This window comes from Natronobacillus azotifigens (assembly GCF_026805325.1).
Taxonomy (GTDB): Bacteria; Bacillota; Bacilli; order Bacillales; family Amphibacillaceae; genus Natronobacillus; species Natronobacillus azotifigens.
The window spans coordinates 1-57,290 of record NZ_JAPRAT010000025.1 but is presented as its reverse complement, the minus strand read 5'-3'; the positions used below and the strand labels follow the sequence as shown (position 1 = coordinate 57,290).

Annotated in this window: 61 protein-coding genes; 21 read left to right on the top strand and 40 right to left on the bottom strand. The window is 35.7% G+C overall.

Annotated elements, in window-relative coordinates; genetic code table 11:
* From OWO01_RS12325 to OWO01_RS12310, 4 genes are all read right to left on the bottom strand, one after another.
* Window positions 1–533: 2-dehydropantoate 2-reductase N-terminal domain-containing protein (locus OWO01_RS12325; protein ID WP_268780763.1), on the bottom strand; the 533-nt coding region annotated here is incomplete at its 3' end.
* 565 nt (window positions 534–1,098) lie between these two features.
* Window positions 1,099–1,584, bottom strand: a complete 486-nt coding sequence (locus OWO01_RS12320) for an RsfA family transcriptional regulator (protein ID WP_268780762.1) — start codon at window positions 1,582–1,584, stop codon at window positions 1,099–1,101.
* 200 nt (window positions 1,585–1,784) lie between these two features.
* On the bottom strand, window positions 1,785–1,958 hold the full coding sequence (gene rpmF, locus OWO01_RS12315; protein ID WP_268780761.1) for a 50S ribosomal protein L32: 174 nt from the start codon (window positions 1,956–1,958) through the stop codon (window positions 1,785–1,787).
* A gap of 88 nt (window positions 1,959–2,046) precedes the next feature.
* The gene (locus OWO01_RS12310; protein ID WP_268780760.1) at window positions 2,047–2,571 is read right to left on the bottom strand and encodes a YceD family protein; all 525 of its coding nucleotides are present in this window, start codon (window positions 2,569–2,571) and stop codon (window positions 2,047–2,049) included.
* Window positions 2,572–2,707: 136 nt separating this feature from the next.
* Between OWO01_RS12310 and OWO01_RS12305 the strand changes: the two genes are divergently transcribed.
* Window positions 2,708–3,934, top strand: a complete 1,227-nt coding sequence (locus OWO01_RS12305; protein WP_268780759.1) for a nucleotidyltransferase — start codon at window positions 2,708–2,710, stop codon at window positions 3,932–3,934.
* Between the two features lie 53 nt (window positions 3,935–3,987).
* Here the strand turns inward: OWO01_RS12305 and OWO01_RS12300 are convergent, their stop codons facing one another.
* Window positions 3,988–5,004, bottom strand: a complete 1,017-nt coding sequence (locus tag OWO01_RS12300; protein WP_268780758.1) for a SepM family pheromone-processing serine protease — start codon at window positions 5,002–5,004, stop codon at window positions 3,988–3,990.
* A 320-nt stretch (window positions 5,005–5,324) separates the two neighbouring features.
* Between OWO01_RS12300 and ylbJ the strand changes: the two genes are divergently transcribed.
* On the top strand, window positions 5,325–6,530 hold the full coding sequence (ylbJ, locus tag OWO01_RS12295; protein ID WP_268780757.1) for a sporulation integral membrane protein YlbJ: 1,206 nt from the start codon (window positions 5,325–5,327) through the stop codon (window positions 6,528–6,530).
* Window positions 6,531–6,628: 98 nt separating this feature from the next.
* On the opposite strand, the gene coaD is transcribed toward ylbJ, so the two are convergent.
* The 6 genes from coaD to OWO01_RS12265 form a co-directional block, all read right to left on the bottom strand.
* Window positions 6,629–7,120 (bottom strand): pantetheine-phosphate adenylyltransferase, encoded by a 492-nt coding sequence (gene coaD / locus OWO01_RS12290; RefSeq protein ID WP_268780756.1) that lies wholly within the window; start codon window positions 7,118–7,120, stop codon window positions 6,629–6,631.
* Window positions 7,113–7,682: a 16S rRNA (guanine(966)-N(2))-methyltransferase RsmD gene (gene rsmD, locus OWO01_RS12285; RefSeq protein ID WP_268780755.1), complete on the bottom strand. Its 570-nt coding sequence runs from the start codon at window positions 7,680–7,682 to the stop codon at window positions 7,113–7,115. Before rsmD ends, coaD begins: the two co-directional genes overlap by 8 nt.
* Window positions 7,683–8,410: 728 nt before the next feature.
* Entirely contained in the window at window positions 8,411–8,686 is a 276-nt protein-coding gene (locus OWO01_RS12280; protein ID WP_268780754.1) for a YlbG family protein, read from the bottom strand.
* A gap of 47 nt (window positions 8,687–8,733) precedes the next feature.
* Complete coding sequence (locus OWO01_RS12275) at window positions 8,734–9,174, bottom strand: YlbF/YmcA family competence regulator (protein ID WP_268780753.1); 441 nt, start codon at window positions 9,172–9,174, stop codon at window positions 8,734–8,736.
* A gap of 100 nt (window positions 9,175–9,274) precedes the next feature.
* Window positions 9,275–9,763, bottom strand: a complete 489-nt coding sequence (ylbD, locus tag OWO01_RS12270) for a spore coat protein YlbD (RefSeq protein ID WP_268780752.1) — start codon at window positions 9,761–9,763, stop codon at window positions 9,275–9,277.
* Window positions 9,764–9,965: 202 nt separating this feature from the next.
* Window positions 9,966–10,394, bottom strand: a complete 429-nt coding sequence (locus OWO01_RS12265; RefSeq protein ID WP_268780751.1) for a CBS domain-containing protein — start codon at window positions 10,392–10,394, stop codon at window positions 9,966–9,968.
* Between the two features lie 200 nt (window positions 10,395–10,594).
* On the opposite strand from OWO01_RS12265, the gene ytvI reads away from it, so the two are divergent.
* Window positions 10,595–11,695: a sporulation integral membrane protein YtvI gene (gene ytvI / locus OWO01_RS12260; protein WP_418936221.1), complete on the top strand. Its 1,101-nt coding sequence runs from the start codon at window positions 10,595–10,597 to the stop codon at window positions 11,693–11,695.
* A 670-nt stretch (window positions 11,696–12,365) separates the two neighbouring features.
* Here the strand turns inward: ytvI and OWO01_RS12255 are convergent.
* The 11 genes from OWO01_RS12255 to OWO01_RS12205 form a co-directional block, all read right to left on the bottom strand.
* Window positions 12,366–12,995 (bottom strand): DUF5028 domain-containing protein, encoded by a 630-nt coding sequence (locus OWO01_RS12255; RefSeq protein ID WP_268780750.1) that lies wholly within the window; start codon window positions 12,993–12,995, stop codon window positions 12,366–12,368.
* On the bottom strand, window positions 12,992–13,651 hold the full coding sequence (locus OWO01_RS12250) for an ABC transporter ATP-binding protein (protein ID WP_268780749.1): 660 nt from the start codon (window positions 13,649–13,651) through the stop codon (window positions 12,992–12,994). The genes OWO01_RS12255 and OWO01_RS12250 overlap by 4 nt, the downstream gene beginning before the upstream one ends.
* Before the next feature lie 46 nt (window positions 13,652–13,697).
* Window positions 13,698–14,540, bottom strand: a complete 843-nt coding sequence (locus tag OWO01_RS12245) for a hypothetical protein (protein ID WP_268780748.1) — start codon at window positions 14,538–14,540, stop codon at window positions 13,698–13,700.
* Entirely contained in the window at window positions 14,527–15,381 is an 855-nt protein-coding gene (locus OWO01_RS12240) for a hypothetical protein (protein WP_268780747.1), read from the bottom strand. Before OWO01_RS12240 ends, OWO01_RS12245 begins: the two co-directional genes overlap by 14 nt.
* A gap of 11 nt (window positions 15,382–15,392) precedes the next feature.
* The gene (locus tag OWO01_RS12235; RefSeq protein ID WP_268780746.1) at window positions 15,393–16,079 is read right to left on the bottom strand and encodes a DUF5027 family lipoprotein; all 687 of its coding nucleotides are present in this window, start codon (window positions 16,077–16,079) and stop codon (window positions 15,393–15,395) included.
* A 32-nt stretch (window positions 16,080–16,111) separates the two neighbouring features.
* On the bottom strand, window positions 16,112–16,795 hold the full coding sequence (locus OWO01_RS12230) for a DUF5027 family lipoprotein (protein WP_268780745.1): 684 nt from the start codon (window positions 16,793–16,795) through the stop codon (window positions 16,112–16,114).
* Window positions 16,796–16,887: 92 nt separating this feature from the next.
* Window positions 16,888–17,328 carry a hypothetical protein gene (locus OWO01_RS12225; RefSeq protein WP_268780744.1) on the bottom strand — a complete coding sequence of 147 codons (441 nt, stop codon included), beginning with the start codon at window positions 17,326–17,328 and terminating at the stop codon, window positions 16,888–16,890.
* Between the two features lie 110 nt (window positions 17,329–17,438).
* The gene (locus tag OWO01_RS12220) at window positions 17,439–18,200 is read right to left on the bottom strand and encodes a LytR/AlgR family response regulator transcription factor (RefSeq protein WP_268780743.1); all 762 of its coding nucleotides are present in this window, start codon (window positions 18,198–18,200) and stop codon (window positions 17,439–17,441) included.
* A 39-nt stretch (window positions 18,201–18,239) separates the two neighbouring features.
* A complete protein-coding gene (locus OWO01_RS12215) occupies window positions 18,240–19,550 on the bottom strand; it encodes a sensor histidine kinase (protein WP_268780742.1) in 1,311 nt (436 codons plus the stop codon).
* A 772-nt stretch (window positions 19,551–20,322) separates the two neighbouring features.
* Window positions 20,323–20,601, bottom strand: a complete 279-nt coding sequence (locus OWO01_RS12210) for an Fpa/YlaN family protein (protein WP_268780741.1) — start codon at window positions 20,599–20,601, stop codon at window positions 20,323–20,325.
* Window positions 20,602–21,019: 418 nt separating this feature from the next.
* Window positions 21,020–21,274 (bottom strand): hypothetical protein, encoded by a 255-nt coding sequence (locus OWO01_RS12205; protein ID WP_268780740.1) that lies wholly within the window; start codon window positions 21,272–21,274, stop codon window positions 21,020–21,022.
* Window positions 21,275–21,434: 160 nt separating this feature from the next.
* On the opposite strand from OWO01_RS12205, the gene OWO01_RS12200 reads away from it, so the two are divergent.
* Entirely contained in the window at window positions 21,435–21,641 is a 207-nt protein-coding gene (locus OWO01_RS12200) for a YlaI family protein (RefSeq protein WP_268780739.1), read from the top strand.
* 19 nt (window positions 21,642–21,660) lie between these two features.
* Here the strand turns inward: OWO01_RS12200 and OWO01_RS12195 are convergent, their stop codons facing one another.
* Window positions 21,661–22,464 (bottom strand): inositol monophosphatase family protein, encoded by an 804-nt coding sequence (locus OWO01_RS12195; RefSeq protein ID WP_268780738.1) that lies wholly within the window; start codon window positions 22,462–22,464, stop codon window positions 21,661–21,663.
* Between the two features lie 149 nt (window positions 22,465–22,613).
* The gene (locus OWO01_RS12190) at window positions 22,614–22,880 is read right to left on the bottom strand and encodes a UPF0223 family protein (protein ID WP_268780737.1); all 267 of its coding nucleotides are present in this window, start codon (window positions 22,878–22,880) and stop codon (window positions 22,614–22,616) included.
* Window positions 22,881–22,997: 117 nt separating this feature from the next.
* Here OWO01_RS12190 and OWO01_RS12185 point away from each other — a divergent pair, with 117 nt between their 5' ends.
* Window positions 22,998–24,470 carry an aminotransferase class I/II-fold pyridoxal phosphate-dependent enzyme gene (locus tag OWO01_RS12185; RefSeq protein ID WP_268780736.1) on the top strand — a complete coding sequence of 491 codons (1,473 nt, stop codon included), beginning with the start codon at window positions 22,998–23,000 and terminating at the stop codon, window positions 24,468–24,470.
* A 25-nt stretch (window positions 24,471–24,495) separates the two neighbouring features.
* Here the strand turns inward: OWO01_RS12185 and OWO01_RS12180 are convergent, their stop codons facing one another.
* The 6 genes from OWO01_RS12180 to OWO01_RS12155 all read right to left on the bottom strand — a co-directional run bounded on the left by OWO01_RS12180 (window position 24,496) and on the right by OWO01_RS12155 (window position 32,163).
* Window positions 24,496–25,365, bottom strand: a complete 870-nt coding sequence (locus tag OWO01_RS12180; protein WP_268780735.1) for a polysaccharide deacetylase family protein — start codon at window positions 25,363–25,365, stop codon at window positions 24,496–24,498.
* 114 nt (window positions 25,366–25,479) lie between these two features.
* Window positions 25,480–26,889: a dihydrolipoyl dehydrogenase gene (gene lpdA / locus OWO01_RS12175; protein WP_268780734.1), complete on the bottom strand. Its 1,410-nt coding sequence runs from the start codon at window positions 26,887–26,889 to the stop codon at window positions 25,480–25,482.
* A 4-nt stretch (window positions 26,890–26,893) separates the two neighbouring features.
* Window positions 26,894–28,507 carry a dihydrolipoyllysine-residue acetyltransferase gene (locus OWO01_RS12170; RefSeq protein ID WP_268780733.1) on the bottom strand — a complete coding sequence of 538 codons (1,614 nt, stop codon included), beginning with the start codon at window positions 28,505–28,507 and terminating at the stop codon, window positions 26,894–26,896.
* 28 nt (window positions 28,508–28,535) lie between these two features.
* Window positions 28,536–29,513 carry an alpha-ketoacid dehydrogenase subunit beta gene (locus OWO01_RS12165; protein WP_268780732.1) on the bottom strand — a complete coding sequence of 326 codons (978 nt, stop codon included), beginning with the start codon at window positions 29,511–29,513 and terminating at the stop codon, window positions 28,536–28,538.
* Window positions 29,514–29,516: 3 nt separating this feature from the next.
* Window positions 29,517–30,599 carry a pyruvate dehydrogenase (acetyl-transferring) E1 component subunit alpha gene (gene pdhA, locus OWO01_RS12160; protein ID WP_268780731.1) on the bottom strand — a complete coding sequence of 361 codons (1,083 nt, stop codon included), beginning with the start codon at window positions 30,597–30,599 and terminating at the stop codon, window positions 29,517–29,519.
* A gap of 910 nt (window positions 30,600–31,509) precedes the next feature.
* A complete protein-coding gene (locus OWO01_RS12155) occupies window positions 31,510–32,163 on the bottom strand; it encodes a YkyA family protein (protein WP_268780730.1) in 654 nt (217 codons plus the stop codon).
* 224 nt (window positions 32,164–32,387) lie between these two features.
* On the opposite strand from OWO01_RS12155, the gene def reads away from it, so the two are divergent.
* The 3 genes from def (at window position 32,388) to rnjA (ending at window position 35,205) form a co-directional block, all read left to right on the top strand.
* Window positions 32,388–32,948, top strand: coding sequence for a peptide deformylase (gene def / locus OWO01_RS12150; RefSeq protein ID WP_268780729.1), 561 nt, complete (start codon window positions 32,388–32,390; stop codon window positions 32,946–32,948).
* Window positions 32,949–33,325: 377 nt separating this feature from the next.
* On the top strand, window positions 33,326–33,535 hold the full coding sequence (locus OWO01_RS12145) for a DNA-dependent RNA polymerase subunit epsilon (protein WP_268780728.1): 210 nt from the start codon (window positions 33,326–33,328) through the stop codon (window positions 33,533–33,535).
* A gap of 2 nt (window positions 33,536–33,537) precedes the next feature.
* The gene (gene rnjA, locus OWO01_RS12140; protein ID WP_268780727.1) at window positions 33,538–35,205 is read left to right on the top strand and encodes a ribonuclease J1; all 1,668 of its coding nucleotides are present in this window, start codon (window positions 33,538–33,540) and stop codon (window positions 35,203–35,205) included.
* A 203-nt stretch (window positions 35,206–35,408) separates the two neighbouring features.
* Here the strand turns inward: rnjA and OWO01_RS12135 are convergent, their stop codons facing one another.
* The 3 genes from OWO01_RS12135 to OWO01_RS12125 form a co-directional block, all read right to left on the bottom strand.
* Window positions 35,409–36,080 carry a potassium channel family protein gene (locus OWO01_RS12135; protein ID WP_268780726.1) on the bottom strand — a complete coding sequence of 224 codons (672 nt, stop codon included), beginning with the start codon at window positions 36,078–36,080 and terminating at the stop codon, window positions 35,409–35,411.
* Window positions 36,081–36,178: 98 nt separating this feature from the next.
* Complete coding sequence (locus OWO01_RS12130; RefSeq protein WP_268780725.1) at window positions 36,179–38,005, bottom strand: ABC transporter ATP-binding protein; 1,827 nt, start codon at window positions 38,003–38,005, stop codon at window positions 36,179–36,181.
* 19 nt (window positions 38,006–38,024) lie between these two features.
* Entirely contained in the window at window positions 38,025–39,776 is a 1,752-nt protein-coding gene (locus OWO01_RS12125) for an ABC transporter ATP-binding protein (RefSeq protein ID WP_268780724.1), read from the bottom strand.
* A gap of 459 nt (window positions 39,777–40,235) precedes the next feature.
* On the opposite strand from OWO01_RS12125, the gene OWO01_RS12120 reads away from it, so the two are divergent.
* The gene (locus OWO01_RS12120) at window positions 40,236–41,063 is read left to right on the top strand and encodes a mechanosensitive ion channel family protein (protein WP_268780723.1); all 828 of its coding nucleotides are present in this window, start codon (window positions 40,236–40,238) and stop codon (window positions 41,061–41,063) included.
* A 384-nt stretch (window positions 41,064–41,447) separates the two neighbouring features.
* On the opposite strand, the gene OWO01_RS12115 is transcribed toward OWO01_RS12120, so the two are convergent.
* From OWO01_RS12115 to cbpB, 4 genes are all read right to left on the bottom strand, one after another.
* Window positions 41,448–41,690, bottom strand: coding sequence for a YkuS family protein (locus OWO01_RS12115; protein WP_268780722.1), 243 nt, complete (start codon window positions 41,688–41,690; stop codon window positions 41,448–41,450).
* Window positions 41,691–41,901: 211 nt separating this feature from the next.
* Window positions 41,902–43,029, bottom strand: coding sequence for an N-acetyldiaminopimelate deacetylase (locus OWO01_RS12110; RefSeq protein ID WP_268780721.1), 1,128 nt, complete (start codon window positions 43,027–43,029; stop codon window positions 41,902–41,904).
* A 133-nt stretch (window positions 43,030–43,162) separates the two neighbouring features.
* A complete protein-coding gene (dapD, locus tag OWO01_RS12105) occupies window positions 43,163–43,885 on the bottom strand; it encodes a 2,3,4,5-tetrahydropyridine-2,6-dicarboxylate N-acetyltransferase (RefSeq protein ID WP_268780720.1) in 723 nt (240 codons plus the stop codon).
* A gap of 73 nt (window positions 43,886–43,958) precedes the next feature.
* Complete coding sequence (cbpB, locus tag OWO01_RS12100) at window positions 43,959–44,429, bottom strand: cyclic-di-AMP-binding protein CbpB (protein ID WP_268780719.1); 471 nt, start codon at window positions 44,427–44,429, stop codon at window positions 43,959–43,961.
* A 428-nt stretch (window positions 44,430–44,857) separates the two neighbouring features.
* Between cbpB and OWO01_RS12095 the strand changes: the two genes are divergently transcribed.
* On the top strand, window positions 44,858–45,322 hold the full coding sequence (locus OWO01_RS12095; protein WP_268780718.1) for a YkyB family protein: 465 nt from the start codon (window positions 44,858–44,860) through the stop codon (window positions 45,320–45,322).
* Here OWO01_RS12095 and OWO01_RS12090 read toward each other — a convergent pair whose 3' ends face one another.
* Complete coding sequence (locus OWO01_RS12090; protein WP_268780717.1) at window positions 45,323–45,703, bottom strand: hypothetical protein; 381 nt, start codon at window positions 45,701–45,703, stop codon at window positions 45,323–45,325.
* Window positions 45,704–45,815: 112 nt separating this feature from the next.
* On the opposite strand from OWO01_RS12090, the gene OWO01_RS12085 reads away from it, so the two are divergent.
* A complete protein-coding gene (locus OWO01_RS12085; protein WP_268780716.1) occupies window positions 45,816–46,970 on the top strand; it encodes an aminotransferase A in 1,155 nt (384 codons plus the stop codon).
* 75 nt (window positions 46,971–47,045) lie between these two features.
* Here OWO01_RS12085 and OWO01_RS12080 read toward each other — a convergent pair whose 3' ends face one another.
* Window positions 47,046–47,213: an aspartyl-phosphate phosphatase Spo0E family protein gene (locus OWO01_RS12080; protein WP_268780715.1), complete on the bottom strand. Its 168-nt coding sequence runs from the start codon at window positions 47,211–47,213 to the stop codon at window positions 47,046–47,048.
* Window positions 47,214–47,404: 191 nt separating this feature from the next.
* Here OWO01_RS12080 and lepB point away from each other — a divergent pair, with 191 nt between their 5' ends.
* The 10 genes from lepB (at window position 47,405) to OWO01_RS12030 (ending at window position 54,917) form a co-directional block, all read left to right on the top strand.
* Window positions 47,405–47,926, top strand: coding sequence for a signal peptidase I (gene lepB / locus OWO01_RS12075; protein ID WP_268780714.1), 522 nt, complete (start codon window positions 47,405–47,407; stop codon window positions 47,924–47,926).
* Between the two features lie 28 nt (window positions 47,927–47,954).
* Window positions 47,955–49,097, top strand: a complete 1,143-nt coding sequence (locus OWO01_RS12070; protein ID WP_268780713.1) for a zinc ribbon domain-containing protein — start codon at window positions 47,955–47,957, stop codon at window positions 49,095–49,097.
* 21 nt (window positions 49,098–49,118) lie between these two features.
* Window positions 49,119–50,255 (top strand): S1C family serine protease, encoded by a 1,137-nt coding sequence (locus tag OWO01_RS12065; RefSeq protein ID WP_268780712.1) that lies wholly within the window; start codon window positions 49,119–49,121, stop codon window positions 50,253–50,255.
* 18 nt (window positions 50,256–50,273) lie between these two features.
* A complete protein-coding gene (locus tag OWO01_RS12060) occupies window positions 50,274–51,014 on the top strand; it encodes a hypothetical protein (protein ID WP_268780711.1) in 741 nt (246 codons plus the stop codon).
* Window positions 51,015–51,160: 146 nt separating this feature from the next.
* Window positions 51,161–51,907 (top strand): oxygen-insensitive NADPH nitroreductase, encoded by a 747-nt coding sequence (nfsA, locus tag OWO01_RS12055; RefSeq protein WP_268780710.1) that lies wholly within the window; start codon window positions 51,161–51,163, stop codon window positions 51,905–51,907.
* A 106-nt stretch (window positions 51,908–52,013) separates the two neighbouring features.
* A complete protein-coding gene (locus OWO01_RS12050) occupies window positions 52,014–52,475 on the top strand; it encodes a YhcN/YlaJ family sporulation lipoprotein (RefSeq protein ID WP_268780709.1) in 462 nt (153 codons plus the stop codon).
* An 11-nt stretch (window positions 52,476–52,486) separates the two neighbouring features.
* Window positions 52,487–52,954: a stage V sporulation protein AC gene (gene spoVAC, locus OWO01_RS12045; protein ID WP_268780708.1), complete on the top strand. Its 468-nt coding sequence runs from the start codon at window positions 52,487–52,489 to the stop codon at window positions 52,952–52,954.
* Entirely contained in the window at window positions 52,954–53,964 is a 1,011-nt protein-coding gene (gene spoVAD / locus OWO01_RS12040) for a stage V sporulation protein AD (RefSeq protein ID WP_268780707.1), read from the top strand. The genes spoVAC and spoVAD overlap by 1 nt, the downstream gene beginning before the upstream one ends.
* The gene (gene spoVAE, locus OWO01_RS12035; RefSeq protein ID WP_268780706.1) at window positions 53,964–54,314 is read left to right on the top strand and encodes a stage V sporulation protein AE; all 351 of its coding nucleotides are present in this window, start codon (window positions 53,964–53,966) and stop codon (window positions 54,312–54,314) included. The genes spoVAD and spoVAE overlap by 1 nt, the downstream gene beginning before the upstream one ends.
* Before the next feature lie 312 nt (window positions 54,315–54,626).
* Window positions 54,627–54,917: a hypothetical protein gene (locus OWO01_RS12030; protein WP_268780705.1), complete on the top strand. Its 291-nt coding sequence runs from the start codon at window positions 54,627–54,629 to the stop codon at window positions 54,915–54,917.
* Window positions 54,918–55,164: 247 nt separating this feature from the next.
* Here OWO01_RS12030 and OWO01_RS12025 read toward each other — a convergent pair whose 3' ends face one another.
* A complete protein-coding gene (locus OWO01_RS12025) occupies window positions 55,165–56,943 on the bottom strand; it encodes a M3 family oligoendopeptidase (protein WP_268780704.1) in 1,779 nt (592 codons plus the stop codon).
* Between the last annotated feature and the right edge of the window lie 347 nt (window positions 56,944–57,290).

The following is a 57,290-nucleotide window of genomic DNA, read 5'->3' as shown; positions in this document are numbered from 1 at the left end:
AATAATAGATGATACCAATCTTCTTTTATTTCTATCTTAAAATTCAGCCTAGACAAATGTTGAGAGTATTTTTTTAATAAAGATGCCTCTCCCTGGTATAAGGAAAGATTTATTTTTCCAACCCCTGTGTGTGCTACAGTTGCTTCATCCTCTTTTCTGGCAGCATGTTCACAAGTACCAATAAAGATTTGATTAACAAGGTTATGGTGCTTTATCAAGTCAATATGTCCCATTCCATTTTGCAAAAAAATAAGTACTCCTGAGAAATTGTGAAATTTATCGAGAATGTCCTCAAGATCATATTGTTTTACACAAATAAAAACAAGCTCATCTCCAACATATGTATTTTCATTAAATTGTTTTGCTTTAACCTGGTATTGTTTTGAGTCTGGCAAACAGCAGACTTGCTGGTCTTGAATTATCTGAGCTTGCTTTTTACTTCTTACATAAAGTGTAACTTCGTGTTGTTGTTCTGACATTTTTGCTGCGATAAAAAGTCCAATTGATCCACCACCAATAACACCAATCCTCATATCAACACCTCTTATCTAAATTATAAATTCGACATTTTCCCCTACAAAGCATATAACATTCTTTTATTTTCGTCCACCCAAAAAACACCCCTTCACAAACCACAACTTCACAATAGACTCAAACAGTGTGGTAAATAATTTGAATAGCAACCTCCTCCGCTTAAATTAGCATTTGACTCGTAAAATTACGAATCAAAAAACTGTTTATATAAATTTGCAATAAAGTTAATAAGTTCTAAAACCTGTTAAATATGCTAATACTTTAGATCGGTATCCAATAATCGAATTCAAAAACAATTAGATCCACCATCTAGCGTATCAAATGAAATTGGCGACACTCCAGCAGGAAAAGAGCGAGCTGAAGATCCACTCGGAAGTGAATTTCTTCCGAGTTAGCTGAAGCCGCGCCCTGCGGAAAGGGAGCCAAGTTCATTTGAGGAGCGGGATAAAAAGCTTCTGTTACCGCACAGTTTATTCATATGATGTATCCACGTTAGGTATTTGTTGTTTATGAAAAGTGAATATGAGATTTCTAAATAGATAGAATGACAAAAAGAAAAAAACCTTATAGCAAGGTTTTTTCTTTTTGCTCATCGATTTTAGATATAAGTCCATTAATTTCATTGATAATTACCTGATAAGCTTGAAGTTGTTCTTTTAACTGTTTATTTTCGGTTACTAATGATTGATACTTTTCTTGATCCACTGAAAAAGCTTGATCTACTTTCAGCACATTTCCTTTTACTTTTTCTAATAAAGAAATCGCTGCTTCTAAAGTAATTTGCTCCGTCGAGTGATCGGTATACAAAGGCTTTTCTGTTATCGTTACTTTTTTTCGATCCTTTTTTGCTTGTTCAACAGCATTTTCATAAACTTTACGAACAGAAGCATTCCAACGAAAACCACAAGCCGCTGGTGTCCTCGATAATCTTTTCGCAACTTCTCTAAAAGCCTCTAATTGCGTTTTTCCTTCTCGAATATAGTTTAATACTGTCTCAGCAAGTAAAGCATCTTCATCTTTTGTCCAAGCATCTTGTCTACTCGTATTCATTTCCTACCCCCTCCTATTGTTGCTATTACTATATGCAAGAAAAGGGGCTACTAGAATTAAAATAGAGCAAATTTCTATCTACTATGAACAATCATTGAAATTTCTCAACAAAAAAAGATGACTGCATAAACTGTCATCTTTTTTTGATTAGAGAGATAAACTATCTCCCCAATCTGAAAGCATATTATTTTTAGAATAGTCTATGATTCAACTACTTGCTTCCCATCATAATGTCCACATGCTTTGCAAACATGGTGAGGTTTAGTAAGTTCACCACAATTGGAACAAACAACCATTCCTGGTACATGTAATTTCTTATGCGTACGTCGTTGGTTTTTCACCTTTTTTGATGTTCTTCTTTTTGGTACTGCCATGTCTTACACCTCCTTCACTTCCGAAACGAAAATCTCCCTTACTATATAAAATACATAAGGCTAGGAAGTGATATGTTAACACTTTACCTTATTGATTTTCATTCTTTTCATCATCATTTAGTAATGCCTGTAATTTCTCAAGCCGAGGATCAATTTTACCCTCTTGCTTTTCTTCAGAGACTATCTCCCATCCTTCACCTTCTGTTAAAGCATTTGCCTCCATTTGTTCTGGATCGGCAAAGACACGGAATGGAATCTCTAATAATACATTTTCCTTTATAAAGGGCTCTAAGTCAAGTACTTCTCCATCAACTGGATGAATTTCCGACTCATCTTCTTCGGTGTAATAAGGATTAGTAGAGAATAGCTCTACTACATTCACCTCAAACGGATATGGTACGTCCACTAAAGTTCTAGCACACGGCAAAATCATTGTACCTTTAATTGTCATTTGACAAGTAATTGTCTGTCCTTGCGCTGTAGCTGTCCCTTTCACGGATACAAGACCAATCTTTCTAATGTCATTCTTTAATGATTCTAGTTCTGAGAGATCTACTTGCTCATCAAATGCATAACCTTCCGATTGATTAATTTTCTGAATTGAAATTTTCACTTCTATCACCTCAAAGCACAAAGTTTATTGTAAAAGGTATAACTTGATTTGTCAATATTTTTTCTTTACAGGTATGATTGATTGTCCTTATTATGAATCCTTTTATGATACAATACTAACAAAAGGAGGGGCAATTATGAAAGCAACAGGGCTTATTGTAGAGTATAATCCATTTCATAACGGACATCTTCATCATTTAGAACAGGCAAAGGTAAAGACCAATGCAGACTGTTTAATAGCCTGTATGAGTGGAAATTTCCTTCAACGCGGAGAACCAGCGTTAGTGGATAAATTTCATCGCGCAAAAATGGCTATCGATCAAGGTGTTGATCTTGTTATTGAGCTTCCTTATTTATACGCTGTACAACATAGTGATCTGTTCAGTCTCGGAGCAGTAAAAATACTAAATGAATTAACAGTCGATTATCTAATATTTGGAAGTGAAGCAGGGGAAATTGATTCTTTCCAATCACTTTTTCATACATACATGCAAAATAAAGGTACATTTAACACACAACTTAAAAAGAAGTTAGCAGAAGGTTTGTCTTTTCCAAAAGCTAATCAACAAGCCTTTGAGTTAATTAGCGTTGATAAAGAAACAGATATGGTGGATTTAACCAAACCGAATAATATATTAGGTTTTAGTTATTTAAAGGCGATTGCAGAGACTAATTCATCCATCAAGATAGACACAATCGCTAGAAAACAAAGTGACTATCATGATGAAACATTAACTACTCCTATCGCTAGTGCTACTAGCATACGAAAGACAATAAAAGAGCAAAACAAACTCTCCGCCCCTACCAACTTAGCATTACCAATCAATTCTCATCAATACTTGGAATCCTACAAAAAGAGTGCAGGAATATGGCATTCTTGGGAGGCTTATTTCCCTTTCTTGCAATTTCGTGTCTTAACGGAGTCAAAAGAGGAGTTAGCCCAGATTCAAGGAGTTGATGAGGGTTTAGAATACGCACTTATCCAAAGCGCGCATAAAGCAAGGTCTTTTACAGAATGGATCGATCTATTAAAATCGAAACGATACACGTATACACGATTACAACGCATGTTTGTTCACTTACTTACTAATACTTCCAAAGATACGATAAGCAGGCTCCACCAGCAAGAATCCATTGTTTGTATGCGTCTACTAGGAATGAGTGAACAAGGAAAACGCTACTTAAATCATACCAAAAAAATCCGTAGTGCACCGGTATACACACAACTGCGAAAAGAATTACCTGACTTAATGAAATTAGACGAGAGAGCAACCGATGTTTATTATTTACCGATAGCGCTTGATAAGCGTCAAAAATTACGAGCTCAGGAATTCTCCGCTCCTTATTATAAAAAATCAAGGTAAGAAGTAGCGGCATAGCTATTGTTAGCCATGCCGCTACTTTTGGTATATATTTTTCACTCTAAACTAGCTAAGTAATCAAGTGCATCATCAAATGTATCGACGGCTACAATTTCCATAGGTGTTCCAATCGCTTCTGCAGTTTCTCGAGCCAATCGATAATTTGAATTCGGTGCATCGTTCTCAAATGGCACAAAGAATATATCCATCCCAGCATTATGCGCTGCAACTACTTTTTTATCAACTCCACCTATTCGCAATACATCCCCTTGATAGGTTACCTCACCAGTCCCAGCAATTTGATACCCCCTAGTTACATCTTCCTCAGTTAACTGATCATAAATTTCTAGAGCTAACATGAGACCTGCACTAGGCCCACCGATATTACCGCTAGAAAATTCAATCGAGGGTTCAACGTTAACCTCACGATTGGTAACCAATTGAATTCCAATCCCTACTTGTTCTGGATTGTTAGGAAAAGCAATTAATTCAATGTATTTATCGAGGTGATCGTCCTCTCGTTCAATGGAAAGAAGAATTTGATCTCCAGCTTCTTTTTGATTCACTATTTCAATTAAATTATCAGCATCGGTTACTTCTTGGTTATCTACCGCGATAATTTTATCACCAATTTCTAATACCTCTTCAGCCGGCATTCCTGGTATGACAGAAACAACATACACCCCTCGGTAGGTGATATCAATAGATTGTTCAGCCGCTTGATAAGCTACAACTGTAGAAGCCTCTTGGGAATTTTCCATTAAACGTAACTGGGCTTGCAAATACTCCTCTCTACTATATCCTTCTGGAAAAACTTCTTCTAGACGTTCAATATCATGATACGGCCTAATCGCCCCTAATAAATATTGTAATGGCGTTGCGCGCCCCCCTCTTACTGTTACAAGGTGCAACTCACCAACACTATCATATCTACCATCAATATTAACAACTGGATCTAAAGGATCAGCAGTACCTGGTTTATAAATATAATATGGTAGTGGAAATGTTATCGTAAATATAAATATAGCGATCAGGACGAAAAAAGCTGCAATTCTCTTTTTATTCTGTAACATATTTTACCCCTTTCAAAAAAATCAGTTGTTTCATTTTATGTTAGGCAAAGATTTACCATACTTATTTTATTCTTAAGATTATTTTCTTAAAAATTTTGTTAAGGGGCAATTTCTAAGTCCAAGTGGACGAACTACAGTGCTCCTTATTGAACATCTCGTAACTTTCAAACAGGAAAATATAAATTCTAAGCATAAAAAAAACAGATACTTGCGTATAGTTATATATAGCTTGGCCATAAGAAACTAAATTAATTTTACTACCATATTGAAGATAAGTATAGCAATTTACGCTTCTTATCCGTTACTTGGGGGGATTCCGTTTGAAATCAAAGATAAAATCATTCGTTTTAGCTGGCTTTGCTATAATCATCGCTTCCAACCTCATTATTTTCCCAACACAAACACTTGAAGCTAGTTTGCGAGGGGTTAATATTTGGTGGGGGACTGTCTTTCCATCATTATTACCATTTTTCATCACGGCTGAGTTATTAATTGGTTTTGGAGTTGTTCGTTTTATCGGCGTTCTGTTCGAACCGATTATGCGCCCCGTCTTTAATGTCCCTGGAGTTGGAAGTTTTGTTTGGGCTATGGGAATGGCTAGCGGCTATCCTGCTGGAGCTAAATTAACGGCTCGTCTAAGACAAGAGCAGCAACTGACTAGGGTGGAAGCAGAAAGGCTCGTATCCTTCACAAACGCTTCCAATCCATTATTCATCATCGCCGCTGTTTCGGTAGGCTTTTTCCACGATGCATCTTTAGGATTTTTATTAGCGATTGTCCACTATAGCAGTAATGCATTAGTTGGGGTCTGCATGCGTTTTTACCGACGTGAACCTAAAGAGCATAGACATCAGGAGCGATCATCAAAATCACTAACAAAAGCTTTTCAAGCACTACACGAGACGAGAATCAAGGATAACCGTCCATTTGGAAAATTATTTGGCGATGCTGTTATTCAATCAGTTCAGACATTATTAATGATCGGTGGATTCATTATTATATTTTCTGTCTTTTCTGCCCTGTTATTTCAAATTGGTATCGCGAATTTTGCTAGTGAAATCATAGGTATACTTTTTTCTATACTCTCTCTTCCTAACGAGCTTGCCTTACCCTTTTTCTCCGGAATATTTGAAATAACGTTAGGAGCACAATTGATTGCAAATTCAGGCGTTGACACATTGTTACCCCAAGCGATACTTGTGAGTATTATGCTAGCATTTAATGGGTTTAGTGTTCAAGCCCAAGTGGCTAGTATTTTAGCAGAAACCGACATTCGGTTCCTCCCATATTTTATGGCGAGATTGTTACACGGCAGCTTTGCCACTGTGTTAGTGATCACACTCTATCCTTTCCTTTATACAAGAAGCGAACATATGAGCACAATATCTCTTCCAGTCATCGCTGAAAGCAATCATAATTTCTTTGTAAATTTATATACAAAAATGCTCGAGTTAGGACCCATACTTACTATTTTCACCTTACTTTTAACTAGTATTATTCTTTATCGGCGAATAAAAAAAATATAATGATTGTGTTTTTTCAAATCTATTGGATTTGAAGCCTAAACATTTCGGATAGATGCTTTGCGATGAACCTAAAAATGTTAAAAAGAGTACAACTTCAATTAGTTGCTACTCTTTGAAAATTTTTTTTGCAAAGCTAAATCAACAGCTTCAGGAACAAGGTCTGACACATTAGCATGATATTTAGCCACCTCTTTTACCATACTGGAGCTTAAGAAAGAGTATTTATTGTTTGTCATAATAAAAAACGTTTCCACAGCAGCGTTTAACTTTCGATTCATGGATGTGATTTGAAGCTCATATTCAAAATCACTAATTGCACGTAAACCTCGTACAATCGCCTTTGCACGTTTTTCCCGTGCATAATCCATTAATAAGCCTCCATGCGAATCTACTGTAACATTACCAATATCTTTGGTTGCACTTTTCAACAAATCCATTCGTTCTTCCACAGTAAATAAAGGATCTTTTGATTGATTATTAAACACCGCTACAATTACATGATCAAATACTTTTGCTGCTCGCTCAATAATATCTAAATGTCCAAAGGTAACAGGATCAAAACTGCCTGGACAAATTGCCAATCTACTCATAAATCTCTTCCTTTCTTTTGTATAAAGATATAGCGGTAGTTCCACCGTAATTGTCTGTTTTCATTTGGATAAAGCTTGCATGCTCTTTTGGTAAAGACTGCTTCGTATCATGTTCACAAACAATGATTGTGTCTAGGTGTGTCACATTATTTTCTGCTAAACTCGTCAACAAACTCTCATAGGAAATTTTTTGATAAGGAGGGTCTAAAATAATCAAATCAAATTCCAACGCTCGCTTACTCGTTGCTTTAATAGCTCGAAACGCATCATTACGATATACTTCCGCTTTCCCCTCTAATTTTAGAGCCTGTAAGTTTGAATGAATAACTTGAATCGCTTGTTTTTGTTGATCAACAAAAACTACATGATCCATACCTCTACTTAATGCTTCAATACCCAAGCCACCACTACCAGCAAATAGGTCCAAACAGATCCCACCCTCAAAAAAAGGACCGATAATATTGAATAAAGATTCTTTAACTTTATCTGTAGTAGGACGGGTCAACTTATTCGAAACAGTTTGTAAAGGATGACCCTTATATGTACCTGCAATAACTCTCATCACTGACACCTCTTAATTTATGTATTCGACTTAATCCTACCACAAAAAAACTCAACTAGGAATATTATCAAACAAACATGGTCAAATATCATTTAATTTTGCAGGTAACCACGAGAGCTCCTTGTTACTTTTATCCAATGCAACCTTACGTAAGACTGCCATTTCAAAGCAACATAAAAGTTACAGTGACGCAATGTACGGACCTTAGATCACCCTAAAAGCCTAACAATAAGGAAACTATAAAAATATCCACTTATTGAATTTTTCCTTTATTAATATCAAAGGTTTTTCAACTCTAATGTATAGAATACTTTGTCTTGTCTATAATAAGCTAGTGAAGTAACTGTTTGACAGCTTTCCTATTTTATAAGGAAGCTAATGTCACTATTGAAGTGGTTGTTACTTCTTGAAGACGGAAAAGACTTACGTTTCCCCATAAGTCCTTTCCGGTTTCTCCTCTCCCTTTGCCTTTTTGATTCACTCGAATATAGAATCAAAAAGGGCCTGCAGTTTTTCTGCAGGCTTTTTTTTACCCTATAGGTAAGTCTAAATAGTTATATTTGTGACGATATTTTTAGGTATTCTATCATTAACATAGATGCAAAAATTATTTTAGTATAACAGTAGGATCTGATGGTTGCTTTAGCTTGTCACCATCAGCCTCTTACAAAATATACCTTCTAATTTGTTTTTTAGAGCATTTATCATTTGAAAACATCTTCACTTGATTAAATCCCCATTTTATAGTCATATTCTTTTGCTTTATCAAATTTTGCATTTTCAAACTCTGTTCTAACAAATGGTTTATAGGATAGATCGACTTTTGAGACAAATGGTAATCGCTCTAACTTCATCCTTTTGTCTTCAATTTCTTCTTGATCCACATAGATTACTGCATAACGATCATTTCTAGAAACTGCAATTAAATGACCATATCGTTTTATTTGTTTCACATTTTTCATGTGTTGAAACCAAACAATTAATCCTTGTCTTTTCTTATGCATTCGAAGACCCTCACTTACTTTTGGGATTTTACTTCACATTCATTAATTTATGACGCTTTACAACCACAGCCGCCACCTGAGCCACAGCCACAACCACCTTCTGTAAAAAGCGCCCCATCTCTTGGAACTTTTATTTGCTTACTGACACTAAAGGCAATCCGTTCACTTATATCATCTAATAATATTTGAATGTCACGTTCAGCAACTTTAAAAGCAGCAACTACCTCATGCATATCAACTTCACGCTTTAATACCCTGATCTCTTTTGTGACTTTACTGAAATCTGGATGATAGCGACCAAAGCGCTGCACTTCTTCATATTGTTCTTTCATATTATAAAAAGCAGTGATTAGTGCTTGAGCTTCTTTATCATTTTCAAGTCTTTTTTTCGCTTGTATATATCTATCCATTTGTTCTGATTGATTAATCAGATTACCAATTCGATCTGTTTGATCTAATAATGCAACAATCTCTGTTGTAGCTAACAACATGATCACCTCCGTTAGAAATATCATACCAGTATTGCACACAAAAAAAAAGAGCTAGCTTACGAAAGTGTTTGATTAACAAACAGCTTTTCTACTAACTCTAAAACCAAGTTCGGTTTTGATAATATGGATGTTGCGGATAATTCGGTTGTTGATTCGGTCTTGTTTGAGCTTGTTGGTTAGGAGAAGGATTAGACTGTGATGCTTGATTTGGTGCGTCACTAGACTTAAATTGATCAATTAATGAGCGAACACTTGCAAAGGCACTGTCTAATTGATTAACATGTTCCTCCATGTTAGTCAAATCAATCTTATTAACCAAATCAGCCATTTGTTTATACCAGGCTTGTTTGTTACTATTATCTTCGTTATTTTCCGCTTCTTCACTTTTCGATTGTTTATGATTCTTACTGATGACATCCTTACGGTAGTCATCCCAAAATTGATCCGTCTCCCCTAACTTCGACCATTGATCAAAATAATACTGCCATTCTTGCTTTCCTTGTCGAACTTCAGCAACAAGGCCGGGGTGTTCTTTCACAAATTTTTTGAATTTTATCAACTCTGGATGAAGGTTATCTTTAGGCACATTCTTCACCTCGTCTTCCCATTCATTTACGCACAAAGACTTTACTTCGTTACGATAGTCTATGCGTGAAGATAGGATCGTGTCACTAAAAACGCTTAATAAGTTTGGGAGAAAGCATACAAGGTAAGTCAATTGAATAATACTTTCCTACATGAAAATTAAAAAGGGAAGGGTGTGCACTCACCCCCTTCCCCGATCAGATTTAATGTAACTCGCGAGGTTCTGATATCTCCTCTAAAGCATGTCCTGCTGCTAAATTTGATTGATCTTCTAATGCTAAATCACCTAGTGCTACGATTCCTACTAACTTGTTATTTTGAACAATCGGTAACCGACGGATTTGATGTTCGGCCATTAATTCACTTGCTTCCTGAACAGACATAGACGGCTCTGCTGAAACCAAATGATCTGTCATTACTTCTTTTACTTTTGTTGTTCCAGGCTTATCCATTCCATACCCGCGAACTGCTAAATCGCGGTCTGTGATCATACCAACTAAATGTTGGTCTTGTTGACAGACAGGAATAGATCCAATGTCATGGGTTCTCATTTGCTTCGCTACATCAATTAACGTATCATCCAATTTACAAGAAGTTACGTCAGGTGTCATTACTTGCTCAATCGTTTTCATTTTGTATCCTCCTAATGATGATTTTATGATGCAATGATAAAATATCATCAATTATTATTATGACCTGCTACACGTAAAACTTGCGCTAAAATCCTGAAAAATATATTTGTGATTATTCATCAAATTTAAACAAAATTACACAAAACAAACTATTCAATTCGCTTCTAACGTGCTATATTTCTTATAAAGGATTTTTACTGGTGCGATTCGAAAGGAGTTATCGAGGTACATTGTTTAAAAATTTCACTTCACGTCATTGGATTTACATTTTTCTAATAATCGGATTGATATTATTCGGTTTATTTATATTACCAATCTCTGTCCCATTAGTTTTAGCTTTTTTCACAGCATTGTTTTTAAACCCTGCTGTTCGTGCAATAAAAAAACGATTTAAACTAAATAGAAAAATAACAGTTACTATTGTTTATTTAACATTTCTTTTACTGCTCGCTTTTATAGGTACCTATGCTGTGACCACGATTATTAAACAGCTAGTGCTATTAGCCGAAAACGCACCTTCATACATAAATCATATTAACAATAAATTACTTGAATGGAATAACAATCTAGAAATCATTATGCAAGACTTGCCAAATGACTTTGTTAATCAGGTAAACGCAAGCATAAGTGATGCGGTTAAGTCGATTGACAAAGTCATTACTGATAATATCCAAGTAGAGAGGGTTGCTGGAATGGTCGCAACGATTCTTACAGCCATTCCTCAATATATCGTAAGTTTTCTTGTTTATTTGATTGCCTTATTTTTATTCATGTTAGAATTACCATTTCTAAAAGCGAAATTTTATCAAAATTTCACGGATCATACTGCAGAAAAGGTGCAGTTTATGACTGGGAGATTAAAATATGTTTTAGTCGGCTTTTTAAAAGCCCAATTTTTAGTTAGCATTTTCATCTTTACCGTCACCTTATTGGGTTTGTTATGGATTATTCCAGAGTATGCGATAGGGATGTCGTTGATCATATGGTTAATTGACTTTGTACCAATTATTGGTTCCATCGCAATTCTAGGTCCTTGGTCACTGTATATGTTTATCACTGGAAATATATTAATGGGAACACAGTTAGCGGTTTTAGCGATTGTTTTATTAGCGATTCGTCGTACAGTTGAACCAAAGGTAATGGGACAACAGATCGGTTTATCACCATTAGCTACTTTGATTGCTATGTATTTAGGTCTTCAGTTAATTGGGATTTTAGGATTTATTATCGGACCTGTTCTTGTAATCGCTTTTACTTCTGCTAAGGAAGCCGGAATCATCAAGTGGAATGTTAAATTATAAAGTAAAACTTCCATCAGTGAGGTTTCTAGGTATTCCCCCACTGATTGTTAGCCCTAAAGAAAGAACCTAAAGCCTTTGAAGCCTTCGGGGTGCTAGCGTCCGTTACTCCCGCTTAAACAACTTAATATTCTCGTTGTATTAAATCGGGAGTCTTACGGTGGGTTGCTCCGGGATAAAATTTAATGCCTGCCTTAGTATTGCCATAGCTTGATGGAAATTCAGAAGATCAAAAAGGTTTTGCATGATGAAATTTGTATGCGGCTTTCCCTAGATTAATGTTGTTCTTTGCAGTTCATATACTTAGTGCTATTTTAATGAAATTAGCTTTAAAAGTCTTTGATAAAAGCAGAAATAGACAATTAATGAAAGAATGCTGTTTTATTTCTGGGTTCGTTGATTGTTGAACGATATAAATAGTCATTTATATTTTGAACGGATTCGTTGCATGAATTTTTATGAAATCATGCAAAAAGCACCATTCCAATTTAGGGATGGTGTTTCATTTTGATTCAAAGAAAAATAAGCTGTTCACTTGGTAAAGTGCTTTTCTTTACCAAGTTAGTTGAGGGCCGCCCCCGTGGAAAGCGACCGTCTGTAACTGAAGTGCCATGCAGATACTGTGTAGAAGCTCTTAAAGAACCGTGAGAACTTTCCCATTTTTTCATGCGTACTATTCAATTAAAATGCGATATTCATTCGGATAGTAGGAGATCACAAGATACACATCTTCATTCTTAATATCTTTTTCTTTAACTGCCGCAAATTTTGACGAGGGTGAAAAATAAAACGGTAGTTGGAAATCCATTTCTGATTCAGAACGTAGTCTGACCCCCTCTTCAAGACTTAATTCTAACTCAGGATTTGCAACGGAGTATAGTATACCGTTAGTATGTAGTAAAAAATCCGTCCCGAATATTTTGTAATGAATAAAATTAATGCCGCTATCTGGATTCGTATCATCAGTTATATTTGTATTTTTTACAGTTAAATGGAGATCGTAGACCATTTCTGGGTAAGTTAAACTATCTTTATCAAATAGTGGAGATTCTTCATCTTCTTCAAATTGATATTTTAATAGAAATTCTTCGTAGGAAAGTATTTCCGCGTTATTAACGGTGACAGTATAGCCGTCCATGTTTTCGAAATCGTCAAGAAAAATATTCTCACCAAGCGCAATTTCCTCACCCATTTTAAACGTGTGCACAGGGGGAAGATCGATATCTTTATTGACATACCAAATACGAAAACCCAAACCAGCGAGCAGAAGGAGGGACAATAAGCCAAATATCATTTTTTTCATACAGTTTGCCCCCTAGTTGTTGTTGATACCAACGATCCATTTTCTAAGTAATAGATATCGTCAGCTAATTCATCTAAAATATCTGTGTCATGGCAAGCTAAAACAACGAGTGCTCCACGCTCTTTTTCTTGACGAATAATTTGTTTAACTAACTCTACACCAGCAGTATCTAATGAATTGGTAGGTTCATCTAAAATAACGATATCAGGCTGTTCCATAATTGCCCCAGCTATTCCTAAACGTTGCTTCATCCCTAACGAATATTTTTTATATTTTTTATTATGACTTTCTACATCTAATCCAACTTTTTCAAGCGTATGTTTAATCTGCACATCATCAATTTTGTTTCGAATTGAAGCAAGCATTTTCAAATTTTGAAACCCAGTATAACTATCCAAAAAAGCAGGATTTTCAAGAAGAATGCCGATGCTTTCAGGGAACGTAATCTCTTTTCCAAGAATTTTATCGTCTATCTTAATGGTTCCTTTGGTAGGCAAAATGAGTCCAGCCATGAGTCGCATCAACATGGTTTTCCCTGATCCATTAACCCCTCGTAACCCAGTGACGTTCCCAGATGAAAGTGTTATCGAAACATTATTAATCACAAATACACCTTTTAATTTTTTTGTTACACCTTCGATTTGAATGGTTGTCATCGTATTTACCCCATTTCTAATAAGTATTTTTGACTTTCATCTAACATTATTCCTCTCCTAATACATCATAGCGTCGAAAATAAAGACTACCAAAGATAAGTGAAACAGACACTAAAAACAAAAACATGACCATCCCTTCACTAGCACTCAAACCCTTTTGGATTACATACTCACTCCTGATCACCATCGCATAATTTCCAGGAAGAAATGGACTAAACAGATAAGCAGAAGTCAACCAAATAACAGTCACCACAACAAAACTGTACAACGGTTTAAAAATGAGTACTAATGTCATCTGTAATAGATTAAGACTTATTAAGATTAATAGTGGATAAAATAGAATGATATACACCAAGTTAAATGAAAGTGTTTCATGAATATCTCCTGGCTGTAATAAATCAGTTACAAACATTCTTGTAATGTTTAGGGAGATAGGTTCTTTTGTTATCAAGCAAAACGCAAAAACGGTAATAAGGATAACACCGTACATCGTCAAAACATAACTAACATTCCAGATGCATTTAGAGAACCACCAGGTAAGTCTTCCTTTCGTTCTCACTAATATGTTTAATCCCATAGAAGATAAGTCTCTAAATGGATAATATAGGGTGCTATAACATATAAAAAGATGAAGAAGCAGCCATTTTACCGGAATAATAAAGTTCTCCTCCTTAGAAGGCGTATACTCCTTGATACCTGCAAAAATAGAAAACAAATAGTCTATAAATGTACCAGATGGAATCACCTCATCAAAACTATATGTAACATGTTTGCGGTAATAAAAATCAATACAAAATGCCACTACAAATAAAACCATAACCAGTAACTTTACCGTCCCTACCCGAAACCCATTTTTATAATCATAGGCTAATAGTCTAAAGAATTTCACGCTTAACACCTAATTTCATCGTGATTCCAAAAGTCAGTACAAAAAAGAGTAAGCCTTGGCCTGTTATAATCCAGGCATTTGCAGCGTTTTCAACACAAGTTGCATGTAAGTAATTGATCGGCGAAATTTCATTATAGTAACGATAGGCTAAAAATGTTCGACTATAGTGTAACGTCATAATCAAGAAAAAGGGGGTTAGGATAATCGCAATTCTATTTCTTAAAAAGAAGGAAATAGCTAAACTCATTGTTGCAAATAAGCCGGCAAAGATGAAATTTAAGATTAGATAAAGCAAGACAAAAATTAATGGGTAAGTATAAAATAAAGTTGACCACAATGAACCTATCATGACAGGATAACGCAATGAATAGACCATAGATGGTGTAATGGCCGGGACAAAAGATGCAACAAGTAAAAAGTTAACAACAAGGGGAATTAGTATAACAAGTCCACCTGCTATAAAAGTAGCCAGATATTTCGACAAGAAATACTGCCATTTGTTACTTCGAATCACCACTGTTTTTACATAGCCATTTTTATCTTCAATAAAGTAGGACCAGCCATAGGGTAAAACGGCGATAAGTGGTAATAAAGTGAAAAAAAGTGTAAATCCAAGCGACATTGCTTCTCCACCGATCCAATGATTGTATAAGGATGATGCATTTGTCATTGGATTTCCATCTATCGAACTCAAAAACGTTTGAAAGCGGTAATGGTCAATCATATACCACGCACTAAATAATGAAAAAGTTGTAGCAATACCTAATGTTGCAATGAAGAATTTGTTTTTAATCGCTTTTTTTATTTCGATTGCTAATAATCTACTAAATGTTTTTTTCACAAAAATTCCTCCTAATCAAGCGGTAGTTCAAAATATTTGGCATATTCTACACCACTTTGGATAGAGATCATGTAATATAATGGTTCTTCTCTCAGCTGCTCCACAGGTAAAAACCATCCGATCGTCACATCTACTTCTTCACCGATTTCTAATAAAAACTTATAATAGCCTTTGGGATCATCATCAACTTTTTGCTGACCACTAAAATAGGAAATTTCAGTAAAGAAAGGACCGTTTGGGTCTTCAATTTCTGATTTAAACCCAGCACTATATCCAATATACAGAATGGGTACATCTGATTCATCCTTGAATAAGCGAGAGGCGAGATTTTTCACTGTCAGATCTATCAACACTAGCTGATAATCTTGATCAATATCTCCATTGTCTTTGATTAACGATACATTCTTAAAAAAGTCTGTTAATTCTAAATCAGCTTCATTAATGTTAGTTAACGCCTGCACTTTGTGTAAGGTATATTGCTCTGCGTTATTATGTGTAGTGACGGTGTCTCCTATCGTAAACAGACCTTCCTCTTCATTTTCCGAGTAATTTTCGGGTATGCTTGTGGGATTGGTATATTCCACCTCTTCATCATTGTCTAGCTTGTTTCTCAGCGAGTCTTCGAATTCTTTGTATGAACAAGCAGACAGAAGGAGAACGATGATGCACAATCCTAAGATGCTTCTCGTTTTTCTCATGTTTTCAGCTCCTTGTACAGAGTGTTCCTTTTCTAATCGAGCGGGAGTTCAAAATACTGGAAATGTTCTATTTCACTTTTGGTAGAGATCATGTAATATAAGAGTTCTTCGTCCAACTGCTCAACAGGTAAAAACCACCCGATCGTTACATCTACTTCTTCACCGATTTCTAATAAAAACCTATAATAGCCTTTGGGATCATCATCAACTTTTTGCTGACCACTAAAGTAGGAAATTTCAGTGTGAAAAGGACCATTAGGGTCTTCGATTTCTGATTTAAACCCAGCACCATTTTCAATATACAGAATGGGAACATCTGAATCATCCATGAATAAGCGGGAGGCGAGATTTTTCACCGTCAGATCTATCAATACTAGCTGATAATCTTGATCAATGTCTCCGTTGTCCTTTATTAACGATATATCCTTAAAGTCTGTTAATTCTAAATCAGCTTCATTAATGTTAGTTAACACCTGCACTTTGTGTAGGGTATATTGCTCTAAGTTCCTATATGTAGTGGCAGTGTCTCCTATCGTAAACAGACCTTCCTCTTCATTTTCCGAGTAGTTTTCGGGTATGCTTGTGGGATTGGTATATTCCACCTCTTCATCATTGTCTAGCTTGTTTCTCAGCGAGTCTTCGAAGTCTTTGTATGAACAAGCCGATAGAAAGAAAACAATGATACAAAATCCTGAGATGCTTCTTGTTTTTCTCATGTTTTCAGCTCCTTGTAGAGATTTTTAAAAGGAAGAAGCAAAGTATAACTACCTTCGCTTCTTCTTTCTTTCTTATCCGTCATAAAAGAGGTTTAGTTTGCGTACCGGTAACTACCAACACTATCTGGGCTCCATTCGCCTGCTATCGCACCATTTCCACCATATCTACTAAATCTTAACCTAGCACTTCGGCCACCGTGTTCAAAGACAAGTTGTCGAACAAGCCATTGACCAGTAGAAACAGTTACGGTACCACCAATCGTTTCATTTCTCCACTGATTTGTCCCCGTACTTGAAATTGGTCGAAAGCCTTGCACATCTAGGTTGATAAAGCCAGTAGGTACAGCTGATAGATTTACGTACGTTGAAGTACTGTTTTGCTTTGCTCTCCCTTGCGTGTTCACTTGGCTTGTTGAATTAGTTAAATAAAAACTAAACTCTGTATCTTCATGATTTGAAGCAAATGTTGTGGATGGAACTAATGTTAAGATCATGATAGCAGCTAGTAGAATGATTCCTGTTTTTTTTCTCATTACAAACACTCCTTTTTCATGTGAATTGCTCATGAGCTTTCGTTTCGGTTAACCTGTTCATATAGTAATACATCCCTCCATTTTTTTGGCATTTTTTTCGTAACCGTTTACTATTTTGTCGTGAACGTTTCATTTTGCTTACAACTAATCAGTTTGGACTGCAATTCTGTAATTTTTCGAAAAGACACATAGCATACAAGATCATTTTTCATTTTAATTTGACGTTTTTCTTTATCAAATTCCTTTACATGATGCAAATTGATAATGTAGCTTTTATGACATCGAAAAAACCGTGCATCAATATGTTCAAACTCTTTTAGTTTTCCATAAAATTCATAATATCCGTTTTTTTCCTGAAGGGTGACTTTATGCTCGTAGGCAGAAGTTTCAAAAAAATAAATATCATGATAACTTATATTTTTTATGCGCTCACCAATTTTTATTTGAACAAACTCAGTTCCATCTGTTGTACTCAATTGTTGATATTTTATAAAAGATGCTTGCAATGCTTCTTTCAAATGTTCAGATAAGGAAGCATCCCTCTTTTCTTTTACAATAAAATCCAATGCAGCTATTTTATATTTGAATGTCAGTTTGAGTTTATCTGCATGCATGGAAATGAAAATGATGGTAGCGACTGGATCTTGTTGTCGGATCATACTGGCAAGGTCTAGCCCATTGATCGATGAGCCAAGTTCAATATCTAACAAATAGCAATCTGCGCGTTCGTTACGGATATAAGCTAAGACTTCTTCAGGTTTTGATGCAATTAAAACGAGTTCTATGCTTGGTTCATGGAAGCTGACACTATGTACAACCGCTTGCACAAATTCGCTGTGTTTTTCCTCATTTTCACAAATAACTACCTTCACCTAACCAACCCCTTTATAAGTTGCGCTTTCGCTATATCTTTATTGAATAATGTCACGTTTTTTCATAGAATCTATCTTAATTATTTCTATCTCATGAATAAAATAAGAGTTTTCAACTCTAGTATTCATCATAATATTAGGATATCGGTGAACGATTGATCGTACATTTGATAACCCTCTGCCACGATTTTTCCCCTTTGTCGAGTAGCCCGCTTGAAAAAGCTTTTCAATATTCATAAATTCAACATCAACACGATTCTCAAGTATGAGTAAGAAGGAATCATTTTTTTTCAGAAGTGCTAGATTTACTTGCGCATCTTCCATATCACTAGATGATTCCAGTGCATTATCCATCAGTATACCAACTAATCTCGTTAAATCGATTATATTCATGTCAACTTGATCAATCAGATTGGGAATTTCTATGTTAACTTGAACACCCAACTCTTCTGCATATAAGATTTTTGATGATAAAATCCCTTTTAGTTCCACTAACTTAATATGATCCAATTGGTTATAGATGTAAGTGTGGTGCAAGCTATTTTCTTCTACTTTCATAATGCATTCATCAAAGTAATGCTTTAGCCCTTCCATATCATTCTCGTTCATATATCCTTGCATCGTAAGCAGAATATTTTTATAATCATGACGAAAATTTTGCATATCTCTGTTGACATGTTCAAGTGACTGCATATATTGAAATAGTTGCTCACGCTCCATCTCTTTTTGCTTAATGCTATTTTCTTTTTTGACATTCCGCAGCAGTATTACAGATAGAATAAACATTAACACGAAGTAAATTGATTCAATCATTATATTAAACATCGCTGGGTAATATAGATTGTCACGTAATGAGATAAACAAGTTGATATAAAAAATGGTCACAGTTATCCAAGCAACGATAATGAAAACCAACTGGCTAACAATAGGAATCGTATTCGAATCCCATGTTTTATCAATAAACAACCGATACAGATACGTAAACAATACAAAAAAGATAATAATGATCAGTGCAGATTTTATGAGAATTGTATCGTTTTCCTCTAAATAGGTAAATCGAATAATTTGTGAAATATTTTCCCCAAACCTAGTACCGATAGCAAGAATAACTACGTCTAACAGTATACGTAATTGCTTGGTGTAAAAATAAAAAAGACTGATAACGGAGATAAAAAAATAAATGAGCCAGAGCCAAGGAGCTGTATGTAAATAAAGAAGAACTGTTGGCAGCAGAACAAGACAAACACCGCTAACTAACCTTCGAACAAGCGGATAGGTTTTTAATGTATAAAATAGCCCGAAAAAAATGGCGCAAATCTCCACAGTGAAAAAAAATAATGATAAAACCATTATGACATACCCTTCCTTAAAATTATTATTTGGTTAGGAAGATATACAAGACACAGAAACGAAGTCCGTTTGACACATAGATTGTAATGGCATGGTCTGTCAGTCAAGGCGTTAGTATCAAAGCCTTTACTCCGTAAAACCTTTTCAACTACTATGCTAATTAGCGGAGAGGATTTTTTACGTGCCTAGACTAGCAACCTATTTATCGATTAGTAACATAAAATTCCATCCCTGTATTACTTATTATACTATTTTATCAATGTATTACCAGTGTTTTTGTAATTTAAGAGGCCAAAAATTCCGAAGATTAATATAGGTGAAAATAGTATTGAAGATAGTATTGAATACCCAATTTCAATCACTGTCCATACAGTAGTAGAAATTGCGCTTCAATTAAGTGGAAAGGAGTCAAATATAAAGGAATAATGGTAAGCTTGCGAACGGATGATGACTTATCGTAGATTGCTTCGTGAAGCTTCCTAGTTTTTGGCGCTCGGAGCTGGACGTGGCTATATCTGTTCCGAAAAGTTATCCATAGCTAGCGAACTTTATAATTTCCTGGTGTATGAAAATCATTTTGTACATAGAAAAGTCCCATGACTATGCTACGATTAATGTACTTAACCAAGTTTACTCAATCACCCAACCAAAGGAGGTCATAGTCAATGAGACTACTTAATGGTAAACAAGGATTAAGAAGAAGTCAATTCGCAAAAAAGCTAGACAATAAAAAAACCTTGCTCTTTAGCAAAGTTTCTGTGAAATAAACAATTTATGATTGCTTGGCTTTCTCGTGTAAAAGATTTAATTGTTTCTCTAAGTTGTCCAAAAGTGCCTTACCATCAGCTTGTTCAATTAATTTAAGCCGAACTGCAAAATCGATCTCTCTAGACAAACCAAACATTTGGGTATCCAAAACTTCCTCGTAAAGAGGACATTGTGGCATCATTAAATTATCCATTTGAACTTGAATGAGCTTCAAGATTTTATCCGCATCAGCCTTCAGAAGGGCATAAGCTTCTTTCGCATGACTTACCGCTGCTTCTTGCATATCCAATCCCCCTCAAAATAAGATACTCCTTCTATTCATATTAGCTTCTACATGCTAAAATTGCAAGTTGAATCGTCAAAACTACCTGTTTATTCTTAAAAAATTCATCAGTAGTTTTCTTTCGTAACAGGTAATTAAATAGTTTGGAATGAACAAATACAAGAATATGTTTGGGGTAGAAAAGGATTCATTAGTTTCAATGAAAATGAAGCGATAAAAATCAATGGAGTTTGGATCTTCCTTTTTTTTCTTTAAATCACGAGATACATGGACATGATGATTGAAAAGCAAGCGCTTGTCTAACATCATGTCCTACTGTCAATATGAACCAAACAACGAAAAAATTTAGCTAGTTCTTTCAATAATAAAAGAAAACTATTGTTGAAGAATTACGAATCTGCTCAGATAATTTCATAACCTATTTCTTTACTTTGTTATAATATTGAACGCCAAATTGAGAACCTTCACTTACCATATCCGCATTATCTAAATTGTCTAATGCCGGATCGCCTGCTGCATCAATTGGAAAGCCTTCATTTTTTTTCAGTTTTATACCTACCATAAAATCATGAAATCGAGATAAGAATCGTTTGCGCTTCTCTTGATCCATCATCAAATAAGTAACAATAGATGCACATATTGCAACGAATACAAAGAATATATTTTTCCTCAATTTTATCAAACCTTTCTTTGCTTAATATACATAAATATTCCCTAAATAGTTAAAAATCAAACAGCTTTCGCTAAAGAGTTACCAAATTCGCTCAAGCTATGATAAAATAGGTGTAACATCAATTTCAATTTCCAATACTTTTAGAGGTGACTACATAATAATGGACGTAAAATGCCCAATATGCGATAGTATTGATACGATTGATACGGATTCACCATTAGCTAAGCGGTTACGTAATCGTCGTAAACATTTATATTTATGCCCAACCTGTACGGACCGAATTGGTAAAAAAACAAACCAACGCCATGCAACGGGTAAATTTCAATTATTCAAAGAAAATAAAGATGAAGATCCTTTTATCCGATAATAGGATCTTCATCTTCTTCTTATTTCAACTCTATATATTTCTCAATAATCTCATCTTTTATCTGTTGGTTGCCTGTAAATATCGGATTACTCCCTAATAAATTTAGTGGTCTACCACTTGCATGGAGAGTCACTCCGCCAACCTCATTAACTAAAATCACTCCAGCCGCAAAGTCCCATGGCTGTAGTTGCATAGATAGGTAACCGTCGATGATCCCTTCTGCTACACTAGCAAACTCCAAAGCAGCAGAGCCATATGCACGAGTCCCTCGCACTAAACTTGTCAATTCTTGGATTTTCTTTTCATTAACTTTACTATTCTCCGCACACCATATACTATTTATTAGTAAAATGGACTCTGATAGTTTAAGGTCCTGTGTTAGTGGTTGTAAACGAACTGCGTCTTTAAACGCTCCTTCTCCTCGAATAGCATGATAAAGAACATTGGCCATTACATCATAAATCAAACCAATTTCTCCTATCCCTTCTTGATAGATAGCCACAGATATGGCAAAATTTCGTTTCTGATGAACAAAATTCATTGTCCCATCAATTGGATCAATAATCCAGACAATGCCTTCTAGTCCTTTTAATTCATCTCCGTAACCTTCTTCAGCTAAAATTCGATGTGTAGGATATGTACTCCTAATTTCGTCAGCAAAATATTTTTCAATCTTTTTATCCATTTCTGTAACAAGATCATTTGGATTTGACTTGGTATCCACAGTCAATTTTTTATCGATGGAAGCTCGAATAATTTCACCTGCCTCATATACCCACTGTTTTGCCTGTTCAAATACTGTGTATCGATCAAAATTTTTCATCTATTCATCCTCCACTTTATGTCTTTTGTTTATTGTATCAGACAACGATTTAAGATGCATACCGCTGTCTTTCATACAGCCATTTGTGTTAAAATAATCGTAAAAATAATCTAAAAAAGCTGCACAAATGGGCAGCTTTTTATCATGGCTTACAGTTTAATTTTTTTATCCTTATTTTCTTTAGCCAACTTTACCGTACGATAAATAGAAAAGCCAGTTGAAGCTTCAAAATCTCTTCCGATGGTTTTTTCTTCACTCATACTCGGAACAACTTGTTTAAACTGCTGATAACTACTTAAAATTTGTTGAGCTGGCACACTCACTTGATACACCTTTTCAACTAGAGCTAAAAATTCAACTACTTTTATTGTTTCTTGGGTTGACCAAGTCTCGTCGATTGGATAGCTATACTGCATAGATCATACCTTCCTTCCCTATACTAAAACGATAAAAAAGAATAGCAATTCAGACAAAAATTTGCTATAATTCTTTTGCTTTCAAGCAACTATATTTTATACAAAGGAGCAACCATGATGCAAGCACAAACTAATACACCTTTATTCACCGGGCTTGTAGAGCACGTAAAAAAGAATCCGATCCCTTTTCATATACCTGGTCATAAAAAAGGAAATGGCATGGATCCAACTTTTCGTCAGTTTATCGGTGACAATGCCCTGTCCATAGATTTAATCAATATCGCTCCATTAGATGACTTACATCATCCACACGGGATGATTAAAGAAGCAGAGGAACTGGCTGCAAGTGCTTTTGGAGCAGATTATACTTTCTTTTCCGTACAAGGGACAAGCAGTCCGATTATGGCGATGATTCTTTCTGTTTGTCAACCAGGAGATAAAATCATTGTACCTAGAAACATTCATAAATCAGTAACGTCCGCCATTATCTTTTCCGGTGCGATACCAATTTTTATTCATCCAGAGTTAGATCCATTATTAGGGATCGCCCATGGTATTACACCAAATGCAGTTGAAAAAGCCCTACTTACACATCCCGATGCAAAAGCAGTATTTGTAATTAATCCAACCTATTTCGGTATCGCAGCCGACTTAAAAAACATTGTAACGATAGCTCACCAACACAGGGTTCCTGTACTAGTAGATGAAGCACATGGGGTTCACATTCATTTTCATCAAGATCTACCATTGTCTGCAATGGAGGCAGGTGCAGATCTTGCAGCAACGAGCGTGCACAAATTAGGAGGGTCTCTCACCCAAAGCTCGGTGTTAAATGGTAAAGAAGGCCTTGTTTCCAAACAGCGAGTGCAAACCGTGTTATCAATGTTAACTACGACATCAACATCCTATTTATTATTAGCATCACTTGATGTGGCGAGAAAACAATTAGCGATCCAAGGGCAACAGTTACTTACACAAACGATTCATCTCGCTCAAAAGGTCCGAGCTGCTATAAACCAAATTCCTTACCTATATTGTCCTGGAGCTGAAATATTAGGAACGGAAGCTACCTATGATTATGACCCAAGTAAATTAATTGTTTCGGTGAAAGAATTAGGTATTACTGGTTACGATGTTGAACTATGGCTACGAAAGAATTATCAAATTGAAGTGGAACTGTCAGATATGTATAATATTCTGTGTATTATTACACCTGGAGATACTACAGAACAAACAGACATACTCTTAAGTGCTTTACAAGCATTGGCTAAGTCTTATAAGCCTGCCGCGACAGATCGAACGGTCCATGTTACCGTTCCTCCTATTCCTGTTTTGAGTTTATCTCCACGAGATGCTTTTTATGCAGAAACAGAAATAATACCGTTGAAACATGCTATTGGTAGAATAAGTGCTGAATCCATCATGGTTTACCCACCCGGAATTCCTATTTTTATTCCAGGAGAAATCATTACGAAAGAGAATATTAATTATATTGAGCAAAATTTAGAAGCTGGGCTTCCCGTTCAAGGACTAGAAGATCAAAATTTACAAAAAATTCATGTTATTAAAGAAATGAAAGCTATCTTTTAACGATACCAAACAAAAACCAGAGCTATTAGCTCTGGTTTGGTATTTTTATAGCAAGAGGGTCGATAATTTCATAACCTTTTTCACGTAACCCAATTACAATATCGGGTAGTGCTTCAGCTGTCCAATCACGATCATGCATTAACAGATTCGCACCATTGCGCAAATAAGGGCTGTTTACCATAATATCTGCTAATGCTTCCTTATCACGATATTCAGCTTCCCAGTCATAGCCATATGTCCAGTTCATCACAACCATACCCTCTTCTTCAGCTAACTGATGAGACATATCGGTATTCGCTCCAAATGGTGCTCGAAAAAATACTGGCCGCTCATCGATAATCTCTTCAACCAAATCATTCAGCCCAACAATTTCATCCCGTTGCTCCTCCTCGGACAAATCATTTAGATTGGGATGTGTGTATGTGTGGTTACCTATAGCAAAACCTAACTCATGAATTTGCCGTAATATTTCCTGTTCTTCCTCTGTTTGAAGAAAGTGACCATTAACAAAGAAAATTGCTTTGGCATCTAATTCTGCCAAATCTTCTGCCATTTTTAAAGCATTTCCGTCTGGAGCATCATCAATGGTTAACAAAACCACTTCTTCATTGACCTCTTCTGTTAAAGGATCAACACTCCAAGACACAGGGTTAATTTCGTATTCTACATCTACTGTTTGACTAGGCTCATCCACTTCCTCTTCGGACTCATCTTCTTCGTCCCCCACAGACACTTCTTGATCGATATCCTCCTCGCTTTGGTTATGGTTATCGTCATTATTGATATCTTCTTGTTCTTCAGTTTCTGTCTCAGGTATATCTTGTTCATTATTTTGACAAGCGAACAGTATAGTAACCAGGGCAGCTAGTATTATATATTGAATCGTTTTTTTCATCGTATGACCTCCGTGATGTTTTTGAAATGATATTTCCATTATAATTGAAAAATAAAAATAAAACATCCACGATTAGAAAAACTAAATCGTGAATGTTCTATTGTAACGAAAACGTTATTTGACGATATGAATAGGAGTACCCATAGCAACCTCGGCTGCCTCCATCGTAATTTCACCAAGAGTTGGGTGAGCATGAATCGTCATCGCTAAGTCTTCCGCGGACATACCTGCTTCAATAGCTAATCCTAGCTCTGAAATCATATCACTAGCATTGGTACCAGCAATTTGTGCTCCTAATACTAAACCATCTTCTTTTCTTGTAACTAGTTTTACAAACCCATCACCACTTCCAAGTGATAATGCACGGCCATTTGCTGCAAACGGGAATTTCGATGTAATAACCTCAAAGCCGGCTTTTTCTGCATCTGCTTGAGTATACCCAACTGTAGCAAGTTCAGGTTCAGAGAATACAACAGCTGGAATACCATTATAATCAATCTCTGATTTATCACCTGCGATAGCTTCTGCTGCTATTTTCCCTTCATAAGAAGCTTTATGCGCAAGTGGCGGTCCAGCTACAATGTCACCAATGGCATAAATATTGTCAATATTGGTACGGCATTGTTTATCGATTTTAACTAAACCACGATCATCCATATCAATTCCTACTTGTTCTAAACCAATATCTGCTGTATTTGGGTAGCGTCCAACGGTTACCAGTACATAATCAGCTTCAATCGTTTCTTCTTTACCTTTCACTTCATAGGTAACTTTTACAGAGTCATCCGTCACTTCTGATTTTTTCGCCATCGCATTTGTAACAATCTTAACGTTTTTCTTCTTTAAATGACGTTTAACAATCGAGGACATATCCGATTCAAAGCCACCTAAAATCTCATCAGCACCTTCAAGGATTGTTACTTCTGTACCAAAGTTGGCATAAGATGTACCAAGTTCTGTACCTACGTAGCCACCGCCAATAACAATCAGCTTTTTAGGAATTTCTTTTAAATTCAATGCACCAGTAGAATCTATAATGCGATCTGAATATTTAAAGGTTGGAATTTCAATTGGCGTCGAGCCAGTTGCAATAATACAATTGTTGAATGTGTATGTTTGAGAATTTTTTTCGTCCATGATGCGAACCGTATTTTTATCCACAAAATACACTTCTCCACTAACGATGTCAATTTTATTTCCCTTTAATAACGATTCAACACCACTCGTTAATTTATTCACTACTTTATCTTTCCACTTTTGCACTTTAGAAAAATCGACCGTTACATTGTCAGATTTAATACCCATTTCATCAGCACCATGCGCTTCTTCAAAACGGTGACCTGCTTGAATTAGTGCTTTTGAAGGAATACAACCAACGTTCAAACAAACTCCTCCAAGTGCACCCTTATCAACGATTGTAACTTTTTGACCAGTTTGAGCGGCCCGGATAGCAGCAACATAGCCACCCGGTCCCGCTCCAACTACTAATGTATCTATCTCAATTGCGAAATCTCCAACTACCATAGAACTACGCCTCCATCATAATTAATTGTGGATCGTTTAATAAACGTTTTATTTGATTTAATGCATACTGTGCTGTTGCACCATCAACAATGCGGTGATCAAAGCTTAATGATAATGCTAACACTGGAGCTACAACAATCTCTCCATCTTTAACCACTGGTTTTTCAGCAATACGTCCGATTCCAAGTATTGCTGCTTCCGGATAATTAATAACAGGTGTAAACCATTGTCCGCCTGCTGATCCAATATTAGTAATGGTACAAGAAGCACCTTTCATTTCATCTGGAGATAATTTACCTTCCTGAGCCTTTTTCGCTAATTGATTAATTTCTTTAGAAATAGCAAATATAGACTTCTTATCGGCATCTTTTACAACAGGTACTAATAAACCTTTGTCTGTGTCAGCAGCGATACCTACATTGTAATAATGTTTATATACAATTTCATCCGTTTCATCATCAATAGATGCATTGATAATTGGGAATTCTTTCAGTGCTGAAACAAGTGCTTTAACAACATATGGCAAGTATGTTAATTTAATATCTTTTTCGGCAGCAACTGGTTTGAATTTCTTACGATGAGCTACAAGTTCTGTAACATCGATCTCATCATGTAACGTAACATGCGGAGCTTTATGTTTAGAATTCACCATTGCATTTGCAATAGATTTACGGATACCAGACATTTTTTCACGTGTTTCTGGTAAATCACCAGTTGGCGAACTTGTTTGTTTCGCAGCTGATTTTGATTCTTGTTTTGTTTCACTAATGATTGTTTTCGCCTCACTAGATGCAGAGGATTCTGTTGCTGTTGATGATTCTTGATCACCATTTAAATAAGCATCAATATCTTCTTTTAACACACGACCACTTTTTCCAGAACCTTTTACATTACCGATTTTAACATTATTATCACGTGCATATTTTCGTACAGACGGCATGGCAATGACGCGCTGACTTGAACTAGATTGCTCTTCTTTTTCTTCTGATTTCGATGTCTTTGCTTCTGTAGCTTCTTTGTCTGATGTAGAATCTGTTTTTTCTTCGGATGCATAACCTTCTGCATAGATAGAAACAATCGTTTGACCTACAGTTGCTACTGATCCCTCTTCAAAATGTACTTCTTTCACTGTACCTTCTACAGGAGATGGAATCTCTACCACGGCTTTATCATTCTGAACTTCACAAAGCACGTCATCCTCTTTCAGTTCATCACCAGCTTTGACAAACCATTTGACGATTTCACCTTCGTGAATTCCTTCACCAATATCAGGTAGTTTAAATTCAAAAACTCCTTTACTAGCATCAGAAGATGTTTCCTCGGTGGATTCTTCCTTGTTATCACCAGAGTCAGTTGTTTCTGATTCATTATCTTCGTAACCTTCTGCTTCTATAGTAACGATCGTTTCACCTACAGTTGCTACAGAACCTTCTTCGAAATGTATCTCTTTGACCGTACCTTCTACAGGGGACGGAATCTCAACTACTGCTTTATCATTTTGAACTTCACAAAGTACGTCATCCTCTTTCAGTTCATCACCAGCTTTGACAAACCATTTGACGATTTCACCTTCGTGAATACCTTCACCTATGTCAGGCAATTTAAATTCAAACGCCATTTGAGCTTACCTCCTATTCAATTTCCGATTAATAGTTAATTACTGCGTTTACTTTTTCAACAATATCTTTGTGATTTGGTAACCAAATTTCTTCAGCCTGCGTAAAGGCATAAACGGTATCTGGAGCAGCTACACGTAAAACTGGTGCTTCCAAATACAAAATAGCTCGTTCTTGAATCTCCGCCACGATTTGCGAAGCGATCCCTGCTTGACGTTGTGCCTCTTGAATAACTACCGCACGACCAGTTTTCTTCACTGATTCAACAATTGTTTCCACATCAAGTGGAGCAATTGTACGTAAATCAATTACTTCTGCATCAATACCGTCTTTTTCAAGTTCTTCTGCTGCTTTCATTGAAGCCTGAACCATTGCACCATAGGCAATTAATGTTACGTCTTTACCATCACGAGTAACATTAGCTTTACCTAGCTCAACCGTATATGCTTCTTCTGGTACTTCATCGCGGAATGAACGGTATAATTTCATGTGCTCTAAAAATATTACCGGATCATTATCACGAATAGAGGAAATAATTAAACCTTTTGCATCGTATGGATTTGATGGAATAACAACTTTTAATCCAGGTTGTTGTGCCATTAAACCTTCTAACGAATCCGCATGCATTTCAGGTGTATGTACACCTCCACCAAAAGGTGAACGAATTGTAATTGGCATATTCACTGTATTACCTGAACGATAACGCAAACGAGCCATTTGACCACTGATTGAATCCATAACTTCATATACGAACCCAAAAAACTGGATTTCTGGTACTGGACGGAACCCTTGTGTTGCTAAACCAATTGCTAATCCACCGATTCCGGATTCTGCTAAAGGAGTGTCAAAAACACGGTCTTCTCCAAATTCACTTTGCAAACCTTCTGTAGCACGGAAAACACCACCATTTTGACCAACATCTTCTCCAAAAACTAATACATTTTCATCATTTTTAAGTTCAGTTCGCAACCCATCTGTGATTGCTTGAATCATTGTCATTTGAGCCATGATCTACTTCGACTCCTTTGCTTTATATTCTTCCATTTGTTCTTGTAAGTGTGCAGGAAGTTCTTCGTACATATTAGCAATTAAATCGGTTACTTTTTGTTTTGGTTGTTCATCAGCCTTTTTCACAGCTGCTTTTATTTCTTCTTTTGCTTTTTCAATCACTTTGTTTTCTTCGTCTTCAGACCATAGACCTTTTTCTTCTAAGAATTTTCGGAATCGAACAAGTGGGTCTTTCTTTTCCCATTCATTATCCATATCTTCCGTACGGTATCTAGTAGGATCGTCACCAGCCATTGTGTGCGGGCCATAACGATAAGTTAATGCTTCAATTAACGTTGGACCTTCACCATTTACCGCGCGTTCTCTCGCTTCTTTCGTTGCTACATAAACAGCAAGTACGTCCATACCATCCACTTGAATACCTTCAATACCAGCAGCAACCGCCTTTTGAGCAAGTGTTTCTGCTGATGTTTGTTTTTCAACTGGAGTAGAAATTGCAAAACGGTTATTTTGAACAACGAAAATCGCTGGAGAGTTAAACGCACCAGCAAAGTTCATCCCTTCATAGAAATCACCTTGTGAAGTTCCACCGTCTCCTGTATATGTGATAGCAACTGCTTTTTTACCGCGTTTTTGCAAACCTAAAGCTACCCCCGCAGCTTGAACATACTGTGCACCAATAATAATTTGTGGGCTTAACGCATTTACTCCTTCAGGCATTTGGTTCCCATGAAAATGTCCTCTTGAGAATAAAAACGCTTGATATAAAGGTAAACCGTGCCAAATTAATTGAGGAACATCTCGATATCCAGGTAAAATAAAATCTTCTTGTTCTAACGCAAATTGCGTCCCTAATTGTGAAGCCTCTTGCCCAGCTGTCGGTGCATAAAAACCTAATCGACCTTGACGATTCAATGCAATCGAACGCTGATCTAAAATTCTTGTATAAACCATTCTTGTCATTAATTCTTTTAATTCATCATCTGAAAGTTTAGGCATTGCATCTTCATTAACAATTTTCCCTTCTTCATTCAGAATTTGAAACGTTTCAAATTGATTTTCAACTTTGTCTATTGTACGCTTCAAAACACTCACCTCTTCCTTTCTACTCCAATTATAATTTTTATCTGCTGTTGCTCATCATAAATCGAGAAATCGAACAGAATTGTACCTACCCATACAATACCCCTTCACAACTTTTTTTAATCTTTTTTTTATTCTATGTAAAACTGTTACACAGAAGATCTGTATGTTCATTAGTACAATGTTGGTTCAATTCTTAGTTTAGCTTATTGTTCCGAACCCGTCAATTACTTTGCAACAATAACTTTCTTATTTTTTAAACAAAATAATTTAAAATGTCGAAAAAACATTCTGTTACCTAATTTTCAATCATCTGTACTAATTCAATAAACAACCTCCCAATGGTCTTTATTTATATAAGTTAAACATAATTATATTATATTATTCCCACTTCATCCAAGAACTTGCTTTACATATCGGCAAAATAAAATTGTGATTTTGTCCCCCCTCTAACCTCTTTATCCATCTAGATATAATCAGGATAATATTTTTCAGATGTAAGCACATAAGTTCAGTTAGACGTAAACGAAATATAAACGCACAATAATTCTAACTCTTGGCAGAAAGTGGTCTCTTATCTATTCTTACTTAAGAAAAAACGGGAAAGTTCACCAGATCTTCAAAAGATTCTACACAGTACCTGCGCGGACACTCCAGTTAAAGACGGTCGCTTTCCACGGACGCCGTCTTTAACTTCCGTTGCCCCTTTCTTTTATGCCAAAAAAAGAATTAAAAAAAGAAAAGAACTTTAATCTATGCTCTCTAAGGAGTATTCACGCCTTTCCTTATGTTTCCTAAAAGATAGTCTCTTTCTTGATATTGTTAGTCTAAATGGATCTAAATCCTTAGTACATCAACAAAAAAACTGCTCAAACAAGAAAGGATTGCCCTCTTATTTGAACAGTTTACTTATTTATTCATATGTAACATTTAAGTCAGATGCATCATAAAAAGCTCTCTTTAAGCTATTAAACTCATCTGTTTTTTCATTAAACAATTGATTAGCTTCAATAACTTCTTGATATTGACTGTTAACAATGTCAATTTGTTCTGTGAATTGCTCTTCATCTAAATCTTCTTGCTTTAACAATTGATATAATTCTTGATCATAATCTAATGAAGTACGGTAGGCATCGTTTAAAGACAAGAATGCTTGATACCGTTCTTCCATAGCATCAAACATTTCTCTTGCTTGAGCTTGTAAAGTTTCATCCTCTAATTCTGCAATTAAAGGCTCTATTCTATCAAATTCTTCTTTTGCAGCCTCTATGCTTGTTCTTTCTATTTCCGTTAATGATTGTCTTTCTTCGATAGAAGCAATTGCTTGATCTGCCAATTCATTAATCGTTTCATATTCATCCATTCCAAGCTCACTAATCTCTTCATAGATTGCTTGCTCTTCAGCCTCTAACTCTGTAAGTGGTTGTTGTTGAGCTACAAAGTCTTGCTCTAAACGCACCGATTCTTCCATATGTTCAAACATATCTTCTTCTGTAGTTGGTTCATTTGCACAAGCAACCAACAATATACTTACCGTTGCTATGATTCCTAATAATTTCGCGCGCAACTTTCTACCTCCTATTCCATCTAATGTAGCTTCTTGAAGTTATTTAACAATTAAAAATAGTATAACACAAACAAATAATGAACTTATAGTATAAAGTGAAAAACAAATCATTTTTTTCATTTTAAGCTCACGAAAACTGTTAATGATTAAATATTATCCCATTTTATCGCAATTTATGTTACACTATGTTACAGTTATCTGCAAGCAAAGGAGTGAAATATACCTTGATTACTATGAATGATATCGTACGTGAAGGTCATCCAGTTTTAACGAAAACAGCAGAAGAGGTGCAACTTCCTGCTAATGAAACGGATCGAAATACATTAATGGAGATGTTACAATTTTTAAAAAATAGTCAAGATGAAAAAGTAGCCGAAAAATACCAATTACGCCCTGGAGTTGGTATAGCTGCTCCGCAAATCGGTATTCCTAAACGCATGATGGCTGTACATTTTGAAGATTACGAAGGAAAACAGTATAGCGATGGATATTTTAACCCCAAAATAATTAGTCATTCTGTTGAGCAGACTTATTTAAGCACTGGGGAAGGCTGTCTATCCGTTGATCGAGAAGTTCCTGGTTATGTTCCTCGATACGCGCGTATTACAGTCAAAGCAATCAATTTAAATGGTGAATCAATCAAATTGCGATTACGTGGATATGCAGCAATTGTATTTCAACACGAAATTGACCATTTAAATGGCGTCATGTTTTACGATCGAATAAATGATATCAATCCTTTCGAAGCACCCGAAAATGCTAAGCCGTGTGATGTAGAGAGCTAATATGACCATATGAAATCCTCTTTTGATTTGCTTAATTATTTTCTTTCGTATAAGAACAAGCAATCAAGTGAAAAATATAGAAAGAACTACACAAATATATAATTTTTCAATCGAATTTCAAACGTTTCTGTTTCCAAACTAGCTAATCCGTACTATACTATGGATATGAGGGTTGGATCGGTTGCACTTTTTGCTTTTTCGAAAGGAGCTGTTTACATGTTAAGACGGCTGAGAGAAAAGCTTAGAAAAAGATGGAAAAGATTATTAGGTCAAGAACGTATTCCAAACGCATAAAAAATGATTTTTGTGGCAAACCCCAACTGCCAATTTATCATCATCTATTGTTATGTTATAAAGATAAAAAAAGGAGAGATGAAATGATATATAAAGTATTATATCAAGAACTAGCAGATGAAGTACCTGTTAGAGAAAACACCCGCAGTTTATATTACCAAGCAGATAGCGAGCGCCAAGTACGTCAAGCATTAAAAGATCGTAACATTAACATTGAATTTATCCAACCAATTGAGGGTGATCATTTAGCCTATGAAAAACAAGCTGAAGATTTCACCGTGGAGAACGTATAACGATGAAATTTGTAAAAAATGATCAAACAGCAGTTTTTGCAATTGGTGGGTTAGGTGAAATTGGAAAAAATACGTACGGCATACAATTTCAAGATGAAATTATTTTAATTGATGCTGGTATTAAATTTCCAGAAGATGAATTACTGGGAATTGATTACGTAATCCCAGACTACACCTATCTTGTTCAGAATCAAGATAAAATTAAAGGTTTATTCGTCACCCATGGTCACGAAGATCACATTGGCGGAATTCCATATTTGTTACGTGAAATTAACATACCTGTATATGCTGGTAAACTCGCGCTTGGGTTAATAAAAAACAAATTAGAAGAACATGGTTTACTAAGAAACGCAAAGCTTCATACGTATCAAGAAGACGATATTATCAAATTTCGAAAAACATCCGTTACATTTTTTCGAACAACGCATAGCATACCAGACTCTTATGGAGTTGTAGTGAAAACACCACCTGGTAGTATTGTTCACACAGGTGATTTTAAATTTGATTTTACGCCAGTTGGGGAACCGGCTAATTTAGCTAAGATGGCAGAAATAGGTAAAGAAGGGGTTCTTTGCTTATTGTCAGATAGTACGAATAGTGAAGTACCTGGATTTACAATGTCAGAGCGTGTTGTCGGGGAAAGCATTAATGACATATTTACTCGTGCTGATGGCAGACTAATATTCGCAACATTTGCATCCAATATCCATCGACTTCAGCAAATGGTTGAAGGAGCTGTTAAAAACAACCGTAAAGTAGCGGTATTTGGTCGTAGTATGGAAGCTTCCATTGCAATTGGTAAAGAGCTTGGGTATATCAAAGCTCCCGATGACACTTTCATTGACACACAGCAGATCAATCGAATACCTGCAAATGAAGTTACTATTCTTTGTACCGGATCACAAGGGGAACCCATGGCAGCACTATCAAGAATCGCAAATGGTACCCATCGACAAATTCAAACGATTCCAGGCGATACTGTAGTTTTTTCTTCTTCACCAATCCCTGGAAATACTGTCAGTGTTAGTCGGATCATTAATATGCTATACCGTGCTGGTGCAGATGTAATCCACGGCCCTCTAAATGATATACACACATCTGGTCATGGTGGACAAGAAGAACAAAAATTAATGTTGCGATTATTACGTCCTAAGTTTTTCATGCCTATCCATGGAGAGTATCGCATGTTAAAAGAACATACGAAATTAGCAGAAGCTTGTGATGTTGAAGCTGAAAATTGTTTCATGATGGATAATGGTGATGTATTAGCATTAGGAAAAGACAATGCTTCTATAGCCGGGAAGATTCCTTCTGGATCAGTTTATGTTGATGGTAGTGGTATTGGAGATATCGGAAACATCGTGCTACGTGATCGACGCATTCTTTCAGAAGAAGGATTAGTTATTGTTGTGGTTAGCATTAATATGAAAGAATTCAAAATCGCTTCCGGTCCTGATATCATTTCAAGAGGTTTTGTTTACATGAGAGAATCTGAAGACTTGATTAATGAAGCACAAAAATTAGTGGCTTCACACGTAAATAAAGTGATGGAGCGAAAAACAACTCAATGGTCAGAAATCAAAAATGAAATAACAGACACGATCGCACCTTTCCTATTCGAAAAGACAAAACGACGTCCAATGGTATTACCAATTATCATGGAAGTTTAATCAATTCAAAAAAACACACAAACACCGGAAGATCCCGGGAGATTGTGTGTTTTTTGTTCTATAATTAGAAAAGCAAGAAACCACCTATCAAGTTCTCTGCACTAGCACAAAACTTGTTACCAAATATTGAGCACCATTATAAAAGTAAACTTCAATCAGTAATTTTTTTCTGTCTTCCGTACAATTTATACCAGAAAAATTGGTTAATCTTCTATAATGAGTTGACGTTCAAAACGAGATATATCTTTATCTGCACCAATTAAGATTAAAACATCATCTTCACGTATCATTTCAGAAGCCATTGGTGAAACATTAATATCTTTAGAATGCTTTGGTTTTATTGCGACCACGTTACAACCATAATTTGCACGTATATCCAATTCAACTAATGTTTTCCCAATTAACTTACTACTTGCCTTTATCTCCACAATGCTGTGATCATCAGATAATTCCAAGTGATCTAAAATATTATTGGAAATGATACTATGGGCAATTTTTTTCCCCATATCACGTTCAGGATGAATAACCTGATCTGCTCCAATTTTGTTTAGCACTTTTTCATGATAATCATTTTGAGCCTTAACTGTGATTTTATTAATTCCAAGTTCCTTGAGCATTAATGTTGTTAAAATACTTGCTTGAATATTTTCACCGATCGCTACGATAACATGATCTATATTACGAATTCCCAATTCTTTTAATACGTTTTCATCCGTCGCATCAGCAATTACTGCATGGGAAGCAATATTACGAAATTTATTCACTTTACTTTCTTGTGTATCAATTGCTAAGACTTCCATTCCTTCTTCACTTAATTCACGACACACACTGCCTCCAAAGCGTCCCAAACCAATCACCGCAAATTCTCTTTTCATGTTTCTTCCTCCCAACAAATCTTACTACGTTTAGTCTATCATATTCATTTCAAAAAAAGATAGCCTTCCCTAAAAAATAGGGAAGGCTTTTTCAATCATTACAAAACGTCAAGCATTTCAAATTGTGATTTAACTAATCCGTAATATTCTCCGCGATATGAGATAAGTTCATCATGGTTTCCTTGTTCGAGAATTTTTCCATTTTCCAGAACAATGATGTTATCTGCTTCACGAATGGTTGATAATCTATGGGCAATCATGATGGCTGTTCGACCATGTAATAATTTTTTCAAAGCTTTCTGTATTTTCATTTCAGCTTCTGTATCGATACTTGCTGTTGCCTCATCAAGAATCAAAATCCGGGGATCAGCCAATAATGCACGAGCAAACGAAAGTAATTGACGCTCCCCAGCTGATAAAATGTTTCCGCGTTCTTCTACCTCTGTATGATAGCCATCAGCTAAACGCAAAATAAAATCATGTGCTCCAACAACTTTTGCAGATTCAATGACCTCTTCATCAGTAGCTTCAGGTCGACCAAAGCGAATGTTATCCATAATAGAGCCAGAGAAGATAAATGTATCTTGTAGTACTACACTAATATTATTTCGTAAACTGTCCAATCGCATGTCACGCAAATCATGTCCGTCTATCCTTACAACACCTTTTGTTGGATCATAAAAGCGACTAATTAAGTTTGCAATTGTTGATTTACCAGAACCGGTATGGCCTACTAACGCCACCGTTTGACCCGCTTTAATATTTAATGATATTTCGTGTAAAGCAATTCGATCTTCATCATATGAGAATTCAACATGATCAAACTCAATACTACCCTTCATATCCGTAAACGATTTAGCATCCGCTTTCTCTTCTACATTCGGTTGTTCATCGAGAAATTCAAATATCCGCTCTGAAGATGCCATTGCAACAAGTAACTGATTATATATTTGTCCAAGTCGGGAGATAGGTTCCCAGAACATCCCTAAGAAAAAAGCAAAAGAGACAAAATCACCAATTTGTATCGTTCCATTAATAATAAGATGGGAACCATACGAGATTAAAATGACAGTACCCACGGCATTACTCATTTCAACGAATGGGCCGAAGTACGCACTTTTCTTCATTGCTAAGCGTTCCGTCTCAAAGTTATCCGAATTTACACCATTAAAAAATTCCGTATTTTCTTTTTCTTGTGAGAAAGACTGGGTAATTCGAATCCCTTGAATACTTTCGTTTAAGTGTGAATTCATTCTTGATTTTTGAATACGGACATTTTGCCACGTTTTTCGAATGTTTCTTCTTAATTTCGTGGAAATATAAAACATAATAGGCAAAATAACTAAAACAGCTAAAGCTAATTGAGAGCTTAGCGCAAACAAAATAATGACGATCCCCAATAACATAAGAATATCCATTAATAAGTTGATAATACCATTTGTGAATAATTCTTGTAATGAATTTACATCATTCAAAATACGTACCAAAATTGAACCTGCAGAACGTTTATCAAAAAAATTATGCGATAAACGTTGCACATGAGAAAATAGCTGTTTTCTCAAATCATGGATCGTACGCTGACCCAAGATATTCACTAACTTGATTCGATATCGATTGGCAATATAATTAGCTAAGTAAAGGAACCCAATTAATACTACCATGCTTGTTAATAAATTCCGATCCTCGTTCCGGATAGCTCGCTCAATTACAACCTGACCAATCATAATCGGTACAATTAGTCGAACGAGCATAGATACAAACATCGCAACCATTGCACCTGGTAATAAAGTTTTTGAATAGGGTTTGATATATTGTAACAGACGTGTCATTTGACGCCAGTTGAATGGCTTTTCTACTGCACGATCCAATGGATAGTAAAAACGTTTTAAATGTGTACTGGTAGTTACTGCTTCCTTATTTGACATGGTCTCACTCCTTCCCTCTCTATTGAACGGACCCCATTACCGCATGCTTATCTTGATATTGAATATCATAGATACGCTGATAGGGTCCACCATTATTTAATAATTGATCATGCGTTCCTCGTTCAACAATCGCTCCCTCTTCTAGAACAATGATTTCATCTGCATGTTTCAAAGAAGAAATTCGATGTGCAATAATAAATGTCGTTCTCCCTTGCATAACATCTTTAAGAGCTTTTTGAATTTTAAATTCCGTTTCCATATCAACTGCTGAGGTAGCGTCATCAAGAATCAAAATACTAGGATCAATTAAAAGCGCACGCGCTATTGCAATACGTTGGCGCTGACCACCTGATAACCCCATTCCTCTCTCACCTAACATCGTGTCATATCCATTTGGCAATTCCAATATGAACTCATGTGCTTGTGCTCGTTTAGCTGCAGCAATAATTTGATCCATGCTCGCCTCAGGACTACCATAAGCAATGTTTTCTTTAATGGTTGTGGAGAACAAGAAGGATTCTTGTAATACAAAACCAATATGTTTACGCAAGAATTTCAAATCGTAGTCTTCTGTAGGTTTTCCATCGATCAAAACCTCACCTTCTTGCGGCTCATAGAAACGAGTCATCAGTTGAGTAATACTTGTTTTACCAGATCCCGTAGCACCAATTAACCCAATAATTTTTCCTGGAGGTGCTTCGAAAGAAATATCTTTAAGTGCTGCATCGTCGTCCTCTGTGTATTTTAATGTTACATTCTTAAAGGTAACATCACCTTTGATTCGTTCACGAACAATAGCATCATCTTTTTCTTCAATATCTTCTGGAGCTTCTAGAATTTCTAATAATCTTTCCCCAGCAGCCTTGGCTTGTGAAAATTGGTTAACAATAAAACCAAGGTGCATCAATGGTCCGATAATATAACTAACTAAACTAAAGAATGCTACTAATTCTCCTAAACGCATATCTCCATTAATAACAAGTGAACCACCGTAAATCAACAATGCAATCATCGCGATGTTTCCGATAAACTCCATAAAAGGAAAATATTTTGCCCATATATTTGAGGTTTTAATATTTACTTCCTTATAATCTTGATTATTAACCGTGAACCTCTCAATCTCAAAGTCTTCTTTCGATAAAGATTTTACTGTATTCATTCCACTTACATTTTCTTGGATTCTCGTATTTAACTTCCCTAACGTTTTTCGAATCGAACGAAAAGCAGGATGTACTTCTTTATCAAATTGTTTTACTACGATAATAAGTAGTGGCATTACAGCCATTGTTACTAACGCTAATGGTACTGAATAATAGAACATTACAGTGATACTTGTGAGCATTAAGATCACAACACGAATAAGCTCTTTAAAGCCAGCAGCCAAAAAGAATTTAAACCCTTCTACATCCATTGTTAAGCGTGACATTAAATCACCTGTTCGCGCATTATCATAATATGTAAATGATAAGCTTTGCAATTTTTTATACAATGCATCACGCAGTCGATAGACAGATGAAACACCAAATAAATCTCCTAAATATTGCTGTGAAAAATTTGTCACACCTTTAACCATCATGATTAAAATAAATCCAATTGATAAATATGGAATAAGACCGTATCTTCCTTCGTCAATGACTTCATCGATTGTTAGTTGAAGAATAACAGGATATAAAACCGTAATTCCCGTTACCATAAGTACAAAAAATATTGAGTAAATAAAGTATTTCTTGTATGGCCAATAAAATTCTTTTAATTTTTTAAATGTCTCCATGATGTCTCCCTCCTCTTATGTGTTTCTCAAGAAGCAACCAATCCTTAGAACTCCCACTTTAAAACAAAATGTTTCGGTGTAAGTAATGGACAATAGCCCCCAATGGTGTTACGAACAATCAGTGGGAAAATCCAGGAAAAAAACCACTAATTGAAGTTTCACTTTATTCATAACTATTAATATATCGGGTTACGAAATAAATTTCCACCCTTTTGCCCTACTTTCTTTGAAAAAATTAAAAATCAGACTTTAGGCGGAAATAAGACCTCTATGTAAACTTTTGGTAAAAATTGTAGTGATAAGCTGAAATACTATCTCTAACGAACAATGATCGATGAGTTCATTAACAAAAATTTCGATGTACATAAGCAGGATGCTTAAAAAAATGGTTAATTGGGTATATAATGAACAATACTTGATAATAAGAACTTCATCTTAGAAAAGAAAGGAGAAATACATATGTATTTACTGTTTATTCAATTCAATAATTATTCCCACATCATTTTCACATGGGCATTACAAATTTTATTGCTTTTCATTGCGTATGCAATCTTTAACCCACTAGGAAAAAAACTAATTACTAGTGCGTTAAAAAAGTCAACAAAGCGTCAAAACATTTCGGAGGCACGTGTTCTCACTTTAGAGAAACTGTTGCTAAACATCTACTCTTATTTGTTAATTTTTATTTTCATTGTTATGTTGTTTGGGGTTTTCAATCTACCTTTAGGTCCCTTACTAGCTTCAGCTGGTGTACTTGGCCTCGCAGTTGGTTTTGGAGCCCAAGGATTAGTGAGTGATATAGTGACTGGATTCTTCTTATTACTCGAGAAACAAATCGAAGTTGGAGAATATGTGTCAACTGCAGGATATGAGGGCATTATTGAGGAAGTTGGTTTGCGTACAACGAAGCTGAGAAGCTTTGATGGCACATTAAATTTTATTCCCAACCGACAACTAGAAGGTGTAAGTAATCATTCTCGTGGAACCATGCGCGCTCTGGTCGATATCGGTATTAGCTATGATGAAAATATTGATCATGCTATGGAGGTACTTCAAACGGTTTGTACTCAGTTTCAGACAGATGAAAGATTCGTTGACGGCCCTTCTGTTTTAGGGGTACAATCTTTTGGATCATCTGATATCGTCTTAAGAATAATTGGTCAAACCCAAAACATGGAGCAATGGAGCGCCGAGCGGTCGATCCGAAAAGCTATAAAAGAAGCATTTGATCAAGCAAATATTGAAATTCCGTTCCCCCACCAAGTCAATATAATGAAAGAAAATTAATTCAAATTGTATGTAACAAAACGAAAGCAAGTGCTATAAAAGCATCTACGTTCATCTTGATTTCACTATAGCAAACATTAGTTTTTGTTAATATGCCGCCAAGGGTTAGGAGCTTTTATAACAAGACAAGAAAGTTCAAAAAAGTCAGCTTTATTTCGATATTTTTAGGTGTTTTATCATTAATCTAGTATAACAGTAGGTTCTGATGATTGCTTTCCCATATTTAAAACGGCAGATGACCACGAATGGTCATCTGCCGTTTCACTTATGGAAAAGTGTCACGCTAAAGCATGATATGCCAGCGTTCGCTTATCACCATCAGCCCCTTACAAATATAGCATCTTATTGTTTTTTTAAAGAACCAGATGGTCTTCACGGTTTATCTTAATCGATTTTATTGTGTACTTGTTTACATACCTGTTCAGCCGATTGGCCATCAGCATTAATTACAGAACCTTGATAACTAGAATCTTGCATACCCATTACATTTTTATCTTGACCAGAGATAACACAACAATCACATGAATGCACATCTGACTCTTCCTTAAGTTCTACTGTTTCGTACCCTTTTTGTTGAAGTGCCTGCGTCACGTCCGTCAAAGTTGATTCAACGCCTACTTTTTTCATCTCTCATTCCTCCTGGTAAAGTGAAACTTCAATCATAGGGGCTTTTCGAATTCACCCCCACTGATTGTTCGTTCAGCCATTTGAGGTGCTATCCTCCGTTACTCCCATTTCAACAACTTTTCTTTTTCTTGGTACAATGAATGGGATTGATACGGATGATTGCCCCAGGGTAAATAGCTTACATCACTAGTTTTAACCAGACAGAAAATGATTATACAAATTTAAGTTCGCGAATCGTTTGTTCAACCACATGCATTCCCACCTCAAGCGCAGATTCATTTGGATTTAATTTACTGTGGTGTAAACCATAAGCGGAATCAACCCCCAACCAAAACATGAATCCTGGAATGTCACGCAAGAAATAACCAAAATCTTCACCAGTCATCGCTGCACTAGCCTCTAACCACTTTGCTTTCCCGGAACTTTGTATAATTTGCTTAAATTGATCAACATACGCCTTGGTATTATATACTTGATAGTAATTCGAACCATAATCAATGGATATTTCGCAATGATGACTTTGCTCAAAACCTTTCACAAATAACTCTATTTCTGTTTTGATTTTATTTATTGTTGACGCATTAGCGGTTCGGATCGTCCCTTCTATCCGAGCATGCTCCGCGATTACATTTTGAACTGTTCCTCCAGTTATTTTTCCAATTGTAACCACAGCACTCTCAATTGGATCGACTCTCCGGCTGACAATTTGTTGAAGTTGTGAAACAAAAGTACTGGCAGCCACAACCATATCATCTGTCATATGAGGATAGGCTGCATGTCCACCTTTCCCTTTAAAATCAAGAAATAATTCACTCGTATTGGCAAATAATAGGCCCGCCCTACTAGAGACTATGCCTACAGGGAGCTCAGGTGAAATATGCAGAGCAAAGATATAATCCGGACGAAATTCAGCAAACAGTTCTGATTCCAACATTGGCAAAGCACCTCCAGGCCCTTCCTCTGCCGGTTGAAAGATAAACACAACGTCATCATCAATTGGTTGACTAGCCAATTGAAACAAAGCTCCTAATGCGATTGTCATATGAAAATCATGTCCACATGCATGCATGTACCCCTCATGTTTCGATTGATAAGAAAGCCCAGTATTTTCTTGGATAGGCAATCCATCCATGTCTGCTCGAAAACCAATTACACGTTTCGAGTTATTTCCGATAACTTTAACAAGAATACCCGTACGCCACGTTTCGATTTTTAGGTGTTCTTGAGGTAATTTTTTTAAAACTGTTAGCAAATATGTTTGCGTTTTTTTCTCTTGAAAACCCAATTCAGGAATTTGATGTAAATCCTGTCTGATTTTACTTAATCGGTTTAAGTCCATTAAACATCCTCTGCCCCTCTTATATATTTACAGGAAAAAGCAGGAGATTTGCTCCCCTGCTTTCGTTAACCTTAATTAATGTAGAACTTACTGATGTCCATTATTAATTCTAACTGTATTCACTCTTACGCCTTTATTCTGCTCCTAAGTTACGTAACGCTTGCATGATTTCTGTTTTTGATTTCGTTTGATCATCAATCTCTTTAATAACTTTAGCTGGTGCTCCTGCAACAACAGTATTCTCTGGGACATCTTTTGTTACAATTGCTCCCGCTGCAACAACAGCACCTTTACCAATTGTTACACCTTCTAACACTACTGCGTTGGCACCAACTACTACATCATCTTCCACGATAACTGGCTTGGCGGATGGTGGCTCAATAACACCAGCCAACACAGCTCCTGCACCAATATGACAATTCTTTCCTACGGTTGCTCGCCCACCTAGGGTAGCGTTCATATCAATCATTGTCCCTGCACCAATTACAGCTCCAATATTAATCATTGAACCCATCATAATTACCGCATTATCACCAATTTCGACCTGATCTCTAATCACGGCACCTGGTTCAATTCGGGCATTTATCTCTTTTAAGTCTAACGTTGGAATCGCAGAATTTCTACGATCATTTTCCACAACATAATCAGCGATTTTCTCTTCATATGTAGCTAATGCTTCTTTGACTACTTTCCATTCACCAAATAAAACACCAGTAGTAGACTGGACAAACGCTTGAATACTTGAACCAAAATCGATTTGATCTAAGTTTTCACCTTTTACATAAACCTTAACTGGTGTTGATTTTTCACTGTTTGAAATAAATGAAATTATTTCGTTTGCATCCATCATTTTCATCTTTGTCTTCCCCCTAAAAAAATAGTACGTCTAACTTTATCAAATTGTTCTTACTAATGACAAGTAGTATACCTTACTTATCATCAATTATTTCATTGAATAATGATTTCTTAACGTGAATGTATTTATTCAACTGCTTTAATACTGCTCGTCTTGTCACAATTCCATCAAAATATCCTTCTTGATCGACCACACAGACAAAGGGATAATCAATCACTGATTTTAAACAGGATAAAAAATTATCTGACTTTTTCAAGCATGGTATCTCTTGATTCACAACATCATTTACTCGCACTTCTGATAAACGTTCCATCTCAAATCGCTCTAAGCCTAATATTTTATCAAGTATGAGGTTTTTCCCTATAACGCCCTGGAATTTGTATGATATATCAAGTACAGGTACAGCCGAATATCCTGATTTAACTAATATTAACAACGCATGTTCCAATGGATTATTCATTTGAACATGCGCAACTTTTTCTGATGAAATCATTAATGATTCAGCCGTAATTTCTAATAACGGTAACTCTTTTATTTCTTCCATCTTGTACACTCTCCTTAACAAGCAGTTGAGGAGTATTTTCACGTTACACATCTCTATTATATATTACCATAAACGATGCCTAGAACAAATCTTTTTCACCTGTGGTCATACGTAAATTGTATTTTTTTCTGACTACGATTGTTCATGAGTACCGGAACTTCACCAGTCAAAAACTTTAGTTGTTCGCCCAGTTATTGTTATTCCTAAAGGGCTTGAAACCTTCAGAATAATAAAATCATGTACTCTAACTTAAATAACTTGAATATACTTTTTCTTTTAAATTTGGGGTCTAATCAATAGTTACTACGGGAGAAAATCATGAAGAGATATAGTTTTACTTTATAATCAATGGTAAAATATTGTGTAGGATGATAGTGTAAAATAGATATTAATTTTTGTGCTCACTGTTATAGAGAGGAGAAGTGTTCATGAATAAAGAGAGAATTAAAGAGATTGACGAAATTGCACAAGCGATATATATTATCAATCGACATGCGAAAACAGCGCTAAATCCTAAAGAGTTATATGATATGAAGAAACAAGCTATCAATAGATTACTTGAAAACCATATAGCTGAAAAAGTTGGGTTACATTTCTCAGAACAACCTAAATTAAGTAGACAACATTCCACACTACTTGTTCAAGTGGGGGATTATTATTTTCATATACCGCCTAAGAAAGAGGATTTCAAAAAAGTAAAGCATTTAGGAAATCTTGATCAAAACTATCGAAATCCCAAAACAAAAATGTCTTTAAGACATGCAAAAAAAATCATATGTAGCTATTTAGACATCCCCTTTCCAAAAGAACGGAAATCAAATTCTTCCTATTTCACTCCTTCATCTTTAGGGAAATGGAATTATTCTTACTATAAAAAAAATCATCGAAGATAACTAATTTGATTGTTTTTTCACTAACTTGAAATAGGAAAGAATTCTTTCTGCAATAATGAACAGACTTATAGCAACACCCAGGGTGAAAATAGACAAAAACAATGACATATTATCAATAAGTAGGCTGGATTCTGATAAAGACCGCATCTGATTCAATCGATAAAGACTTATAAAATTACTAAACAACAACATCGTTATTACATATGCCGAAAGATGGTACCACTTCAATCGTATCAATATCGTTATAATCGGCTTAACGATAATGTAAAGCATAATAAGTAAAAAAAATGCTAAAATAAAGTCAAATTGTTGATCAGATAGACCTAAAGAAATTAGTTGATCTTTTTTTATCCAACTTAATAAAACATGGATGGTGTTCATATGATCCCTCCTTATTTTCTTTTTTGTTGAAAACTAGCTTTGCCCTATTTTTTTATTCTTATTCATCCATCCAATTTTTTGGTTGTAAATATATACTATAGGAGGTACAACATTGGAACATCTTATCAACACGAGAGTTAAGAATATTGAGATTTCGGGAATTCGGAAATTTTTCAACCTTGTAAATGAAAAAAATGATATTCTATCTCTAACAATTGGACAACCAGATTTCTTCACACCAGAACATGTAAAACAAACTGCAATTCATGCAATTCAAGATAATCATACGAGCTATACTCCTAATGCCGGTATATTGCCACTTCGTAATGCGGTTAGCGAATACGTAAAAGAATTATATCAATTGGACTACAAACCTGAACAAGTTCTTATAACTGTTGGAGCATCACAAGCGATTGATATAACATTACGAACACTTCTCAATGCAGGTGATGAAGTACTGTTACCCGGACCTGTTTACCCTGGTTATCAGCCTCTGATTGAGTTAGCTGGGGGAAAAGCAACTTACATTGACACAAGTAATGATAATTTCAAGTTAACTGTAGATCAATTAGAAAAGCATATTACACCGAAAACGAAATGCGTGATCATACCTTATCCCTCGAATCCAACAGGAGTGTCATTAACCGAAACAGAACTACGTGGACTATCAGATGTTTTAAAAAAGCATCATATTTTTATTATTACAGACGAAATATATAGTGCTTTAACTTATCATGAAGATCACTTCTCCATGGCACGAATTGAAGAAATCAAAGAAAAAACCATTGTTATTAATGGCTTGTCAAAATCACATGCAATGACTGGCTGGAGAATCGGATTTTTATTAGCCCCTCAATGGTTAGCACCACATTTAACGAAGGTGCATCAATACAATGTTTCGTGTGCTACATCCATTAGTCAACACGCAGCACTCGCTGCTATAACTAATGGAAAAGACGATCCTATTCCAATGAAACAAGCTTATTTAGAACGGAGAGACTACGTTTATCAACGTCTTAAAAAGATGGGGTTAGAAGTAATTAAGCCTGATGGCGCATTTTATTTTTTCTTTAAAATAAACAGTGAATTATCATCTTTTGACCTCGCCCTAGAGTTGGTAAACACCGTAGGACTAGCGTTAGTTCCAGGTGATGCCTTTGGATCCTTTGGGGAGGGCTATATACGTCTCTCTTATGCTTATAGTCTCGAAACATTAACGGAAGGACTTAATCGTCTAGAAGATTATTTACAAAGATCAAAAAGGTGAAAAAGGAATAAAAGTGTGTGTTAAATTTTTCCTATCTTACAAAAAAAGAAACAAGTAGAAGCGAAATATTCGCCTCTACTTGTTTCTTTCTATCTCTTCAAATTCATTTAATAATATATCTAATTCTTGACTAATAATAATAGACTCTTCACTTGTAAAACCGCTGATCCTAACAATATTAACTAGTTTCTGTCTTAATTGTTCGATTTCGATAAGTAAATAATGCGCTTTTTCACTTGTCAAGTGAGTTACCTCCTGTTGTCGCATTTTTCATCAACGAATATACTATACTTACATAGATTATAGTAAACTACTTTCGAACTTTTATCAAATGTAGACATGAAGTATTCTTAACAACATTTATTGAAAGACTGTGTTAAAATAGGACATGTACGATAGAAACTTGTGATTTACGGTAGAGAGGACAGAAATAGATGTTTGAGAAACCTCATAACAAACTCTTAAAAGTTGGAAAAGTATTAATACTGATTCTTATCATTTATATTTTAATGCGGTCTTTCGTCTTTTCAACAGCAGTTGTTGTCGGTGACAGCATGTTCCCTACAATAAAAAACAATCAAAAAATCATTACAAACACATTAATATATTCCTTTAATGAACCAAGTCGCGGGGAAGTAATCGTTATTGATCGTGATGAAAAAGTTTATATCAAACGCATTATTGGATTACCTGGTGAAACCATTTCCATCATTAATCAGCAACTTTATATTGATGGTATTCCCTATCAACAAACGTTTATTACTGATGCACAAAGTTTTCGCACTCATGATGTTAATCCGATCAAAATACCTGATGGATATTATTACGTTATTGGTGATAATCGCAGAAATTCTAGGGATAGTCGTAATAGTCTCGGCTTTGTCTCCAAAAAAAACATTATTGGCAGAGCAGAATTTATCATTCAGCCACTTGTTGATTGGGCGGTAATTGAATAAAACTCCACTTCTAAGGCAGGTGAATACAATGGCATTTTGTCCATATTGTGGGAATAAAGTAAAAAATGACGAGTTATTTTGTGTATGTTGCGGAGAGGAATTGCCAAGCGATTTTGATCAACGAAAAGTCTCACGGAAAACCAATGTGAAACTGTTACTCCTTCCGTTATCTATCATCGTGTTTGCACTATTAATTAGCATTGGAATTCAATTTTACCTAAATAGTCGAATGAATCTTGCAACAAGTGCTTATCATAACGCTGAAGATCATCTTATTAATCAAGAATACGAACTTGCCTTTGAAGAATTGGAAAACGCCATCTCTTTACATGAACACTTTTCTTCCGCAATTGATTTGCATCATTTTAGTAAAATTGCTCTATCACACGAAGAATTAATGAAGCAAGAAGATGACCACCAATTACTCCTACAAAAAATCAATCAAACAATAAATGAATTACAAGCGTATACTGGTGAAGCTGTTGACTTATTTCAAGACAAACTAGTCCGTGATAGGACGGCAATTCAATTAGAGATTGTAAAGGAAAAACTAAACAACACCTCAAACTTGAAATCTCTTCCTCCCATTCTATGGGAAGCGGAAGGAATACAAGATCCTGAAGCATTTGAAATAGCCAGTTCGATTCGGGAACAAATTGTCGCGCACACGTCCTCTGAAGCAAACAAACTAGCTAGAGAAAAGCAATTCTCTAAAGCTTTAGAACTCGTGGAAAATGGCCTTTATTATGTACCCAATTCAGAAAAACTTGCTAGTTTAAGCACTTCCATTGCTAATGAAAAAACAGCCTTTGAGACAGCGCAAGAAGAAAGAATGGAACAAGCCGTGAGTGCCTATCAAGCGGAACAAGAAATAAATCTGAATGATGCAATTGAACTGATTGACATAGAAGTCAGCGAAAATAGTCGAGGAAATATTATTGTTGCTGGAGAAATAAAAAGTGTAGCCACTGTTCCTATCCATACGATTGCGATAAGTTATCATATTGAAAATAGTACAGATGAGCAAATCGAAACAAATGAAACATATGTATATCCTACAACTCTGTATCCAGGGGAAACCGGGAAATTCGATTACACGTATTTTAATCTAGAAGAATCCGTTCAAGACCTTGAGGTGGTCATTGATACGATCACTTGGTTTCTTGATTAACGATACCAAAGGAGAAACCTTATGTTAAAAAGGAAAAAAATAATGCTTATTGCTTTCATAACTCTTAGTTCTATCCTTGGCTTATTTGTCATCTTAACCACCTATCAAAATCAAGTAAACAAAGAGCTCGATCTAGAGAATGTTCTTGCTGTTTACAATTATAACAGTAATGAGAACAGTGATTTACAATCTATTATTCATGAAACACAAAAAAATGTCGTGCAAATTAATGTCGATACTCATTATAATGATCGCATAGGTTCAGGTTTCTTATATAATACACGTGGTGATATCATTACAAATGCTCATGTAATTCAAGACGCTCGATCGATTACTGTTACAATGGCAAACGCAGAAACATATCCTGCTGCAATCGTTGGGATTGGTGAAGAACAAGATATAGCTGTGATACGAGTTCCACAATTAATCAATCAAACACCGATGGAAATCGAGGTAAACGATCGACTTCCTATTGGTGCAGAAGTTCTTGCCGTAGGAAGCCCGTTAGGATTTCAAAATTCTGTTTCATTGGGGATAATATCTGGTATCAATCGCTCTTTTGAAATTAATGAGTTCTTGTATGACAACGTTTATCAGATATCTGCAAATATTAGACAAGGGAATAGTGGAGGTCCGTTAGTTGATACAAATACAGGTCGTGTTGTCGGTGTAAATGCTGCAGGGATTGATGATAGTGGAATTGCATTTAGTATACCCATTCAATCGATAATTGATGACGTGACCAACTGGTCTACTTCTGTTACGGATGAAGATTTAATTTTCCCAAATTATTCACGCTCACTAGTAAGAGAGCCTGATCTAATAAAAGAGGATGCTGATTACTTAATCAACTACTTCTTCGAAAGTGTATTGATGCGAGATTATTTAAACGCATATACACTATTAGGGAGTCAGTTACAAAGCGATATGGACTATTCGGCATTTCGCGGAAAATTTTCACATGGAAAGACATTAGAACTTGTTCAAATGGAAAGTGATTATATTGACGATAAAGAACACGTACTAGTGACTGCGGATGTGAATAAAACAGAGATTGATGATAACCGTCAATTATCCTCGATATATACTTTTATCGTTGCTTATGAGAATGATCAGTTAAAGATCATTGACTTTACAATCGAAACATCAACAACTTAATATTAGAGGTGAAGATACATGAAAATGAAAAAATTATTCTTTCTAATCTTTTTTTTCACTCTTCTTTTAATAGGGTGTTCCAATCAAGCTCCAATTATCGTACAGGAAGAAACGAATGTTGATGATGAAGACATCAACTTAATCGAACAAGAGAGTGAAGATGAGGAAGAAGTTCAACGGATTCTAGAATTCACTTTACCTATGCAGCAAATTTCATTGCATTTAGATCAAATACCGATTCTTAACAATTACTTAGCTAAGCATCAAAATCGGAAACAAGCGATTGAACAAATGGAGCTTACTCGCGTGATAGACAGCGAGGAGTTAGACAAGGTGGCTCCACTCTTCGTTTTATCTTTTGCTTGTGTTGATAACACATGTTCCTATTTACTATTAAATACAGAAACGGAGAGATCAAAATTATTGGCGGATAATGCTACTTTAAAATCGATAAATATCTCTCCTGATGAGGATAAGCTGTTACTCGTGTTTGAACGCCCAGGGGAATCAGAATTATGGACCAAGCAAAAAATCATTGTTTTTGATCTAAATACTTGGAATGCACTATCGTTAAATACTATTGATGAAACGAACTTCCAATTACATCAATTTCTTTGGCCCATTATTGAAGTCAATTGGCAAGATAACAAAACGATCACTGTAACACTTCCAGCTGTAAATGAACCGACAGATGAACAATTAAATACATGGTACGAATTATCACAGAACACACAAGAAGTTCAGGTCACATTTGATTAAAAAGACAAAAGTGCAACTTCAATCAGTGGGAGTTTAAGTTTCCTCATTGGTTGTTAGCTCTAAAGGAGGAACGAAAGCTGTTCACACCGGTATTCGGAGTACTAGCGTTTGTTCCTTCAGGAAAAAAATTAAAAGGAGAGAGTTAGATGAACGAAACAATAAAAACAATGGTAAATCATCGGACGATCAGAAAGTTTACTGACCAGAAACTAACAGATGATCAAATTCAACAAATTATTCAAGCTGCTAGTTTTGGCTCCACTTCAAGCTACTTAATGGCATACTCAATCATAGGTGTAACTGACCCTGAAAAAAAAGCAGCTTTGGCATCCATTTCTGGTCAACCATATATAGAGAAAAACAGCCATTTTTTACTTTTCTGTGCAGACTTTCATCGTCATATGATCGAGGCTTCAGATGATGAAAAAGCTATTATTTCTGAAAATGTTTCTAGTACAGAAAATTTATTAATTGCTACTGTTGATGCTACTATTGCCGCTCAAAATGCAGCATTAGCTGCTGAATCAATGGGCTTAGGGATTTGTTATATTGGAAGTATACGAAGAGATATGGATAAAGTAGATCAATTAATGAAATTACCAGAACATGTAATACCTCTGTTCGGTATTGCTATCGGTTATCCTGACGATAATCCAGAACAAAAGCCACGTTTACCACAAAAAGCTTTCTATTTTGAAAATGAATACGCTAATGATCAAATACAAGCAGAGCAATTAGCTATTTTCGATCAAAAAATTGAAGAATATTATCTGTCAAGAAGTACAAATAAACGCACGGATCACTGGACAAAACAGGTAATAGAAAACTTAAAAAAACCTAGAGGAGCAAGATTAACTCCCTACTTACAAGAAAAAAAATTCAATAAAAAATAAACCTTCTTTTTTGTAAAAACGTCAAAACTTATTGGCGTTTTTTTGTTGTATAAATTCATTCGTTTTTTCAAAAACTACAGGAAACAATGAAATGGTGGTGAAAAATATGAAAAATAAAATACTAATCCGTTTACTTGCTATATCGTTAGTAATAATAACTCTTGCTGCGTGTGCTGGTGTTGGGCTAACACTAGACGAAGAACCAATCAACCCAATTCAAGTGAGACAAATGAATTATGCTGGATACGAGCAAGAAGCGATCAATCGACATGTGTTAGATAAATTCGATTCCATTATCGAGGTCACAAGTGTGATGAACAAAGATGAAATTCTTCTAGCAATAAAGGCATCGACATTTGAACAATTCAATGAACAACAAATTGAAGAAAAAGTGAAAGATGAACTGAAAAACTTCGACCCAGACCTTAAGTCTACTGTATCTTCTGATCAAAAATTCTTTCTAGAAATTGATCGATTAAAATATCACATAAGGGACCAAAACCTCAATCAAGCAGAATTCGATGTTCAATTTCAAAAAGTTAAAGAGATTGTCACACCAAGAAATTAGGAGGGATAATAATGAGTTCCAATCGCAAAATTAGTAAGGAAGAGTATCAGAAATTAGCTGATAAACACGAAAAAAAGCGTCCGATAGTTAAAAATTGTATGATAGCCTTTTTTGTTGGTGGAACTATCTCTTTAATCGGACAAGTAATCAGTTTTATTTATATTTACTTTTTTGATTTTTCCGAACAAACTGTTGGTGACCCTACCGTCGCAACACTAATCTTCATTACAATGTTATTGACCGGTTTCGGGGTTTACGACAAAATAGCACAGTTCTCCGGTGCTGGCACTGCGGTACCCGTAACCGGGTTCGGTAATGCAGTTATTTCAGCTGCGATTGAACACCGAACAGAAGGCTTTGTTCAAGGGGTTGGTGGGAACATGTTTAAATTAGCTGGTTCTGTCATTTTGTTTGGAGTCTTTTCTGCATTTGTCATTGCATTAACCAAAACAATTCTTATTCAAATGGGGGTTATTTAGTGCTACTAGGACGACAAACATGGCTATTCAATCAAAAACCGAAGATTATCTCTACTGGAACAGTAGGAGGTCCTATTGAATCAGAGGGTAAACTTGCTGATGATTTTGATCTTTTGCACAAAGACTTGTTCATGAAACAACCTTCCTTTGAACAAGCTGAACAGCAACTCATTGAAGATGCTTGCAAAATCGCAATTCAAAAACAAAAAATGAGATTTGAAGATGTTAATTTTTTTCTAAGTGGTGATCTCGTAAACCAAATGACTCCGACGAATTTTGCTGCTCGAAATAATAAGATACCTTTTTTAGGTATCTCTAATGCTTGTGCAACCTCAACAGGAGCATTAGCTCTAGCTAGTTATTTTGTAGACACGAATGGAGCAGATTTTGTTCTTACTGGAACTGGTAGCCACCATGGCGCAGTCGAAAAACAATTTCGTTATCCAACTGATTATGGTGCACAAAAACCACCAACATCACAATGGACAGTTACAGGTGCCGGTGTTGGTTTGGTTAGCAAGATAGGAACAGGACCAGAAATAACGAGTGCAACTATAGGTAAAGTTGTAGATCTAAATCAATCAGATCCTTTGAACATGGGTGCAGCAATGGCTCCAGCCGCAGTCGATACAATAAGTACACACTTAGCCGAACGGGCAGTGGATGTTAATTATTACGATCTAATAGTTACAGGGGATCTAGGAGAGATAGGTAATTCCATTGCCCTGGAAATGTTACAAGATCAAGGCATTCAAATAAATGAGAATAAATTTAAAGATTGTGGGCTTATGTTATATAAAAGTAATCAAGAAGTATTTGCTGGTGGAAGTGGTGCCGGTTGTTCAGCCGTAGTCACTTATGGACATTTATGGAAAAAGATGAACAATAAACAATTAAATAAAATTCTTATCGTGGCAACTGGTGCGTTACTATCCCCACTTTCCGCTTCACAAAATCAATCCATTCCTACAATTGCCCACGCAGTTTCCATAGAGAACGGAGGGGTATAATGGTTTTTATTTGGGCATTTTTAATTGGTGGGCTTATTTGTCTAATCGGACAACTTATTATGGATATTTTCAAAAAAACACCCGGACAAACCTTAAGCATATTGGTTGTCATGGGAGCTATATTAGCTGGATTTGAACTCTATGAACCATTAATTGACTTTGCGGGAGCAGGAGCCACTGTTCCCATTACAAGTTTCGGCAATTCACTCGTTCACGGTGCTATGCAAGAAGCTGAAAAGTCTGGAATTATCGGGGTCGCGACAGGAATGTTTGAAGTCACAAGCTCTGGTATTTCTTCAGCAATCGTGTTTGGTATGATTGGAGCATTGATTTTTAAACCTAAAGGGTAAGAGGTAACATGTAAGAACTTTACTTATAGATAGACCTTCGGCATGACGGGAATCGTCATGCCCCTTTAAAATATTTAAGCACTCGTTAATAACCTATAACAAGGTTAATTTGCTATTGAATTCTAGGTTCATCACAAACATCTTAATCGTTTAGTTTATTTTGAACAGGTGTTATTCTGAATTCCCTTTGTTTCTCAAACTGTTCCATATGTTAAACAACCTATCTTTATTTGCATTGAAAACAATTTGATTCTGTCCGGATTACCAATCATAATGAATGTAGTGGAAAAAACTTCGAATAAGGATGATTAGATGTCATTAGATGTTCAAACATTATGCTATTTCACTACAGACCGGAATATTATTAACAATCAAGTAGTAATAGAAGAATTTACACACGAATTGTTCCTTGGTGAAAACGAACTTACAACTTCAAATGGTAAGGTATATCCGTACACCCAGTTATATGATTGTTGCTATCGACAATTGTCAGGCACAATATATTTTTTACAATTGTATACCATAAGTGGAATTATCACCTTTCAAACGAACCAAAATCCCAAATCATTCATTGATGCTATTTTTGCTAAAAAAGGTTTATAATAAAAGAACGCAAAAAAAGTGAGGAATGTCCCCACTATTTTTTTGCATGCTATAAAGTGAAACTTCAATCAGTGGGGGTTTTTAGGTATTCCCCCACTGATTGTTAGTCCTAAAGGATGACCTAAAGGCCTTTGAACCATTCGGGGTGCTAGCATCCGTTACTCCCACTTAAACAACTTGATATTCTTGTTGTTTTGAAGTGGGAGTCTTACGGACGGTTGCTCCGAGATAAAATTTATTCACTGGATTACTTTGTAAGCATTAGAAATGTTTCGACATCTTTCACACACAAATCGATAGCATTTTGCCAAAAAGTTGGCTCTTCCAAATTCACTTGTAAATGCTTCTCTGCCAGTTGTTCTGCTGTCATTCGCCCAGTATCTTTTAATAGTTCGTCATAAAATGAAGAGAAATCCGCTTGGTTTTCTTGTGCATAAGCATAGATACCTAAACTAAATAAATATCCAAATGTATATGGAAAATTGTAAAAAGGAACTCCAGTAATGTGGAAATGTAATTTGGAAGCCCAGAAAGTAGGATGATAAGATGCTAATTGATCACCATATGCTTCTTTTTGTGCCTCTTCCATTAACTGATTCAGTTGATCAGTTGATACATATCCTTCTTTGCGTGCTTCATAGAAACGAGTTTCAAACAAGAAACGGGCATGTATATTCATGAAAAATGCAATGCTTCGTTGAATTTTATCTTCTAATAATGCAATTTTCTCTTCCTTTGATGATGCCTCTTTAACAGCTGCATCAGCAACGATCATCTCAGCCAGCGTAGACGCTGTTTCTGCAACATTCATTGCATAGTCTTGATTTAGCACGTCCAACTCATCCATTACATGTTGATGATATCCATGACCTAATTCGTGAGCTAACGTCGCAACGTTCGAAGCACTTCCAGCATAAGTCATGAATATTCGTGTTTGTTTACTTTTTGGAAAACTTGTACAAAACCCACCTGGTCGTTTCCCTGAACGATCTTCTGCTTCAATCCACGATTCTTCAAAAGCTCGCTTTGAAAATTTCGCCATCCGTTCACTAAATTTACTAAATTGTGCTACAATTGTTTTTGCTGCTGTTTGATAATCGACAGTTTTAGTTTCAGTTGATATCGGAGCTTCTAAATCAAACCAATCAAGTTTTTCAATACCAAACAAATCAGCTTTTCTTTGTAAATAATCATAAAAAGCAGGTTTATTCGCTGTAATTGTATCCCACATTGTAGTTAGCGTTTGTTTGGACATCCGGTTATATGATAAAGGTTCTTTTAATACATCACCCCAACCTCGATGTGCATATGTTTGTACACGAAAACCAGCTAAGTGATTTAAAGTATCTGTGAATAAGTCTGTTTCTTTAAACCAGGCTTGTTCTAATTTTTCAAATGCTTTTTCCCTCACTTCACGGTTACTATCACTTAATTTGTTAGTAACCTGTTCTACCGATAAGCTATGATCATCCCAAGGGATAGAGATCTTTCCAACAATATTATTATACATTTCCCCCCATGCATGATATCCATCTACAGATAAATCTTTTAGCAACGCTTCCTGTTCCGCTGGAAGCTTATCTTTTGCTTGATCACGATGTTCATTTAATATGAAAGTAATTGGTTTAATAGAAGGATCTTCCAATAATTCACCCCAACGTTGCTCTGGAATTTCTGCTAAGGCCAAATCAAAATTCGTAATTAATTTTCCAAATTGTGCAGCGAGGCTACTTCTTCTCCCTGCTAATAATTTGGCTTCTTTATCCGTAACATCTTGCGCTAACAAACAACTAATAAACGCACCTATTTCACCAATATGTACTCTTGCGATTCGAATATGTTCTACTAATTCGGCAAATTCAGTATTCGTTATTTTTGCTGGCTGATCAGTAAAACGGTTTACGTTTTCAGTTAACTCAGTTAAACTTTGTTCAGTTTCTTGAAAATATGCTTTTAATTCAGTAGATCCGCTTCCTCCCGAAAAAACCGAATCCAAATCCCATACTTGCTTTAAATCTTCTTTCATTTCATCCACTCCTCTTTACTGTTGTTATCATTTATTTTACTATATTTTTTCGGTATCCGAAATACCTTTGTATGAATCGGTATATTTTCAATCGAAGAATGGCCCACGTCAAACTACTTACATTCAATAAGATAAACCGGGCTAAATACAGCCCGGTCCTTTTAAAAAATAATAGGAAGCTATCTTTACAATAAGTAAAACCGAGGAGGTTGACGCAGTTCTTATTTTGAGTATAAAAAAGACAGTTACCTCAACTTAATGGTAACTGTGCCTTTTTTATTATCATCACGGAACAATCAATGAGAGAATGCTTAAAAACCTCTATGATTAATGTTTCCTTTATATGA

Bases quoted from the DNA above. Each gene is read 5' to 3' on its own strand.
- OWO01_RS12170 (WP_268780733.1), bottom strand. From the start codon at position 28,507: ATGGCGTTTGAATTTAAATTGCCTGACATAGGTGAAGGTATTCACGAA.
- rnjA (WP_268780727.1), top strand. From the start codon at position 33,538: ATGAAATTTGTAAAAAATGATCAAACAGCAGTTTTTGCAATTGGTGGG.
- OWO01_RS12165 (WP_268780732.1), bottom strand. From the start codon at position 29,513: ATGGCTCAAATGACAATGATTCAAGCAATCACAGATGGGTTGCGAACT.
- OWO01_RS12025 (WP_268780704.1), bottom strand. From the start codon at position 56,943: ATGAAAGAAGATTTAAAGCAAGTATGGGATTTGGATTCGGTTTTTTCG.
- lepB (WP_268780714.1), top strand. From the start codon at position 47,405: ATGTTTGAGAAACCTCATAACAAACTCTTAAAAGTTGGAAAAGTATTA.
- lpdA (WP_268780734.1), bottom strand. From the start codon at position 26,889: ATGGTAGTTGGAGATTTCGCAATTGAGATAGATACATTAGTAGTTGGA.
- spoVAC (WP_268780708.1), top strand. From the start codon at position 52,487: ATGAGTTCCAATCGCAAAATTAGTAAGGAAGAGTATCAGAAATTAGCT.
- OWO01_RS12130 (WP_268780725.1), bottom strand. From the start codon at position 38,005: ATGTCAAATAAGGAAGCAGTAACTACCAGTACACATTTAAAACGTTTT.
- OWO01_RS12135 (WP_268780726.1), bottom strand. From the start codon at position 36,080: ATGAAAAGAGAATTTGCGGTGATTGGTTTGGGACGCTTTGGAGGCAGT.
- OWO01_RS12180 (WP_268780735.1), bottom strand. From the start codon at position 25,365: ATGAAAAAAACGATTCAATATATAATACTAGCTGCCCTGGTTACTATA.
- OWO01_RS12090 (WP_268780717.1), bottom strand. From the start codon at position 45,703: ATGAACACCATCCATGTTTTATTAAGTTGGATAAAAAAAGATCAACTA.
- OWO01_RS12255 (WP_268780750.1), bottom strand. From the start codon at position 12,995: ATGAAAAAAATGATATTTGGCTTATTGTCCCTCCTTCTGCTCGCTGGT.
- rpmF (WP_268780761.1), bottom strand. From the start codon at position 1,958: ATGGCAGTACCAAAAAGAAGAACATCAAAAAAGGTGAAAAACCAACGA.
- OWO01_RS12250 (WP_268780749.1), bottom strand. From the start codon at position 13,651: ATGACAACCATTCAAATCGAAGGTGTAACAAAAAAATTAAAAGGTGTA.
- OWO01_RS12030 (WP_268780705.1), top strand. From the start codon at position 54,627: ATGTCATTAGATGTTCAAACATTATGCTATTTCACTACAGACCGGAAT.
- cbpB (WP_268780719.1), bottom strand. From the start codon at position 44,429: ATGGAAGAAATAAAAGAGTTACCGTTATTAGAAATTACGGCTGAATCA.
- OWO01_RS12110 (WP_268780721.1), bottom strand. From the start codon at position 43,029: ATGGACTTAAACCGATTAAGTAAAATCAGACAGGATTTACATCAAATT.
- OWO01_RS12235 (WP_268780746.1), bottom strand. From the start codon at position 16,079: ATGAGAAAAACGAGAAGCATCTTAGGATTGTGCATCATCGTTCTCCTT.
- OWO01_RS12190 (WP_268780737.1), bottom strand. From the start codon at position 22,880: ATGCAGTATAGCTATCCAATCGACGAGACTTGGTCAACCCAAGAAACA.
- OWO01_RS12215 (WP_268780742.1), bottom strand. From the start codon at position 19,550: ATGGTTTTATCATTATTTTTTTTCACTGTGGAGATTTGCGCCATTTTT.
- OWO01_RS12225 (WP_268780744.1), bottom strand. From the start codon at position 17,328: ATGAGAAAAAAAACAGGAATCATTCTACTAGCTGCTATCATGATCTTA.
- OWO01_RS12320 (WP_268780762.1), bottom strand. From the start codon at position 1,584: ATGAATACGAGTAGACAAGATGCTTGGACAAAAGATGAAGATGCTTTA.
- OWO01_RS12095 (WP_268780718.1), top strand. From the start codon at position 44,858: ATGAATAAAGAGAGAATTAAAGAGATTGACGAAATTGCACAAGCGATA.
- OWO01_RS12200 (WP_268780739.1), top strand. From the start codon at position 21,435: ATGGACGTAAAATGCCCAATATGCGATAGTATTGATACGATTGATACG.
- OWO01_RS12280 (WP_268780754.1), bottom strand. From the start codon at position 8,686: ATGCATAAGAAAAGACAAGGATTAATTGTTTGGTTTCAACACATGAAA.
- OWO01_RS12065 (WP_268780712.1), top strand. From the start codon at position 49,119: ATGTTAAAAAGGAAAAAAATAATGCTTATTGCTTTCATAACTCTTAGT.
- OWO01_RS12300 (WP_268780758.1), bottom strand. From the start codon at position 5,004: ATGTTACAGAATAAAAAGAGAATTGCAGCTTTTTTCGTCCTGATCGCT.
- OWO01_RS12120 (WP_268780723.1), top strand. From the start codon at position 40,236: ATGTATTTACTGTTTATTCAATTCAATAATTATTCCCACATCATTTTC.
- nfsA (WP_268780710.1), top strand. From the start codon at position 51,161: ATGAACGAAACAATAAAAACAATGGTAAATCATCGGACGATCAGAAAG.
- OWO01_RS12050 (WP_268780709.1), top strand. From the start codon at position 52,014: ATGAAAAATAAAATACTAATCCGTTTACTTGCTATATCGTTAGTAATA.
- OWO01_RS12125 (WP_268780724.1), bottom strand. From the start codon at position 39,776: ATGGAGACATTTAAAAAATTAAAAGAATTTTATTGGCCATACAAGAAA.
- OWO01_RS12305 (WP_268780759.1), top strand. From the start codon at position 2,708: ATGAAAGCAACAGGGCTTATTGTAGAGTATAATCCATTTCATAACGGA.
- OWO01_RS12195 (WP_268780738.1), bottom strand. From the start codon at position 22,464: ATGAAAAATTTTGATCGATACACAGTATTTGAACAGGCAAAACAGTGG.
- OWO01_RS12265 (WP_268780751.1), bottom strand. From the start codon at position 10,394: ATGAAAACGATTGAGCAAGTAATGACACCTGACGTAACTTCTTGTAAA.
- OWO01_RS12210 (WP_268780741.1), bottom strand. From the start codon at position 20,601: ATGCAAGAAGCAGCGGTAAGTCATGCGAAAGAAGCTTATGCCCTTCTG.
- OWO01_RS12145 (WP_268780728.1), top strand. From the start codon at position 33,326: ATGATATATAAAGTATTATATCAAGAACTAGCAGATGAAGTACCTGTT.
- OWO01_RS12070 (WP_268780713.1), top strand. From the start codon at position 47,955: ATGGCATTTTGTCCATATTGTGGGAATAAAGTAAAAAATGACGAGTTA.
- dapD (WP_268780720.1), bottom strand. From the start codon at position 43,885: ATGAAAATGATGGATGCAAACGAAATAATTTCATTTATTTCAAACAGT.
- OWO01_RS12115 (WP_268780722.1), bottom strand. From the start codon at position 41,690: ATGAAAAAAGTAGGCGTTGAATCAACTTTGACGGACGTGACGCAGGCA.
- OWO01_RS12060 (WP_268780711.1), top strand. From the start codon at position 50,274: ATGAAAATGAAAAAATTATTCTTTCTAATCTTTTTTTTCACTCTTCTT.
- rsmD (WP_268780755.1), bottom strand. From the start codon at position 7,682: ATGAGAGTTATTGCAGGTACATATAAGGGTCATCCTTTACAAACTGTT.
- OWO01_RS12185 (WP_268780736.1), top strand. From the start codon at position 22,998: ATGCAAGCACAAACTAATACACCTTTATTCACCGGGCTTGTAGAGCAC.
- spoVAE (WP_268780706.1), top strand. From the start codon at position 53,964: ATGGTTTTTATTTGGGCATTTTTAATTGGTGGGCTTATTTGTCTAATC.
- coaD (WP_268780756.1), bottom strand. From the start codon at position 7,120: ATGAGTAGATTGGCAATTTGTCCAGGCAGTTTTGATCCTGTTACCTTT.
- OWO01_RS12230 (WP_268780745.1), bottom strand. From the start codon at position 16,795: ATGAGAAAAACAAGAAGCATCTCAGGATTTTGTATCATTGTTTTCTTT.